The 57,671-nt window shown below is 42.2% G+C and carries 53 protein-coding genes and 2 tRNA genes (2 of these 55 running past the window's edge); 25 read left to right on the top strand and 30 right to left on the bottom strand.

Annotated features, from left to right (window positions below; all coding sequences use genetic code 11):
- From ABDD95_RS23640 to dapF, 4 genes are all read right to left on the bottom strand, one after another.
- Window positions 1-376 carry the 5' portion of a heavy-metal-associated domain-containing protein gene (locus ABDD95_RS23640; RefSeq protein ID WP_345949835.1) on the bottom strand. Its footprint begins 119 nt before the window's first position, so the window shows 376 of its 495 coding nt (coding positions 1-376); the start codon lies at window positions 374-376; its stop codon lies off the left edge, out of view.
- An 84-nt stretch (window positions 377-460) separates the two neighbouring features.
- Window positions 461-856 (bottom strand): hypothetical protein, encoded by a 396-nt coding sequence (locus ABDD95_RS23635; RefSeq protein ID WP_345949834.1) that lies wholly within the window; start codon window positions 854-856, stop codon window positions 461-463.
- Window positions 857-1,370: 514 nt separating this feature from the next.
- Window positions 1,371-1,754 carry a hypothetical protein gene (locus ABDD95_RS23630; RefSeq protein WP_345949833.1) on the bottom strand — a complete coding sequence of 128 codons (384 nt, stop codon included), beginning with the start codon at window positions 1,752-1,754 and terminating at the stop codon, window positions 1,371-1,373.
- Entirely contained in the window at window positions 1,751-2,575 is an 825-nt protein-coding gene (dapF, locus tag ABDD95_RS23625; protein ID WP_345949832.1) for a diaminopimelate epimerase, read from the bottom strand. The genes ABDD95_RS23630 and dapF overlap by 4 nt, the downstream gene beginning before the upstream one ends.
- Window positions 2,576-2,748: 173 nt before the next feature.
- On the opposite strand from dapF, the gene ABDD95_RS23620 reads away from it, so the two are divergent.
- Window positions 2,749-4,299 carry a Do family serine endopeptidase gene (locus ABDD95_RS23620; protein ID WP_345949831.1) on the top strand — a complete coding sequence of 517 codons (1,551 nt, stop codon included), beginning with the start codon at window positions 2,749-2,751 and terminating at the stop codon, window positions 4,297-4,299.
- Window positions 4,300-4,480: 181 nt separating this feature from the next.
- Here the strand turns inward: ABDD95_RS23620 and ruvX are convergent, their stop codons facing one another.
- Complete coding sequence (gene ruvX, locus ABDD95_RS23615; protein ID WP_345949830.1) at window positions 4,481-4,903, bottom strand: Holliday junction resolvase RuvX; 423 nt, start codon at window positions 4,901-4,903, stop codon at window positions 4,481-4,483.
- Window positions 4,904-5,044: 141 nt separating this feature from the next.
- On the opposite strand from ruvX, the gene ABDD95_RS23610 reads away from it, so the two are divergent.
- The 6 genes from ABDD95_RS23610 to rmuC are packed head-to-tail and all read left to right on the top strand — an operon-like array spanning window position 5,045 to window position 10,475.
- Window positions 5,045-6,184 carry a hypothetical protein gene (locus tag ABDD95_RS23610; RefSeq protein ID WP_345949829.1) on the top strand — a complete coding sequence of 380 codons (1,140 nt, stop codon included), beginning with the start codon at window positions 5,045-5,047 and terminating at the stop codon, window positions 6,182-6,184.
- A gap of 6 nt (window positions 6,185-6,190) precedes the next feature.
- Entirely contained in the window at window positions 6,191-7,591 is a 1,401-nt protein-coding gene (gene ricT, locus ABDD95_RS23605) for a regulatory iron-sulfur-containing complex subunit RicT (RefSeq protein ID WP_345949828.1), read from the top strand.
- A gap of 44 nt (window positions 7,592-7,635) precedes the next feature.
- Window positions 7,636-8,076 (top strand): gliding motility lipoprotein GldH, encoded by a 441-nt coding sequence (locus tag ABDD95_RS23600; protein ID WP_345949827.1) that lies wholly within the window; start codon window positions 7,636-7,638, stop codon window positions 8,074-8,076.
- Between the two features lie 10 nt (window positions 8,077-8,086).
- Entirely contained in the window at window positions 8,087-8,719 is a 633-nt protein-coding gene (locus ABDD95_RS23595) for a hypothetical protein (protein WP_345949826.1), read from the top strand.
- A gap of 46 nt (window positions 8,720-8,765) precedes the next feature.
- A complete protein-coding gene (locus tag ABDD95_RS23590; protein WP_345949825.1) occupies window positions 8,766-9,017 on the top strand; it encodes a hypothetical protein in 252 nt (83 codons plus the stop codon).
- Between the two features lie 51 nt (window positions 9,018-9,068).
- Complete coding sequence (gene rmuC / locus ABDD95_RS23585; RefSeq protein ID WP_345949824.1) at window positions 9,069-10,475, top strand: DNA recombination protein RmuC; 1,407 nt, start codon at window positions 9,069-9,071, stop codon at window positions 10,473-10,475.
- Between the two features lie 180 nt (window positions 10,476-10,655).
- On the opposite strand, the gene thiL is transcribed toward rmuC, so the two are convergent.
- Window positions 10,656-11,696, bottom strand: a complete 1,041-nt coding sequence (gene thiL / locus ABDD95_RS23580; RefSeq protein ID WP_345952124.1) for a thiamine-phosphate kinase — start codon at window positions 11,694-11,696, stop codon at window positions 10,656-10,658.
- Window positions 11,697-11,939: 243 nt separating this feature from the next.
- On the opposite strand from thiL, the gene ABDD95_RS23575 reads away from it, so the two are divergent.
- Both ABDD95_RS23575 and ABDD95_RS23570 read left to right on the top strand, forming a co-directional pair.
- Complete coding sequence (locus tag ABDD95_RS23575) at window positions 11,940-13,463, top strand: DNA/RNA non-specific endonuclease (RefSeq protein WP_345949823.1); 1,524 nt, start codon at window positions 11,940-11,942, stop codon at window positions 13,461-13,463.
- Between the two features lie 282 nt (window positions 13,464-13,745).
- Window positions 13,746-14,087, top strand: coding sequence for a hypothetical protein (locus tag ABDD95_RS23570; protein WP_345949822.1), 342 nt, complete (start codon window positions 13,746-13,748; stop codon window positions 14,085-14,087).
- Window positions 14,088-14,102: 15 nt separating this feature from the next.
- Here the strand turns inward: ABDD95_RS23570 and nadA are convergent, their stop codons facing one another.
- Window positions 14,103-15,095, bottom strand: a complete 993-nt coding sequence (nadA, locus tag ABDD95_RS23565; RefSeq protein ID WP_345949821.1) for a quinolinate synthase NadA — start codon at window positions 15,093-15,095, stop codon at window positions 14,103-14,105.
- Between the two features lie 411 nt (window positions 15,096-15,506).
- On the opposite strand from nadA, the gene nadB reads away from it, so the two are divergent.
- Window positions 15,507-17,099, top strand: coding sequence for an L-aspartate oxidase (nadB, locus tag ABDD95_RS23560; RefSeq protein ID WP_345949820.1), 1,593 nt, complete (start codon window positions 15,507-15,509; stop codon window positions 17,097-17,099).
- A gap of 11 nt (window positions 17,100-17,110) precedes the next feature.
- Window positions 17,111-17,491 (top strand): DUF5071 domain-containing protein, encoded by a 381-nt coding sequence (locus ABDD95_RS23555; protein ID WP_345949819.1) that lies wholly within the window; start codon window positions 17,111-17,113, stop codon window positions 17,489-17,491.
- Window positions 17,492-17,503: 12 nt separating this feature from the next.
- Here the strand turns inward: ABDD95_RS23555 and ABDD95_RS23550 are convergent.
- Window positions 17,504-17,576, bottom strand: a tRNA-Gly gene (locus ABDD95_RS23550).
- A gap of 160 nt (window positions 17,577-17,736) precedes the next feature.
- Between ABDD95_RS23550 and ABDD95_RS23545 the strand changes: the two genes are divergently transcribed.
- On the top strand, window positions 17,737-18,249 hold the full coding sequence (locus ABDD95_RS23545; RefSeq protein WP_345949818.1) for a gamma carbonic anhydrase family protein: 513 nt from the start codon (window positions 17,737-17,739) through the stop codon (window positions 18,247-18,249).
- Here the strand turns inward: ABDD95_RS23545 and ABDD95_RS23540 are convergent.
- The 5 genes from ABDD95_RS23540 to ABDD95_RS23520 all read right to left on the bottom strand — a co-directional run bounded on the left by ABDD95_RS23540 (window position 18,239) and on the right by ABDD95_RS23520 (window position 24,747).
- Entirely contained in the window at window positions 18,239-19,948 is a 1,710-nt protein-coding gene (locus tag ABDD95_RS23540; protein WP_352432922.1) for an Ig-like domain-containing protein, read from the bottom strand. The genes ABDD95_RS23545 and ABDD95_RS23540 overlap by 11 nt on opposite strands.
- 124 nt (window positions 19,949-20,072) lie before the next feature.
- Window positions 20,073-21,935, bottom strand: coding sequence for a tRNA uridine-5-carboxymethylaminomethyl(34) synthesis enzyme MnmG (mnmG, locus tag ABDD95_RS23535; protein ID WP_345949816.1), 1,863 nt, complete (start codon window positions 21,933-21,935; stop codon window positions 20,073-20,075).
- Window positions 21,936-21,986: 51 nt separating this feature from the next.
- Complete coding sequence (locus ABDD95_RS23530) at window positions 21,987-22,226, bottom strand: hypothetical protein (protein ID WP_345949815.1); 240 nt, start codon at window positions 22,224-22,226, stop codon at window positions 21,987-21,989.
- Window positions 22,223-24,094, bottom strand: coding sequence for an ABC-F family ATP-binding cassette domain-containing protein (locus ABDD95_RS23525; RefSeq protein ID WP_345949814.1), 1,872 nt, complete (start codon window positions 24,092-24,094; stop codon window positions 22,223-22,225). The genes ABDD95_RS23530 and ABDD95_RS23525 overlap by 4 nt, the downstream gene beginning before the upstream one ends.
- Complete coding sequence (locus ABDD95_RS23520) at window positions 24,091-24,747, bottom strand: NAD(P)H-binding protein (RefSeq protein ID WP_345949813.1); 657 nt, start codon at window positions 24,745-24,747, stop codon at window positions 24,091-24,093. Before ABDD95_RS23520 ends, ABDD95_RS23525 begins: the two co-directional genes overlap by 4 nt.
- A gap of 262 nt (window positions 24,748-25,009) precedes the next feature.
- Between ABDD95_RS23520 and ABDD95_RS23515 the strand changes: the two genes are divergently transcribed.
- Genes ABDD95_RS23515 through ABDD95_RS23505 form a run of 3 tightly spaced genes read left to right on the top strand, consistent with a single transcriptional unit; the run spans window position 25,010 to window position 27,439 of the window.
- Window positions 25,010-25,786 (top strand): ABC transporter permease, encoded by a 777-nt coding sequence (locus tag ABDD95_RS23515; protein ID WP_345949812.1) that lies wholly within the window; start codon window positions 25,010-25,012, stop codon window positions 25,784-25,786.
- A gap of 1 nt (window position 25,787) precedes the next feature.
- A complete protein-coding gene (locus ABDD95_RS23510) occupies window positions 25,788-26,579 on the top strand; it encodes an ATP-binding cassette domain-containing protein (protein ID WP_345949811.1) in 792 nt (263 codons plus the stop codon).
- Window positions 26,576-27,439 carry an MlaD family protein gene (locus tag ABDD95_RS23505; protein ID WP_345949810.1) on the top strand — a complete coding sequence of 288 codons (864 nt, stop codon included), beginning with the start codon at window positions 26,576-26,578 and terminating at the stop codon, window positions 27,437-27,439. Before ABDD95_RS23510 ends, ABDD95_RS23505 begins: the two co-directional genes overlap by 4 nt.
- Before the next feature lie 39 nt (window positions 27,440-27,478).
- Here ABDD95_RS23505 and ABDD95_RS23500 read toward each other — a convergent pair whose 3' ends face one another.
- Genes ABDD95_RS23500 through ABDD95_RS23485 form a run of 4 tightly spaced genes read right to left on the bottom strand, consistent with a single transcriptional unit; the run spans window position 27,479 to window position 32,224 of the window.
- A complete protein-coding gene (locus ABDD95_RS23500) occupies window positions 27,479-27,988 on the bottom strand; it encodes a glutathione peroxidase (RefSeq protein WP_345949809.1) in 510 nt (169 codons plus the stop codon).
- A 51-nt stretch (window positions 27,989-28,039) separates the two neighbouring features.
- Entirely contained in the window at window positions 28,040-28,465 is a 426-nt protein-coding gene (ybeY, locus tag ABDD95_RS23495) for an rRNA maturation RNase YbeY (protein ID WP_345949808.1), read from the bottom strand.
- Window positions 28,465-28,899, bottom strand: coding sequence for an ATP-binding protein (locus ABDD95_RS23490; RefSeq protein WP_345949807.1), 435 nt, complete (start codon window positions 28,897-28,899; stop codon window positions 28,465-28,467). The genes ybeY and ABDD95_RS23490 overlap by 1 nt, the downstream gene beginning before the upstream one ends.
- A complete protein-coding gene (locus ABDD95_RS23485; RefSeq protein WP_345949806.1) occupies window positions 28,889-32,224 on the bottom strand; it encodes a DUF4175 family protein in 3,336 nt (1,111 codons plus the stop codon). The genes ABDD95_RS23490 and ABDD95_RS23485 overlap by 11 nt, the downstream gene beginning before the upstream one ends.
- Window positions 32,225-32,522: 298 nt before the next feature.
- Here ABDD95_RS23485 and ABDD95_RS23480 point away from each other — a divergent pair, with 298 nt between their 5' ends.
- Window positions 32,523-34,493 (top strand): sialate O-acetylesterase, encoded by a 1,971-nt coding sequence (locus ABDD95_RS23480; RefSeq protein WP_345949805.1) that lies wholly within the window; start codon window positions 32,523-32,525, stop codon window positions 34,491-34,493.
- Between the two features lie 168 nt (window positions 34,494-34,661).
- Here ABDD95_RS23480 and ABDD95_RS23475 read toward each other — a convergent pair whose 3' ends face one another.
- On the bottom strand, window positions 34,662-35,438 hold the full coding sequence (locus ABDD95_RS23475) for a hypothetical protein (protein ID WP_345949804.1): 777 nt from the start codon (window positions 35,436-35,438) through the stop codon (window positions 34,662-34,664).
- A gap of 373 nt (window positions 35,439-35,811) precedes the next feature.
- Here ABDD95_RS23475 and ABDD95_RS23470 point away from each other — a divergent pair.
- Window positions 35,812-35,885: transfer RNA gene (locus tag ABDD95_RS23470), tRNA-Pro, on the top strand.
- A gap of 143 nt (window positions 35,886-36,028) precedes the next feature.
- On the opposite strand, the gene ABDD95_RS23465 is transcribed toward ABDD95_RS23470, so the two are convergent.
- From ABDD95_RS23465 to ABDD95_RS23445, 5 genes are all read right to left on the bottom strand, one after another.
- The gene (locus tag ABDD95_RS23465) at window positions 36,029-37,027 is read right to left on the bottom strand and encodes an ankyrin repeat domain-containing protein (protein WP_345949803.1); all 999 of its coding nucleotides are present in this window, start codon (window positions 37,025-37,027) and stop codon (window positions 36,029-36,031) included.
- A gap of 147 nt (window positions 37,028-37,174) precedes the next feature.
- The gene (gene kduI, locus ABDD95_RS23460) at window positions 37,175-38,005 is read right to left on the bottom strand and encodes a 5-dehydro-4-deoxy-D-glucuronate isomerase (RefSeq protein WP_345949802.1); all 831 of its coding nucleotides are present in this window, start codon (window positions 38,003-38,005) and stop codon (window positions 37,175-37,177) included.
- A gap of 125 nt (window positions 38,006-38,130) precedes the next feature.
- Window positions 38,131-38,904 carry an SDR family oxidoreductase gene (locus ABDD95_RS23455; protein ID WP_345949801.1) on the bottom strand — a complete coding sequence of 258 codons (774 nt, stop codon included), beginning with the start codon at window positions 38,902-38,904 and terminating at the stop codon, window positions 38,131-38,133.
- Window positions 38,905-38,935: 31 nt separating this feature from the next.
- Window positions 38,936-39,400, bottom strand: a complete 465-nt coding sequence (locus tag ABDD95_RS23450; RefSeq protein WP_345949800.1) for a nuclear transport factor 2 family protein — start codon at window positions 39,398-39,400, stop codon at window positions 38,936-38,938.
- Window positions 39,401-39,503: 103 nt separating this feature from the next.
- Window positions 39,504-41,141 carry a glycoside hydrolase 43 family protein gene (locus ABDD95_RS23445; RefSeq protein ID WP_345949799.1) on the bottom strand — a complete coding sequence of 546 codons (1,638 nt, stop codon included), beginning with the start codon at window positions 41,139-41,141 and terminating at the stop codon, window positions 39,504-39,506.
- Window positions 41,142-41,304: 163 nt separating this feature from the next.
- Between ABDD95_RS23445 and ABDD95_RS23440 the strand changes: the two genes are divergently transcribed.
- Both ABDD95_RS23440 and ABDD95_RS23435 read left to right on the top strand, forming a co-directional pair.
- The gene (locus ABDD95_RS23440) at window positions 41,305-41,493 is read left to right on the top strand and encodes a hypothetical protein (protein ID WP_345949798.1); all 189 of its coding nucleotides are present in this window, start codon (window positions 41,305-41,307) and stop codon (window positions 41,491-41,493) included.
- 111 nt (window positions 41,494-41,604) lie between these two features.
- The gene (locus ABDD95_RS23435) at window positions 41,605-43,311 is read left to right on the top strand and encodes a sodium:solute symporter (RefSeq protein ID WP_345949797.1); all 1,707 of its coding nucleotides are present in this window, start codon (window positions 41,605-41,607) and stop codon (window positions 43,309-43,311) included.
- Window positions 43,312-43,332: 21 nt separating this feature from the next.
- On the opposite strand, the gene ABDD95_RS23430 is transcribed toward ABDD95_RS23435, so the two are convergent.
- The 3 genes from ABDD95_RS23430 to ABDD95_RS23420 form a co-directional block, all read right to left on the bottom strand.
- Complete coding sequence (locus ABDD95_RS23430) at window positions 43,333-44,178, bottom strand: DUF2911 domain-containing protein (protein WP_345949796.1); 846 nt, start codon at window positions 44,176-44,178, stop codon at window positions 43,333-43,335.
- Window positions 44,179-44,546: 368 nt separating this feature from the next.
- Window positions 44,547-45,047: a hypothetical protein gene (locus ABDD95_RS23425; protein WP_345949795.1), complete on the bottom strand. Its 501-nt coding sequence runs from the start codon at window positions 45,045-45,047 to the stop codon at window positions 44,547-44,549.
- On the bottom strand, window positions 45,044-45,625 hold the full coding sequence (locus ABDD95_RS23420; protein WP_345949794.1) for a sigma-70 family RNA polymerase sigma factor: 582 nt from the start codon (window positions 45,623-45,625) through the stop codon (window positions 45,044-45,046). Before ABDD95_RS23420 ends, ABDD95_RS23425 begins: the two co-directional genes overlap by 4 nt.
- 293 nt (window positions 45,626-45,918) lie before the next feature.
- On the opposite strand from ABDD95_RS23420, the gene ABDD95_RS23415 reads away from it, so the two are divergent.
- Window positions 45,919-46,302 carry a DUF6249 domain-containing protein gene (locus tag ABDD95_RS23415; RefSeq protein ID WP_345949793.1) on the top strand — a complete coding sequence of 128 codons (384 nt, stop codon included), beginning with the start codon at window positions 45,919-45,921 and terminating at the stop codon, window positions 46,300-46,302.
- A 66-nt stretch (window positions 46,303-46,368) separates the two neighbouring features.
- Here ABDD95_RS23415 and ABDD95_RS23410 read toward each other — a convergent pair whose 3' ends face one another.
- Both ABDD95_RS23410 and ABDD95_RS23405 read right to left on the bottom strand, forming a co-directional pair.
- Window positions 46,369-46,884, bottom strand: coding sequence for a DinB family protein (locus tag ABDD95_RS23410; RefSeq protein WP_345949792.1), 516 nt, complete (start codon window positions 46,882-46,884; stop codon window positions 46,369-46,371).
- The gene (locus ABDD95_RS23405; RefSeq protein ID WP_345949791.1) at window positions 46,874-48,100 is read right to left on the bottom strand and encodes a HAMP domain-containing sensor histidine kinase; all 1,227 of its coding nucleotides are present in this window, start codon (window positions 48,098-48,100) and stop codon (window positions 46,874-46,876) included. The genes ABDD95_RS23410 and ABDD95_RS23405 overlap by 11 nt, the downstream gene beginning before the upstream one ends.
- Before the next feature lie 220 nt (window positions 48,101-48,320).
- On the opposite strand from ABDD95_RS23405, the gene gltX reads away from it, so the two are divergent.
- Complete coding sequence (gene gltX, locus ABDD95_RS23400) at window positions 48,321-49,841, top strand: glutamate--tRNA ligase (RefSeq protein ID WP_345949790.1); 1,521 nt, start codon at window positions 48,321-48,323, stop codon at window positions 49,839-49,841.
- A gap of 107 nt (window positions 49,842-49,948) precedes the next feature.
- On the opposite strand, the gene ABDD95_RS23395 is transcribed toward gltX, so the two are convergent.
- A complete protein-coding gene (locus ABDD95_RS23395; protein ID WP_345949789.1) occupies window positions 49,949-52,396 on the bottom strand; it encodes a PIG-L family deacetylase in 2,448 nt (815 codons plus the stop codon).
- A gap of 192 nt (window positions 52,397-52,588) precedes the next feature.
- Here ABDD95_RS23395 and ABDD95_RS23390 point away from each other — a divergent pair, with 192 nt between their 5' ends.
- From ABDD95_RS23390 to ABDD95_RS23375, 4 genes are read left to right on the top strand one after another with little or no spacing between them, the layout of a single operon-like run.
- A complete protein-coding gene (locus tag ABDD95_RS23390) occupies window positions 52,589-53,236 on the top strand; it encodes a TetR/AcrR family transcriptional regulator (RefSeq protein ID WP_345949788.1) in 648 nt (215 codons plus the stop codon).
- Window positions 53,220-54,593: a TolC family protein gene (locus tag ABDD95_RS23385; protein WP_345949787.1), complete on the top strand. Its 1,374-nt coding sequence runs from the start codon at window positions 53,220-53,222 to the stop codon at window positions 54,591-54,593. Before ABDD95_RS23390 ends, ABDD95_RS23385 begins: the two co-directional genes overlap by 17 nt.
- 29 nt (window positions 54,594-54,622) lie before the next feature.
- Window positions 54,623-55,684, top strand: coding sequence for an HlyD family secretion protein (locus ABDD95_RS23380; RefSeq protein ID WP_345949786.1), 1,062 nt, complete (start codon window positions 54,623-54,625; stop codon window positions 55,682-55,684).
- A gap of 6 nt (window positions 55,685-55,690) precedes the next feature.
- Entirely contained in the window at window positions 55,691-57,238 is a 1,548-nt protein-coding gene (locus tag ABDD95_RS23375; protein WP_345949785.1) for a DHA2 family efflux MFS transporter permease subunit, read from the top strand.
- 237 nt (window positions 57,239-57,475) lie between these two features.
- On the opposite strand, the gene ABDD95_RS23370 is transcribed toward ABDD95_RS23375, so the two are convergent.
- Window positions 57,476-57,671, bottom strand: the 3' portion of a protein-coding gene (locus ABDD95_RS23370) for a carboxymuconolactone decarboxylase family protein (protein ID WP_345949784.1). The gene runs 389 nt beyond the window's last position; only the last 196 of its 585 coding nucleotides appear in the window; its start codon lies off the right edge, out of view — the gene reads right to left on this strand; it ends in the stop codon at window positions 57,476-57,478.

Raw genomic sequence — 57,671 nt, 5'->3', positions numbered from 1 at the left:
CCAGGTCCTTTTTGGTATCGTTCATGATATGAAAGGTATCGCCGGCATAACTAAACGTATTGTTATTCAGCTTTAACTTGTCAAAATCAAGCGTGGCTTTCAGTTGGTTTATAGCAAAACCTGCTCCCTGCACTTTTTTGCTCATCTTTTCTAAATCAACAGGGGTGTTGGCTTTAAAGGTGATGGTAAATAAGTTGCGGTTGAGGTCGGTTTTAATATCGCCAACGAACGGCAGTGTACGTAATGATTTTTCGGTAGCTTTTGAGCACATAGAGCAGGTAAGCCCGCTTACTTGGAGCTCGGCTTTAACAAACTGGGCTTTGGCAATACCCACAGAGATAGCCATTAAGGCTATAAATATTTTAATAGTTTTCATGGAAATGATCAGATAAAAAATTGTACAAAAAAGTAAAAGCATAAGCCAGGTGGCCATGCTTAAGCATGATACAATAATTACTGATCAGAGACGGAAAGTGCAGTTTTTTAGGAATGTAGCAACCTTACTGGTAGGCTTGTTTTCGGGCGGACCACGGTCAAAAAACTTTTCGAGCAGTGCTTTCTGTGCCGAAAATACAAAGTCTTCAAAAGGCAGCTTGGGTATCTCAAAGGCAAACAGTTTAGCTAGCAAAGAGGCTTCCTGCTCGGCCTGATGAACATCTTTAACCTTTACATCAACCTTGTGGTTTTTGCAGCAGTTCATCTTCATGCCACAGGTTTCGGCTTTGGCCTCCTTAACCGGGGCTGTTATTTTAACCGACGCTACTTTGGTACCGCAGTAATGTAAGTTCAGAGCAAAGCCTAACACCGTTATGGTGTATAATATGGCTAAACTTAATGCTCCCGACCTTTTAAACATAGCGCAAAGATATAACGGAAATTTTCAATTGCCAAATAATTATGCGTTAACTTACTGAAAAGTATGGTGTTACAACAGCTATTTAAAAGTAAAAAAGCCGGCTTGCGCACCGGCTCTCAGTAGAAAAAATTGAATTTAAAACTATTTTACTTATGTTCAATCCGTTGCCATTCAGTGCAAGTGCAAAGATGCGTTACAAACGCAAATCATATTAAGCACTCATCAAAGAAGAACGCAGAATGACGCGCCCTTTCGCAGCAAAACGCAGTAAAACGGTATCCTATAGCGGATAAAAATGCTAACAGAACTAAAGCACCGGTAGTTGCCGTAAAGGCAATAATCGTTTTTTATGAACTGTGATAACAAGGTTATTTATACAGACGTGAAAAGAAGGAATTGTGTTACAACGGAGAATATTTTTTTCGGGCCTGCAAAACGGAAGTATGCATGAGCCGTTGCTTGAATGAAGATTTGTGAACGCAGCTGAAAGTTTAACGGGTTTTATTGGCAAATGCTACTCTGTGCTACCTTCTTCAAAAATATATCCTTCCACGCTAGTGGCTAATACAAAGTCATTGTCATCTTCCGAGATTCCATTGTAACCATCTTCACTCTCGTCAGGATCGAGCGACAAGTAAACTTTGCTGCCAATGTGATAAAATTTGCAGGAATCCACCTGGTATAGCTCAGCAGCGGGGTTACCTTCAAATCCATTCTTAAAAACATCCCTGAAAATGAGCATCACATCAGCTTCCGTATAAGCGAGTTCAAACATAATGCTGACGGCAGGACTGCCTTCCACGTCATGCGTTCTAAATTGCTTAACTACTGCATTCAACAGGGTCAAATCACCGGTTAGGTAGTTAATGATGTCAGAATCGTGGCCAATGAATTTCATGCCGGTTGTGTTGCTGCTTCGTATCCGGTGCTCAGGTCAACCTCTATATCCCCTTCAAATACTCTTTTTGCCGGGCCTTCTAAAAATATGTCGGTAAATTTAGCGCCATCGTAATTAAAGTTAATGCTCATGTTGCCGCCCAATACTTTAATAGGGGTGGTAATGTTACCTGTTTGTTGGTTAGCATGTGCCATAGCTAATGCAACGGCGGTAACACCGGTACCGCAGGCATAAGTTTCGTCTTCCACGCCACGTTCATAGGTGCGTACAAAGTATCCTTCATCAAGCGGTTCTACAAAATTTACGTTAATGCCTTTGGTTAGGTAAGTGGTATTATTGCGTATAGCCCTTCCATCAGCAAATACATCTTTATGTGTTAAATCATCAGCCAGCTGTATATAATGCGGAGAGCCGGTGTTAATCACATAGTCGTCGCCATCGCGGTTTAGGGTATCTACATTGATAATTTGCAGACTAACCCAATCGCCCGATTCTGAAATTTTGGCATAATGTGGACCGTCAACTGCCAAAAAGTTGGTCTCGGTGTCAATAACGCCAAGGTGTTTAGCAAAGGCTACAATACACCGGCCACCATTGCCACACATAGTGCTGGGCTGACCATCAGAGTTATAATAAACCATCTCAAAATCGTAGCCTTCGCTATCTTGCAAAAACATTATACCATCGCCGCCAACACCAAAGCGCCTGTCGCACAATGTTTTGACTAACAGTGTATTATGGTGATCTATCTTAGTAGTGCGATTGTCTACCATTACAAAATCGTTTCCGGCTCCCTGGTATTTATAAAAATGCAGTTTCATAAAGCAGTGTAAATTATCCGGCGCAACACCTAATAACAACAGTAAAAGGCTATCTTCCGGTTTTTAACATTTTTTAACAATAATCGGAATAACTTATTATTGTTCCTATCGTCTTAATGGTATTAAATTTGAAAAGTAAAAAGTAACCTAGTAAATAAAAAGCAAAAGATAATATGAGAAAAATTGGTTTAACCTTGTTAACTGCCATTGTTGGTGGTGCAATGGCGCTCGGTACTTATAAAGTATTCGAGAAAGATCCGCTGGAAGGGATGACCTTGGAGGAGCGCCAGAAAGTATATTTTGCCAGCAACCCGTCAACGTCTAACATTGTGTCGTCTGCCGGTGATGTTGACTTTACCCAAGCTGCAGCAGCGGTTACCCCTGCCGTAGTTTACATCCGTACAACTTATGCAGCCTCAGCAGGCCGCAGCAGCGGCCGCGATCCGTTTGAGGAAATGTTTGGCGATATGTTCGGCCAGCGTGCACAGCCGCAGCAACGTGCTCCGCAACGCGCTTCAGGTTCAGGTGTTATCATCTCAACCGACGGTTATATTGTAACTAACAACCACGTGGTAGCTAATGCCAGCAAAGTGGAAGTAACCACAAATGATCATCGCACCCTGCAAGCTAAAGTAATTGGTACCGACCCTAACACCGACCTTGCCCTTATTAAAGTAAGCGCTACTAACCTGCCTATTGTAAAATTAGGTAACTCTGATGATGTGCGCGTGGGCGAGTGGGTTTTAGCCGTAGGCAACCCTTTCAACTTAAACTCTACCGTTACTGCCGGTATTGTAAGTGCCAAAGGCCGTAACATCGGTATACTGGGCCGCGAAGAAGAACAAAGCAGTCCTTTTGACCGCAGTAACTACCAGCAACAGCAACAACCCCGTTTAAACAAAGCCATCGAGTCGTTCATTCAAACTGATGCGGCTATTAACCCTGGCAACAGCGGTGGTGCATTGGTCAACACTAAAGGTGAACTGATTGGTATTAACTCTGCCATAGCCTCACACACCGGTTCTTACGAAGGTTATGGTTTTGCCGTACCGGTTAACCTGGCTAAAAAAGTATTGAACGACCTTGAAAAATTCGGTTCGGTTAAACGTGGTTACATTGGCGTAAGCTTTACCGAGCTGAACCCTGATGTTGCCCAGGAACTGAAAATTAGCACAACCAACGGTTTATATGTTAGCGAATTGGTTGCAGGTGGTGGTGCCGAAGCTGCCGGTTTGCAAAAAGGTGATATTATTACCAAGGTTGAAGGTAATCGCGTATATGAGTCATCAGACTTGCAAGAGCGTGTAGGCCGCTTACAACCAGGTGATAAATTGCATTTAACCGTGCTACGTAACGGTGCTGAGAAAAACTTTACCGTTACCCTTAAAGGTGAACCAGCCGCTGCTAACCGTACTGCAGCCGTATCCAAATCTGCCGAGGAGTTATATAACAAGTTAGGTGCCAGCTTCCAGCCTTTAACCCAGGCACAAAAAGCTAAGTTTCACTTAAACTCAGGTGTAGTGGTTACTCAGGTTCGTCGTGGCGGTTTCTTTGAGAACTATGAAATTCCTGAAGGTTCTATCATTACTAATATTAACGGTAAGCCTATCAACAGCACCGGTGATATTGATAAAGCCATTACTAACTTGAAAAACGGACAAATGACCATTGAAGGTTATACCTCAGACGGTATGCGTTTCCGCAACAGCTTTGATGCGCAATAAGCATCCCTATTGATTAAAAAGAAAGTCCGGCTACTGGAAACAGGCCGGACTTTTTTGTTGGATTAATTTTAGTTATTAAGCAAACCTGTACTTAATCAAATTACAAAACTTGTCTTCTCAAACTACAGTAGAGAATCTTATCAAAAAACCGACAGGTTATTGCTTTAAATTCAGTTAACTACTAAAACCTAAATGCTCTGCCTTCCATCCATGATTGTAACAAAATAACAGCCGATACGGTATCAACCAGCGCTTTATCCTGCCGACCTGCTTTTTTTACACCGCCGGCCAGTATAGCCGCCGATGCCATTTTGGAGGTAAAGCGCTCATCCAGCATTTCGACCGGAACATCAGGGAAAGTCTTTTTTAAAAGGTTAGCGAAGCCCTTTACATGCATGGCCGATTGCGACGGTGTATTGTCCATTTGCTTGGGCTCGCCCACCACAAAAACTTCCACCTGCTCGGTTTGCAGGTACTTTTTCAGGAATTCTACAATTTGATTAGGATGTACGGTTTGCAGGCCGGTGGCAATCATTTGCATAGGGTCGGTTACGGCAATACCTATGCGTTTGGTACCATAATCAAAAGCCATTATTCTGGGCATATAGCTGAGTGTTGAGATTTGCTTACGGAGATGATAACCGTAGTTAAAAGAAATATCATTTTAATTTCAAAGATAACCTATCCCTCGCAATGTCTCAAATCTCATATCTCACATCTCAATACTAATTATTACCTTGCACCAATGCAGTTTAAAGAAATAGTAGGGCAACAAGCTGTAAAGCAACGTTTATTAAATACCGTTAGCGAGAACAGGGTAAGTCATGCTCAATTGTTTTTGGGACCTGAAGGCTCGGGCAGTTTAGCCCTGGCAGTAGCATACGCACAGTATTTATCGTGCGAGGATAAGCAACCCGAAGATTCATGCGGGGTTTGTTCTTCATGCCGTAAGTATGAAAAGCTGGTGCACCCCGATCTGCATTTTTCGTATCCGTTTTTTGCTTCAGACAAAAATGATACGTCTTTAAGTTTTATTGAGCAATGGCGCGAGGCCTTGCTGGCTAATCCGTACCTGAGTCTGGATATTTGGCGCGGATACCAGGATGCACAAAACAAACAGGCTAATATTAACATTGCCGAGTGCCACCAAATAATCAAAAAACTGAGTCTAAAACCGTTTGAATCGGTTTACAAGATTTTAATTTTATGGCTGCCCGAGTACCTGGATAAAGAAGGCAATACGCTGCTCAAAATTATTGAGGAGCCACAGCCTAATACAGTTTTTTTGCTGGTAGCACAAAATCAGGATCAGATATTGAACACCATTCTCTCACGTACGCAGTTGGTAAAGATTCCGGGACTGAGTTATGAAGAGGTGCGAAGCTATTTGGTTAACGAGCGTGGGTTACCTAACCAAACAGCCGAAGAGACCGCTTATTTGAGCAACGGTAACTTAACCGAAGCGCTTGGCATGCTGCAGCAGGAAACCAATAGTTTTCATGCTGATTTTGTAGACTGGCTGCGTAAGTGCTATAGCAACAAGGGGCTGGAGATGATGAAGTTTGTGGAGCGTGTAGCTAAAGCAGGGCGTGAATCGCAAAAGAACTTTATACGCTACGGTATTAGCTATATCCGTGAGTGCTGCCTGTTACTGAGCGATGCCGGCAACCTGGTACATTTACCTGCGGCCGAAAAGGAGACAGCGCAAAAAATGGCTGGCGTAATGACACTTGATATGGCCGAAGCCATTAGCGAAGTGCTTGAACAGGCTCATTATGCGGTGGAACGAAATGCAAATCCTAAAATTTTATTTTTAGATGTATCTTTGCAGATTATTAAAATATTACACTTTAAAATACTCCCTAAGGGGAATCAATATATATAAAATAAAATGGGATGTGGAAGTTGCTCAACCGGGGGCGGATGTACACCGGCAGGCTGCAAAAGCAATGGGTCATGCATGACCAATGGCTGCAGTAAGCTGGATGTATATGATTGGCTGGCACACATGGATATGCCAACCAACTATAAGCCTTTCCAGGTAGTTGAGATTAAATTTAAAGGATCGCGTAAGGATTTTTACCTTAATGCCGACAATATATACTTAGAAGCAGGCGAACTGGTTGCTGTTGAAACGGCTACGGGCGGCTATGATATTGGCCACGTATCGTTAACCGGCGAGCTGGTGCGTATGCAAATGGTAAAACGCCATGTTAAAGAGGCCGATGTAACCAAAAAAATCTATCGCCGGGCTACGCCTGCCGATGTTGATAAGTGGAAACTAGCCAAGGAAATGGAATGGGAAACGATGCACAAAGCCCGTAAACTGGCTTTGGATCTTAACTTATCCATGAAGATAAGCGATGTTGATTACCAGGGCGATAAAACTAAAGCTACTTTTTACTACACTGCCGAAGGCCGGGTTGATTTCAGGGAACTGATTAAAAAGATGGCTGAGTCTTTCCGTATCCGTATCGAGATGCGTCAGATAGGCATGCGTCAGGAAGCCAGCCGCCTGGGTGGTATTGGTTCATGTGGCAGAGAGTTATGCTGCTCAACTTGGTTAACTGATTTTAAAACAGTATCAACCTCGGCAGCGCGTTATCAAAACTTGTCTTTAAACACACTTAAGCTGGCTGGCCAATGCGGTAAGTTAAAATGCTGTTTAAACTACGAGTTAGACGGTTACATGGATGCCCTAAAGCATATACCCGATAACGTAAACTACTTACGTACCGAAAGAGGTGATGCCCGTTTGCAAAAAACCGATATTTTTAAACGCATGATGTGGTTTAGCCTGCCCGGTGCCGAAAACTGGATACCGCTGCCCATTGAACGTGTTAAGGAAATACAAAAGCTTAACAAGGAAGGCATAACGCCTGAAGACCTGGGTGAAGCCGTTGAAATGGAGACACCAGCAGCTAAGGTTTTAGATTATGAAAACGTAGTTGGCCAGGATAGCCTTACCCGATTGGATGAACGCCACCAAAACAGGAACAGAAAGAAGAATAAAAAACCTAATACAGGTAACCAGAATGCGCAACAGGCTGGCGACAGAAAGCCACAGCAAAATAACCAGCAAAGGCCAAACAATCAGCCTAAACCAAACCAGCAAAGGCCCGCACCTGCACAAGTTTCTCCTGATGTAGTAAAGCCTGCCGCACCTATGGCGGATGGAGAAAAGGCAGAAGGCGCTAACCCGGCTAAGCGCAATAACCGCAGGCACAGGCCAAACCGTAACCGTGGCAATAACAACAATAATAACCAACAACCCCGTAGCCCAGAGGCATGAAGTTAGTAGGTAAACTATGTTCGTATTTGTTATTGAGCTGTGTTATGATCAGCTCAATAACAGGTTGTACTGACCCTAACCGTGTAATGGACGAGAATAAGTCTGTTACTAACCATAACTGGAGTTATGGCAACAAAATAAAGTTTGATATCGACATAGCCGATGCCAATATTGCTTATAACTTATACATTAACGTACGGGTAACATCCAATTACCGGTACTCCAACATGTTTGTATTAGTGTACCAAAATGGTGGCCCTGCTAAAAAGGCAGCTATTACACGTTACGAGCTAAAACTGGCGAGCCCAACAGGCGAGTGGCTGGGCAAAGGGTCGGGCAGTATGTACAGCTACCAGATACCGTTTAAAACGAACTACCGCTTTCCGGCCAAAGGCAAATACCATTTCGAGATCGAGCAAAACATGCGCGACAACCCATTGCGCTCAGTAAGTGATGTAGGTTTGCGGGTTGAAAAAGCTGAATAAAGTAAGTACTATGTTAAAAGCTGTTTTAATCATAGTACTTACTTTATTTTTTGCCTGTAATATTTACGCTCAAACCAACACTACCTCAATTAAAAGCAAAAGTCATAATAAACCAACCGGAGATTTTTGGATAGATTACTTTGCTATTAAACACAATCCATACAAAGATTCCATCGATGGAAAACCGGTTAAATTTTACCTTGACCATCCTAAGGTTGCTCCAATAGCTAAAAACTTTTATAAAGGTAAATACAGGCCTTCAGACAATGATTCAACGAGTTTGCTGCTGTCTTTGTGTTTAACCAATAATGCTGAAATCAGGCCCTTTTACCGTTGGTGCCTTAATGCCACAATTGAGATTGCTGATGGCGCCCTGAGTGAATATCCGGGTGAGCCGGCACTTAATTATGCAATAAAATATCCAAAAGAATTTTTCGGATATATGGATAAAGATAAATCCGGAATTCGATATAAAAATTGGGTACAAATAATAGCTTATAGCGGGCTTCCATCTTATAACAACATTACTTTTGCAAAAAAGTATATTGTAACCAGGCTAACCGCTAATTGTAGCAACTGTACTATTAGCTATAAGCATAAGATACAGAAACTTGCTACTGATGTTTCCAAAGCCTTAAATTAAATGAAACCCTTTTTTCGATAGCCTGTTTTAATTCTTAAATCATATTATGAAAAAGCTGGTTTATACTTTACTCTTTGGCACTTTTATATTAACAGCTTGCCAACAATCTACCAGTAAAACGGGCGGCGATGTAGCAGACTCAGGAATGGCTGGCAGCTCCGGCCCGGCCGATACCGGCATGAAGAGCGGTACGCCAATGGGTACAGCAACCGGTGGTTCTGACACCAGCACCACTGCCAGCAAAGATGGTGTAGCTAACCCTACTGTTGATACAACAGGCAAAACAAAACCACAGTAATATTAGCATTTATCGAAAATCCTTCTTTCATTTGCTAAATTTTTTATCAGGATGAGTGTAGGGATATTGGCTATTGCCGTAGTAATTTTATTGATTTCAGTTTACTTGCTTATCAGTAAATCAAAAAATGCTGCAGGCAATATTTCTGTAGCAGAATTTGAGCAGTTGAAAACCGAAAACGAGCAAATCAAACTCAAACTTGGCGTTACTGAAGAAAAGGTTAAAAGCGCTTATGCCGAAAAAGAAAGCATTACCCAACTCCTTAAGGAAGAGAACGGCAAATTAACAGATCAGTTGTTATTTGAGCGTCAGGAACTGGCGCAGGCCAACCAGGCGCTGGAAAGCACCCGCAGTTTTTATAAAGCGCAACAAGAAAAATTACAGGAACAGAAAGCGGAGATTGAGCAAATCCGCCAACACTTTCAGCGCGAATTTGAAAACGTAGCCGAAAAGTTATTGAAAGAAAAGTCGCGCGAGTTTTTGGACGTAAATAAAGCCAACCTCGATCATATCCTTAATCCTTTGAAAGAGAACATCAAAACTTTTGAAGAGAAAGTGGAGAAAGTTTACAATATGGAGGCGGCCGACCGTAACACGCTGAAAGGTGTAATTACGCAGCTAATGGAACTAAACAAGCAGATTAGCAGCGAGGCGCAAAACCTAACCAAAGCCTTAAAAGGTGATACTAAAAAGCAAGGTAACTGGGGAGAGTTTATACTGGAAAGGGTACTGGAACGCTCGGGCTTGGTTAAAGACCGCGAATACCGTTTACAGGCTAGTCACCAGGCGCAGGATGGCACCCGTTTTCAGCCAGATGTGATCATTGATTTGCCGGATAATAAGCACCTCGTTATCGACTCCAAGGTATCATTAATTGCATACGAGCGCCTGGTGAACTGCGAAACCGAAGAGGAGCGTAAGCTGCATGCCAAAGCACATGTAGAATCGTTACGTAACCACGTGCATGGCTTATCAGCCAAAAACTATCATGATCTGCAAAAAATCAATTCACCCGATTTTGTGCTGCTATTTGTGCCTATTGAATCGTCTTTTAGTTTTGCGGTGCAGCTGGATGCCGACCTGTTTAACGATGCCTGGGATAAGCGGGTAGTTATTGTAAGCCCGAGTACTCTTCTCGCAACTTTACGTACTATAGCCAGCATGTGGAAACAAGAACATCAAAACCGCAACGTAATGGAAATAGCCCGTCTGAGCGGCGATATGTACGACAAGTTTGTAGGCTTTTTAACCGATATGGATAGCATAGGCCGTAACCTAAAACAAAGCCAGGATGCCTTTGACAAAGCCATCAACAAACTGAGTGATGGCCGTGGCAATTTAACCATCACTGCAGAAAAAATTAAGAAATTAGGCGCTAAAGCTAATAAGCAGATAGACGGGAAATTTGTATCACTACTCACCGAGGGCGAAGATTCGGAAGAACAGAAGCGTAATTGATAGTGTAGAAACGCTGTATTCATTCCTATTTTATGGAGTAATAGCGTGGCAATCTCGTTACGCCAATGTAAATCGGTGTGCTCAACACTAGTGTTGATGAATGTACGAATACACTTACTTAGTGAAGATTGCACGTCGCTAGCACTCCTGCAATGATCTTATTTTTCAAATAATTACAAACTACTTCTTAAACGCATTCCAACCTTGCGCCTTTAACTCATGTACCTGGCCGCTTTTAGAAATCAAATTACAGCCCGCTGAAGCTTCGGTGATGTAGCCAATGATGCTGATGTCCACATCGTGCTTTATTTTGTCGTAGTCGGCTTGTTTAATGGTAAATAACAGCTCGTAATCTTCGCCGCCACTCAGGGCACATATAGTAGGATCGAGGTTAAACTCGCGGGCGGTTTCATACGTCATCGGGTCGATGGGTATTTTTTCCTCATATAGTTGGCAGCCTTTATTGCTTTGGGTACAAATGTGCAGTATCTCCGAAGCCAACCCGTCCGACACATCGATCATAGCAGTAGGTTTCACTTTTAGATCACCTAACAATTGTATAATATCCTGGCGAGCCTCTGGCTTCAACTGTCGCTCAATTATATAATCTTTACCTTCCAGATCGGGTTGTATCTGCGGATTTTCCAGGTAAACGAGCTTTTCGCGTTCTAATAACTGCAAACCAGTATATGCGCCGCCTAAATCGCCAGATACGCAAAGCAAGTCGCCTTCTTCGGCACCGTTACGGTATACTATATCTTCTTCATTAGCATAACCTAATACGGTGATGCTAATTACTAAACCTTGTTTTGATGACGTGGTATCGCCACCTATAATATCAACCTTATATTTATCACAAGCCAGGTAAATACCTTCGTAAAGCTCTTCAACAGCTTCTAAAGTATACTTGCTCGACATGCCTATAGATACTGTTACCTGGGTAGGCGTACCGTTCATGGCGCAAATATCGCTCAGGTTTACCTGTACCGATTTATAGCCCAAGTGCTTAAGCGGCGTATAAGCCAAGTCAAAATGAATACCTTCCAGCAGCATATCGGTTGATACCAACACTTTTTTACCAGCATAATCCAGCACGGCGGCATCATCTCCTACACCTTTCAGGGTGCTTTTATGGGTAAGCTTAATATTTTTAGTTAAATGATTGATCAGGCCAAATTCACCTAACTCATTAATATGGGTTCTATCAACATTATCAAACATATCCATGGCAGCGCAATTTAAAGGGTCAAAAATACAAAAGCAGTTTTAAACCGCCCGTAATATTTATACATCGGTTAAGTAATAAAGCCAATAACTAAAAAATTGATTTACAGCACTAAAATCGTAAACCAACATTTATTGTAATTTTATTAACCGATTGTTTGTGATTTTTTGATTACAATTCGTATTTATTAACACACAATTAATATCTAAACCGCAAATTTGTAAACACTCAATATTTATATGAAATTAAAACATTTACTCATTTATCTTTTCATCCCCTTAGCACTGGCCAGTTGTAAAAAGGATTTGGATGAAACCGAAAATCCCGAAACGGAAATACCCCAACCGCCAGTTGCACCAAAACCTTATAGCATTAATGAAAATTTTGAAAGTGGCATTAAAGCAGGCTATGATGTTGCCGATGTAACTATCAGCACCGGTTCTTGGAGCATGAATGGCGCTTTGCTAGGAAGTGATGCAGGCGACATTAGAAACGGCGGTAAGTCGGTACGTATACAAGGTACAAAAGACAATGCCAAGCGCAATGGTAACCTGGCTATGAATTTTGATGTAACGGGCTTAAAAAGCATTATCATCAAAAGCTCTTTCGCCAACTTTGCCGATAAACAATTTGTTACGGCTACCAACCCCGTTGCCTTAAAAGGCTCCTGGGAACTCCAATCTTCAAAAGACGGTGGTAAGACTTATACTAAAGTAGGCCAAACTATTACTGAAACTGACATTGTTTTAGTGGCCCATACTTTTCAAATCACCGATCCTGCTGCGCAACGCTTTATTATTGTGAATACATCAGACTATAACGGCAGTAACCGGGTGCGTTTAAGTATTGATGATATCACATTTGTTGGCGAGGGCGAATCAGGTATTACCATTGGCGGATCAGACACCCCTCCAGATGACGGGGGCGGCACATCAACCGGTACACCAACTACTCCAAGAGGAATAAATATTGGTACCGACGCGCCACCTGCAACCGGCGATAACAGCAACCTATTATTCGGCAATCCTTCAGCTGCCAATATGATATCAGCCGAAAATTATTTACTGGATATGGGTTATTATGTAGAATCGTACAGCAAATCAAGAGGTACGCCCAACTGGGTAAGCTGGCATTTGGATAACACCAATACTACTAATGCCACTGGCCGCCTGGATAATTTTGCGGGCTTTAAAGATTTACCTGCAGGTTACTACCAGGTACAAAGCACCAGCTACTCAGGCAGTGGTTTCGACAGGGGGCACAACTGTCCATCGGCCGACCGTACCAGCTCAACCTTCGCTAATTCGGCTACTTTCCTGATGACCAACATGATTCCGCAGGCACCACAAAATAATCAGCAAACCTGGAATAACTTGGAGAGCTATCTGCGCCTACAGGTTAATAACGGTAACGAGGTTTATGTAATTATGGGTAGCTATGGTATTGGCGGCGTAGGCAGCAAAAGTACTGCAACTGTAACCACAATTGACAATGGTAATGTAACTGTGCCCAGCAATGTTTGGAAAGTAGCCGTTATTATTCCGGCTGGCGACGGTGACTTGATCAGAGCTGGTAACACTAGCGGTATACGTGTGATTGCTGTAAATACACCTAATGTAAATACCATTAACAGCGACTGGACCAAGTATATCGTAAGCGTACGCGATATAGAAACAGCCGTAGGCAACGGTTTTAACTTATTGGGATCTTTACCACAATCGGTACAAGATGCTATTGAAGTAAAAAAAGACAGCGGCATATAAACTTCTAACAATCTTTTTTAACCCGGGCGGCAAACAGCTTCTCGGGTTTTATTTTAGGTATAAATCTTAATATCATATGAAAACTGTTCTCTTTTTGATAGGCCTTGCAAGTTTTTATATCAATACCGTGCTGGCACAAGCATCCAGAACGGTTAACAGTGTTGATTATGTAAAGCATAACCAGATATTTTAACACATGGTAGCCAAAAAATTAATATTGGTAAACTTACACCATCTAGAGTAGTCAAACTACTGGGAAAACCGCTGTCGATAAAAAAGGAAATGACGGAAACTGATGGCTTACTTGTTGTTTACAGATACGACGGTTGCGAAATTGATTTTGACAAGAGTTATTTAAATTCTGTTAGTATTACTAAAGATAAATGGGCGTTTTATATGATGCCGAATGAAAAAGCAGCACATGCTTTTCGGGTAAAAGAATCAATAAGCAGTTTAAAGCCTTTTTTTCCTAAATCATGGAAAAACCATCAACTTGAAGGATTAGCTTTAATGGTCAAAGATAACTCTGGCGAGATAGATCCTTACATTTGGATCACCTTTATGACTGATGAAAATCAATTATCTACGCTTTTAACAACTACTAAAAAAAAGCCGCTTAAGTAAGCGGCTTTTTTATGTTTATAATCCCAGCTGTGCCGAAATATCCAGCATGCGCTCTATAGGCTTAACCGCTTTTTCTATAATGTCGGCCGGTAAGGTAATCTCCGGCATTTCATTTTTAAGGCATAAATAAAGCTTCTCCAGGGTATTTCTTTTCATATGAGGACAATCATTGCAGGCGCAGGTATTGTTCGGTGGAGCGGGGATAAATACCTTATCCGGGTTATCTTTCTCCATCTGGTGAATGATACCTGCTTCGGTAGCTACAATAAACTCCTTTTCGGGACTGTTGGTTGCATATTTTAAGATACCGGTAGTAGATCCTATATAATCGGCCAGTTGCAGAATGTGTTCTTCACACTCAGGGTGAGCCAATATTTTAGCGTTGGGGTAGCGCTCTTTCAGCTTGGTGATCTTCTCGCGGCTAAATATCTCATGCACCATACAGGCACCGTTCCACAATACCAAATCACGCCCTGTTTTCTTAGCCACATAAGCGCCCAGGTTACGGTCGGGCCCAAAGATGATCTTTTGATCGGCAGGCAGGCTTTCCACAATCTGTACTGCGTTGCTTGATGTACAAACAATATCGCTCATGGCTTTCAATTCTGCCGTACAGTTCACATAAGTAATAACCAGGTGATCAGGATACGATTCCTTAAATTTTTTGAATAAATGCGGAGGGCAACTATCGGCCAGTGAACAACCCGCTTTTAAATCGGGTAGCAACACCTTTTTGGTAGGGGATAAGATCTTGGCGGTTTCGGCCATAAAGTGTACACCGGCAAACACAATAATGTCGGCATCGGTTTTGGCCGCCTGTTGCGATAGGCCCAGGCTGTCGCCAATATAATCGGCTATATCCTGTATCTCACCTTCCTGGTAGTAGTGCGCCAGTATAACGGCGTTCTTCTGTTGCTTTAATTTTTCAATCTCAGCATACAGGTCAAGCGTGGGGTCTATTTCCTCTTCAACAAATCCTTTTATATTGATCTCCTCTAAAACGTCCATTACTAACATTACAATAAAGACAAATAATTTAATTTATATATATAAACCTATTGTTATTAGTGTGTGAATTGTGTGAACAACTGGAGATAGATTTTATTGCTAAACAAACTTATTCCACTTGTTTCCACAGGTTATCCACATACTTTAAAACTTAAACTACTGATAAGCAGTTAGGTTGTTTTATTCACACCGATGTTGATAAACTAAAGTGTGAATTAATATCGGTTTTTACGGATGTGAATAGTCGTTGGTTATCTTCCCAAAACTACTGCAGCAAATGGGTATAACTTTAGTTATCCACAGGCTTTTTCACAAACCCAAAACTTATTAGCTTTTTACTTACGCAAAATTAACATCTTTTGATGGGGTTATACACACAAGTATTACTTTTACACATATTAGACACTATTTATGACAAGAAATGTGGATTTCCTGGTAATAGGTTCGGGCATTGCCGGATTAAGCTTTGCACTTAAAGCTGCTAAACATGGTAAGGTACTGATAGTTACCAAAGCGAGCGAGGACGAATCAAACACGAAATATGCACAAGGCGGTGTGGCCGTAGTTGTGGATAAAAAAGAGGATTCGTTTGAAAAGCATATCGAAGACACCTTGATAGCCGGCGATGGACTTTGCGACGAAGAGGTAGTACGTATTGTAGTAGAAGAAGGGCCCGAAAGGATAAAGGAGATTATAGATTACGGTACCAATTTCGATAAAACCAATGATGGTGTTTACGATCTGGCTAAAGAAGGCGGCCACTCTGAATACCGCGTACTCCATTATAAAGATATTACCGGCTTTGAAATGGAGCGCGCCTTATTAGCGCAAATTCACCAGAACCCAAATATCGAAATACTGACCCATCATTTTGCGGTAGACTTGATCACTCAACATCATTTGGGTGAGTTTGTGGATAAGTCTACCAAAGATATTACCTGTTATGGCGTTTACGCCTTTAATACCGAAACTAAAGAGGTGGAAACCATTCGGTCGAAAGTTACGGTAATGGCATCGGGCGGTGCAGGGCATATTTATGCTATTACCACCAACCCGGTTATTGCCACGGGTGATGGTGTGGCTATGGTTTACCGTGCTAAGGGTAAAGTTCGTAATATGGAGTTTATCCAATTTCATCCTACAGCTTTATATAACCCTGGTGAGTACCCATCCTTTTTAATTTCTGAAGCAGTGCGTGGTTTTGGCGGTATTTTAAAACGTACCAATGGCGAAGAATTTATGCAGGAGTATGATGAACGCAAATCATTAGCCCCACGTGATATTGTAGCCCGCGCTATAGACGCCGAGATTAAAAAATCGGGCGAGGATTACGTATACCTGGATGTACGCCATAAAAGCAAGGCAGATATTTTAAACCATTTTCCAAACATTTATGCCAAGTGTTTGGATATTGGGCTGGATATGACCAAAAATATGATTCCGGTATCGCCTGCCTGCCATTATATGTGTGGAGGTGTGTTGGTAGATCATATGGGCCGTTCATCCATACAGCAACTGTATGCTTGTGGCGAATGTTCATCAACCGGCTTACATGGCGCTAATAGGTTGGCATCCAATTCATTACTAGAAGCGTTGGTATTTGCCCACCGCATTTATGAGGATGCCATTAAAGGATTTGAAGGCTACCAGGTGCCTGATAACATCCCCGACTGGGATGAAAAAGGTGTACAGCTCTCCAACGAAGATATATTAGTTACCCATAACATTCGCGAAATGCAGAAACTAATGAATGATTATGTAGGTATTGTTCGTTCCGATTTTCGTTTAGAACGGGCCATGCGCCGTTTGAAGTTGCTGTATGAAGAAACTGAAGAATTTTACAAGCGCACCAAATTGTCGGTTAAGCTATGTGAATTGCGTAACTTAATACAAGTTTCTTATCTGGTCGTAAAATCGGCTACTGCACGTAAGGAGAGCAGGGGATTACATTATACTACCGATTATCCGCAACATGCTGAAGTTTTGGAGGATACGGTGTTTTAATTAGGTATACAATGGAATTTCAAAAATTAATACCAAAAGACAAATTTGATGATAGTGGAGTTGAAAAACTTAAAACGCTTTCATTTGAGGAGATCGAACCTATAATTCCAGATTTGTTAAAGTGGCTACAAGATATGAATTGGCCGGTTGCAAAGTGTATAGCTGATATATTAGAACCTTTTGCCGATAAGATTACTTCTCAAATTATTAGCATATTAAGATCAGATGATGGAATGTGGAAGTATTGGATATTAGGAAACTTGGTTAGGAATACAAATGATCCATCTATATTGATGGAATTAGAAAGAATTGCAAGACATCCATCAAAAGATGATATTGACTGTGAAGTTAATCTTGAAGCAGTTTCAATTTTGAATGGTGAGTATAAATAGAATAAAATTGTGAGCGGAAAACGGGATTCGAACCCACGGCCTTCAGTTTGGGAAACTGATGCTCTACCAGCTGAGCTATTTCCGCTTATGGAGCTAATATATAAAACATAATTTATCCCACCTTGTCATTTCCGAGTGATAGCGATAAATTTTTTCGAAGCGAAATGTACGAATTCGAAAGTATCGCTCACTGTCATTCAGGACGACTAATAGGGGTGTAAAGAAAATAAGTCCGAAATAAAAATATGGCGCTCATTCTACCTGTAAAAGATAAAAATCCTGTTTGGGGCGATAACTGTTTTATAGCCGATAACTGTACCATTGTAGGCGATGTAACCATGGGAAACGATTGCTCGGTGTGGTTCAATGCCGTCATCAGGGGTGATGTGAACAGCATTACCATAGGGCACCATACTAATATACAAGACGGCGTTTGCGTGCATGCCACTTACTTAAAGGCATCTACCACTATTGGCAATTACGTATCGATAGGGCACAATGCTATTGTACATGGCTGTAAATTAGAGGATTACGTGCTTATAGGTATGGGTGCCATAGTAATGGACGATGCTGTTGTACAATCAAACGTCATCATAGCAGCCGGTGCCGTAGTGCTTGAAAGAACTATATGCGAATCGGGATACCTGTACGCAGGTACCCCGGCTAAAAAGATTAAACCGCTAACCGACGATCAATTGGCCTTACTGCAAAAACTGCCGTACAATTATAACTTGTACGCCAGCTGGTTTACGGTTTAACCGGAGGTGTGGTAGACGGGGTAGGTGCAGCTGTGGCTGGGGTAGGAGGAGCGGCACGCGTCGCATCTTCTTCTTTGGGTATCACCAATGGCTCTTCCATTTCCCAGTTAGGGCGTAAGGTTAATTCTTTATCATTATACCAGCTTTTTTCTGGGTAAGACTTAGTTCTCACATTTCCAGGGTCGGCCTTACGGTTCTTATTGGTATCGTAAGTCACCTTGACTTGATACTTGCCTGTGAAAAAGTTTTTATAAACTATAGAGGCATTTTTTGTAACAAAGTCCGTTTGCAATACCGTCTTTTTACTATCCATCACCTCTACAATATAAGCCTTACTGGTATCGGGTACGGTTACTTTTAAAGTTAAGGTACCATAGTTTTCGGGCTTATCAATCATAAAGCGCTTGGTGGTTTCCTTGTTTTTGGTACCATAAATGTCGGTTAAAGCTTCATCACTAAACACCAATTCATAACGCGCGGCTTGCCGCCAGCGGTGCTTGATAATTAAGTTCCGCGGGTTTGTAGTACTTTTCTGTATGTTTAGAGGACTTACCGGAACGGAATCTTCCAGTAACTTAATTCTACTGATATCAAATGTCTCAATAGGCAAGTTAGCAATCATCGACAAATCTGCTCCCGGGCGCAACTTGTTATCTACATTGATATTGTATTGTAAGCTTACGGTTCTTTTAAAGCTTTCTGACCGGCCTTTTCTTAATACTACCGTGTCTAAAAACTTACCCTTATCGGCAATGGCAACACTTACCGTATCAAAGTTCATGTTACGTAAAAAGATTAAAGCTGTATCTCGTGTTCTGCTAAAGTCTACTATTTTTTGCTCATCAATAGCAGATTGATCGATAATCTTGATGGAAGGCTGCTCTAAGGGTTTGTTAAAAACCATGTTTATTTTGCCATCCGGGTCAAAGCGCCGTGAGCTTATTCTGAACTTTTCGGGAACTTGTTTAAACAGATCCAATTCTATACCACTTACATTTGCCATGAGGGTAACAGGATCTTTTTGGAAAGCTATTAACTCATTATCGGCATTGTATATCTTATCAGGCGATACTTCTTTTAAAGCATATATAGTGTATGTCCCTTCATGAAGATTGTTCAAAGCAAAATTACCAGCCGAGTCTGTGGAGGTATAATAGGCGGGTTTCTTTTTACCAAACAAGGCCGAATCTTGTGCAGCCGGAAAAATCATTACAGTAGCTTCTTTTTCAGCTTGGGCAGTAGTAGTGTTATAAACCCTGCCGCTTATACTCAATGAGTCTATCTGGTCGCCGGTTGAAAAAACATACGAAAAGTTTTTTAATACATTGGATTCATTTACGTCGGCTAGCGCTTTACCAAAATTAAAAACGTAAGTGGTATTTTTTTGAAGAGAGTCATTAAGTTTAATTAATAACGTTTGACCTTTGGTTACATATTCCGGCTGTTTCTCAAAAGCTGGGCTAACACTTATCTCGCTGTAGGGACTTGTAAGCTTAAAGTATTCATCAAACTCTAGTTTTATTTCTTTGGCATTAAAACGACGGGTCTTGTTAGCAGGGGTAGCTTTTAAAAGTTTGGGTGGGGTGCGGTCTCGGGGTCCGCCTTGCGGTCTTTGCATACTGGCGCAACCCCATAAGGTTAAAACGAGAAAAGTAGTAAAAGCAGATGCTGAAAATTTTGACCTTAAGTTTAAAAGCATTTTTAAGCGTTATAAGCGATTCTTTAGTTTTTTGGAACTAGGATATTAAAATTTAAAAATAATGGCTCTAATATTAGGTATTAAAGCCATTTTTTCGGTCGAAACCGCAAATTTCTTAGTTTTGCTACCTTGATATGTGAACCATGAGGACTGAGATATCTGAAGGAGACACACCCGAGATGCGGGAAGCCTGACCTAAAGTACGCGGTTTGATGCGCATCAGCTTTTCGCGTGCTTCTTTAGACAGGGATACTAATTGCTGGTAATTAAATTCCGGATTAATTTCTTTGTCTTCCATTTTGCGCATGCGTTCTACAATTTCCAGTTCCTTATCAAAATAACTCTCGTATTTAATTTTTATTTCAGCCTGCTCAATGGTTTCTTTATCATAAGCTGAAAGTAATGCATCTAATGATGCGTCTGCTTTTCTCAAAGCATTAAAGCTCACTTGTGGTCGGCCTAATAATGAGATCAGCTTAACATTCTGGTTGAGCGGCGCAGTGCTTAATTCTTCAAGCAATGGATTTAACACCGTAGCCTCAACCGATTTATTGCGCGTGTATTTGACAATGTCATCAGAATTCTTTACTTTTTGCTTAACCTTATCTAATCTTTCATCGTTAATGAGACCTAGGTCGTGCCCAATAGGAGAGAGTCGTATATCTGCATTATCCTGACGTAACAATAAACGGTGCTCTGCCCTGGAGGTGAACATACGGTATGGTTCTTCTGTTCCCTTAGTAACTAAGTCATCAATTAATACACCAATATAAGATTCAGAACGCTTCATGATAAGCTCATGCAAATCATGCACTTTTTGATGAGCATTAATACCCGCAATTAAGCCCTGTGAGGCAGCCTCTTCATAACCGGTAGTGCCATTAATTTGACCGGCTAGGAATAGGTTGGCTATCTTCTTTGTTTCTAAAGTCAGGTTTAATTGGGTAGGTGGGAAATAATCATACTCAATTGCATAACCTGGCCGGAACATCTTTGCATTTTCAAATCCGGGGATTTGTGTTAGTGCACGGTACTGTACATCTTCGGGCAATGAAGTAGAGAACCCATTTACATAAATTTCTACGGTGTTAAATCCCTCTGGTTCTACAAATATCTGGTGCCTTTCGCGCTCTGCAAACCGGTTAATCTTATCTTCTATGGATGGGCAGTAACGCGGTCCCAAACCTTTAATGCGACCCGTGAACATTGGCGATTTTTCGAAGCCTTCTTTTAAGGTTTCATGTACGTTTGCATTGGTATAGGTAATCCAACAGCAACGCTTTTCAGTAGGGCGCTCCACATCGGTAAATGAAAAGCGGCCAGGGTCTTCATCGCCCCATTGCTCTTCCATTACACTGTAGTTCAAACTACGGCCGTCTATCCGGGGCGGAGTGCCGGTCTTCATACGGCCGGCCTCAAAGCCCAACTCTACCAACTGTTCGGTTAGGCCAGTGGCAGATTTTTCGCCGGTGCGGCCACCACCAAAGCGCTTCTCGCCTATGTGTATTATACCATTTAAAAAGGTGCCATTAGTAAGTACCACAGCGCTGCATTCAATCTCAACACCCAAAGATGTTTTAATACCGCATACGGTATCGCCTTTAACTAGGAGAGAAGTTACAGTGTCTTGCCAAATATCAAGGTTTGGTATGCTTTCTAATGCTAAGCGCCATTCCTCTGCAAAACGCATACGGTCGTTTTGTGCGCGGGGGCTCCACATAGCAGGACCTTTCGACAGATTAAGCATACGGAATTGAATGGTAGTTTTGTCAGCTATAATTCCTGAATAACCACCTAATGCATCTACCTCCCGAACTATTTGCCCTTTAGCCACACCACCCATAGCCGGATTACAGCTCATTTGTGCTATCGTGCCCATATTCATGGTAATGAGCAGTACCGACGAACCCATGTTTGCTGCTGCCGCTGCCGCTTCACAGCCAGCGTGGCCAGCACCAGCAACTATTACATCATACTTTTTAAACATCTAAACCTCCAATGTTCCACGTGGAACAACTACAAAATTACCGCTAAAAAATTATGTTCCACGTGGAACTTTAAATAATGATACTAACGCTACAAACGCCCAAATACTCTCTAATATTACAAAAGGGTAGAAGCTTATCAGGTAAGATGAATATCCACATAACCCCGCACCAACAAAGTTCATTAATGCGTACGATTTACTTTCAGCGCTTATCTTTTTAAAAAGATTAAGCATAAATCCAATCAAAAGGATAATTACACCTACTGATGCTATAATGTCTGATGTCTTCATAAGGCGTCTCTTAATTCTATTAACTCCATCCAACGTAATGATCTGTCATCAACAGTGGCTTTCATTTCCTCTATTTTGGTAGATAGTTTTATTAACTCCTGGTGATCTGTAACGGTGTTTAACAGCTCAGTTGTTGCTGATATTTCCTTTTCTATTTTTTCAATATCTGCTTCTAATGTTTCCAGCTCCTTTTGGTCTTTAAACGATAGTTTATTCTTTTTTGGCGTTGCAGCTACAGGTGCCGGAGCTACGGCAGTAGGCTTGGTTTTTAGCGCTTGCTTAGCTTCTTCCTGCTCTAAACGGTATGAAGAATAATTGCCATTATACAAATCAACATGGCCGGTACCTTCAACCACAAAAAGCTGATCGGTTAACTTATCCAGCAAATATCTATCGTGTGATACCATTAAAAGAATTCCTGTGTAATTGGTTAAAAACTCTTCTAACACATTTAAGGTGTCAATATCCAGATCATTGGTAGGCTCATCCAAAATAAGAAAGTTCGGGTTTTTCATTAGGATGTTTAGTAGATGCAATCGCTTTTTTTCGCCACCGCTCAATAGATGAATAAAGCCATACTGCCGGGCAGGAGGGAAGAGAAACAATGTGAGCAACTGTGCAGCCGATATAGTTTTACCATCGGCCATGGTAATAAATTCAGCTACATTTTTAACTACATCAATTACACGTTCATCATCCTTGAAAGACATACCGGCTTGGTTAAAATAACCAATCACCGTAGTTTCGCCTTTTTCTATATGGCCACTATCGGGTTGTAATAAACCGGTGAACATATTTAACAACGTTGATTTCCCACTGCCATTTTTACCAGCAATACCTACACGGTCACCTTTCTTAAATACGTAGCTAAAATCATCGATCACCTTACGGTCTCTAAATGTTTTAGTGATATGGTATACCTCCATGATCTTATTACCCTGGCGCGCCGTTTTCGTACTCAGTTCTACCTTACCCAAAAGCCCATGATTTTTGGTCTTTTCTTCCAAGTCATAAAAAGCTTCGATACGGGCTTTTGATTTGGTGCCACGTGCCTGGGGTTGGCGGCGCATCCACTCCAGTTCTTTCTTTAACAGGTTAGAATTTTTTTGGAACTGCTGCTCGTTTGTAGCTTCGCGCTCAGCTTTCTTTTCAAGGTAATATTGATAGTTGCCGTTGTAATTGAAAATCTTTCCACGCTCAATTTCGATAATTTCATTACAAACATTATCTAAAAAGTACCTGTCATGGGTAACCATCAAAATAGTTTTGTTACCTTCTGTAAGCAACTTTTCTAACCATTCAATAGTATCGATGTCTAAGTGGTTAGTAGGCTCATCCAGCACGTATATGTCGGGATCCTCAATTAAGAGCTTGGCTAAAGCCAATCGTTTTTTTTGCCCGCCCGATAAGGTATCAATCTTTTGATCGAGGTGATGTATGTCCAGGCGGCCCAAAATGTTTTTAATTTGGTATTCGTACTCCCAGGCATTTACAGCACTCAGTTCTTCCGTAATTTTCTCGATAGCCTTTTCATTGTTTGGATCGTTTTCAAGCAATTGCTCATACTTCAGTATAAGCTGTTGTTGCACGTTATCCTTATGAAAAATATAGTCGCTTATGGTATGACCCTTTTCAAACATAGGATCTTGCTCTAAGTAGCCTGGCCGTAAATCACGTGCTGACACTACTTTGCCTTCGGTAGGATTAATTTTACCTGATAATAATTTTAATAGGGTAGATTTTCCGGCGCCATTAACTCCTACTAAAGCAACGCGCCTGCCGCGATTGATGCCTAAAGTTAAGTTACGGAATAACCAGTGGTCATGAAAAGAATGACCTAAATTTTCTGCTGATAAGTAAGTGCTCACGCTAATTGTTTGATATGATGTGAGGGATGTACAAATATACCTTCCTCTGAATTTAATGATTGTTTGTACATAGCCCTTGCAACTACTGCTGCAGGTATGCTTTTATATTTTTTAAGGCCTCCTAATAACAATGGGTCTAAAGCTTTCATTAAAACGGTGGCTACTCGTTCTGCAAATCTGTACTCTATCCGGTTTCCAGTCAATAACGATGGTTGATAGATATGAAGGACGTGTAACCCCGCCTTTTTTATATCCCGTTCAGTTTCTCCCTTTAGCCTGGTGTAAAAGTTAGCCGAGTCAGCATTGGCACCAACGGCTGATATCAAATGAAAACTTGCTACCTTATTTTGTTTAGCTATTTCTGCTAACTGCACCGGATAGTCATGATCTATCTTCCGGTAAACAGACAAGTCAGGCGTTTTACTTCGGGTTGAACCTAAACAGCAGAATAGCGCTTTGCCATTTATGGCATTGGCATGTTCTGGTAAGCTATCAAAATCGACTACTAATTGAACCAACTTTTTATGCTTAACAGGCAGTTCTTTTCGAACTAAGGCTAAAACCTCTGTATAATAATTTTCCTGCAAAAGTACTTTTAGCAATTCTCCACCTACCAATCCACTTGCACCAACTATAACTGCTTTATTTACCATAAGTTAAATTATAGCAAAGGTACACAATCTTATTTAAGCCTTTAATTGATGTTTAAACACGTAATCATAAATCCTTGTAGTATTACAACTAAAATGTTTAAACAAATAAACAACAGCTGTGTTTATATCCTAGTTCATCTCCTAAAACGGCGTACTAACCTCATTATGAATACGCTATGCTAGCTACCTTTGTTAGCAATAAGAACTTGAACCAATTATTACGGATACATACCAGCTATTACAATAGCACAAATACTTGCTTATGGCAGAAAAAATAATGAATTCGGGCTGGAGACAGTGGATAGAGAGTGTAGGAGACCAAACGGTATTTTTTATGCGGTTTATCCGCAACGCGTTTTCGGGCGGCTTTGAATGGTCTGAATTTATACGCCAGTGTTACGAAATAGGGTACAAGTCATTAACCCTGGTAGGTATAACCTCCTTCATCATGGGCCTTGTACTTATCTTACAGCTACGACCAACCCTGGTTGAGTTTGGTGCTGAGAGCATGTTACCTCATACGCTTTCTGTTTCTGTAATAAGAGAAATAGGCCCGGTTATAACAGCCATTATTTGCGCAGGCAAAATTGCGTCGAGCATTGGAGCTGAGCTAGGCAGTATGAAAGTTACCGAGCAAATTGATGCCATGGAAGTATCAGGTGCCAACCCGGTGCAATATCTGGTAGTTACCCGCATACTGGCAACCAGCCTTATGGTGCCGCTGTTGGCTATGACAGGTGACTTGATCTCGTTATTGGGTGGGTACTTTGCACTCAACTTTACAGACGACATCAGCTTTAACTTATATTTTACCAAGTGCTTTGCCGCGCTTGATTTTACCGACTATTTGCCTGCATTAATAAAAACTATATTTTTTGGATTTGCTATAGGCTTTGTAGGGTGCTATAAAGGCTTTAACTCTAATAAGGGTACTGAAAGCGTGGGGCTTGCTGCAAACTCGGCAGTTGTTACCGCTTCGTTGTGGATCTTTTTTATTGACATGATGGCTGTCCAAATTACTAACCTGTTGTATTATTAAGATGGAAAGCGTAAAACAACACGATCTTAAATCTGAGCACCAGTCAACAAAAACAGATGAGGTTGTAGTAGAAATCAAGAATCTTAAGAAAAGCTTTGGCAATAAAGAGGTGCTTAAAAATATCAACTTAACGCTGCACCGCGGCGAAAATCTCATCGTATTGGGCCGTTCAGGTCAGGGTAAATCGGTAACCATACAATGCATAGTGGGCTTGTTAACGCCAGATGAGGGATCGGTGAAGGTGTTTGGACAGGAGGTACCTGAACTAAATAACGAGGAACTGAAGGAGCTACGCACAAAAGTTGGTTTCCTTTTTCAAAGCGGAGCTTTATATGATTCCATGACGGTTAAGGAAAACATGGAATTTGCGCTAACCCGAGTGTTAAAGATCAAGGATCAGCAGGAATTGGATAAAAGGGTACAAGAAGTATTGGAAAGCATAGGGCTTCCTGAGGCTATAGACAAGATGCCAAGCGATTTATCGGGCGGTATGCGTAAACGTGTCGGGCTGGCGCGTACGTTGATTGTAAACCCCGAAATTATGCTGTACGACGAGCCTACAACCGGCTTGGATCCTATCACATCACGTGAGATAAGTGAGCTGATACTTGAAATGCAGAAAAAATATAAAACGTCTTCTATCATTATAACGCATGATATGGATTGCGCTCGTATAACCGGCGACCGTGTACTGATCATGAAGGACGGTGAATATGTAGCCGAAGGTACTTTTGACGAGCTTCAGCGCTCAGAAGACCCATTTGTTAAAGCATTCTTTTTAGATACGATATGAAAACAACATCCGGACAAAAAATAAAAATAGGCGTATTCGTAATGGTAGGCTTGTTTGTAATATTCTTAGGCATCTTTTTAATTGGCAGCCAAAAAAGCATGTTCAATTCTACATTTAGCGTTTACGGTGTATTTAAGAACGTAAACGGCCTGATGGTTGGTAATAACGTGCGGTTTGCCGGCATAAACGTGGGTGTAGTTGAGGGCATTAACATCGTTTCGGATAGTGCCGTACGCGTTGACCTTACACTCAATAACAACGTTAAAAAGTTTATTAAGAAAGACTCAAAAGTTAGCATCGGCAGTGATGGTTTAATGGGTGATAAATTGATTGTAATTAGTCCCGGTGGCTCAACCAGCCGTACCGAGGTTGAGGGAGGAGATAAGCTAACCGCAGTAAACCCGCTGGATGTGGATAAGATCATCAATAAGCTCACCAAAGTGGCCGACAATGCTGAGTCCTTAACCGGTAACTTAAATGCCATTGTAAGCGATATAAACAGAGGAAAAGGATCATTAGGCAGGTTGCTTAAAAACGACCGTATAGCCAATGATTTGGCTACCACCGTGTCATCGGCAAAAACAACCATACAAAATGCGAATAAAACTACCGTAACCTTAAATGAGGACTTAAAAGCGGCACAAAGCAACTTTTTGCTGAGGGGCTTTTTTAAAAACAAAGAAAAAGCCAAGCAACGTAAAATAGACTCTGCGCGTAAGGCTCAGGAGAACCTAACCAAGGAACAGGAGAAGTTACGAAAGGAACAAGACAAGAAGTTAAAGGAAGATCAGGAAAAGGCCCGTAAAGAAGCGGAGAAGAAAGCCAAAGAAGAAGAGAAAGCCGCTAAGCAAAATAACTAGCATAAAAAAAGGCGCTTGTTTAAACAAGCGCCTTTTTTGCTATAACTGACTGGTTATTTCTGGCGATAGCGGCTTAACGGCCGAACGGTAGCGGTGTATCAGCTTTCCGTTTTCATCTATCAGGAATTTTTCAAAGTTCCATTTAATATCACCTGTAAAATCAGGGTTTTCCTGTGTAGTAAGGTATTGAAATATAGGAGCGATATCCAACCCTTTAACGCTTACTTTTTCAGTTAACGGGAAAGTAACACCAAAGTTCTTTTTGCAAAACTCTTGAATGTCGGTATTCGATCCTGGCTCCTGACCATTGAAATTATTTGCCGGGAAACCGATCACAACTACTTTATCTTTGTATTGCTCAGCCAATTTTTGCAGTTCTGCATATTGTGGTGTATAACCGCATTTAGATGCCGTGTTTACAATCAGCAACTTCTTGCCTTTGTACTTAGACAGTTTAAAGTCCTTGCCTTCAATATTTTTTAACTTAAAATCATAAATGGTGCTGGGTGCAGTGAACAGCAGCGCCATCATTAATGCTAATATTTTCATAAATTAAATGGTTAAACGTTTATTTGATAAAGGTAGCTAAACAATTAAGAATCAAAAAGATTTTAAGGCCAGATATTCGTTTTCTTTAGCCGTCATGAGCTGTTTATCAGCAGGTTTCTTGTCTTTGTAGCCTAATAGGTGTAAAGCACCGTGTATAATAACGCGGTGCAGCTCAGTTTCGGGCGAAACATTGAACTTGATAGCATTTTCCTGCGTACGTTCAACAGAAATGAATATATCACCGGTAATGGTATCTGGTTTTTCTGAATTGTCAAACGTCACAATATCTGTGTACGTATCGTGATTTAAATACTGCTGATTTATTTGCAGCAGGTATGCATCTGAGCATAAAATGTAATTCAGCTCACTCAATCGGTAACCTTCAGCCGCGATAGTGTCTTTTATCCAGCGTTTAAGCGGTAACTTGTTTTTTAATTTATAGCTGGTGTCTTCAGTAAAAAAATGAATTGCAGCCATTAAAATTTAAAGTGCAGTTCTACTTCATTACCCTTGGAGTTAAACACGCACTGGTCGGCCAGGTGCTTTAAAATAAACACGCCTCGTCCGGTTAACTTTTCCAGGTTTTCTTCTGCTGTTGGGTCGGGCAGGTGATTGTAATCAAAACCTTCGCCTTCATCAGTAATAGTCCAAACTGCCCTTTTGGCATCAACCTCGGCGTTTACAATCACTTTTTTATTTGGGTCCAATTTGTTGCCGTGCACAATAGCATTTATAGCTGCCTCGTTAAGGCAGGTCATCATATTGGCAAAAGTATCTTCACTTATACTAAACTTATCAGCAATTTCTTCAATCAGGTTTTCAAGCAAAGTGATGCTATCATACGTCGACGGAAGCTGCAGTGTGAACAGTTCCCCTGTTTGCACACTGTCGGGTTGTATGTTATTTGGCATTAAGTTGGTCAAAGTAACGTTTAATTTTTTGTTTATAGTATTGATTGAGCACCGATGGTACGGTCTGTATCTGTTCGGTTTGCTTAGCTTTCTTTTGCTGATAGCTTTGCAAAGCCTTTATATACCCCGGCGGTAAGTTTTTCCCTGCCTTGCTCTCTCTTTGCTTATCTTGTTCCCGTTCCTGCTCTGCTTTTTCGGCCTCTAACAACCGGGTTTGAATTTGCTGCTGTCTCTTTAACGATTCCTCCGTAATTTTCTTGTTTACGAGATCGCTTTCAGTTTGTTCCATTTCTCTGGAAATTTTGTCAAGGTTACCCGGTTTTCCGGTTCCATCCTTATTTTGCTGCCGGCTAATCTGCTCCAGTTGCTGCCTTATTTGCTGCTGCTGTCTGGCCATACGTGCCATCTGCTCACTCAGGTTGTTACCCTCCCGACCCTGTCCCTTGGCACTCTGTCCCTGGTTGCCTTGTTGTTGCATCTGCTCACGCATTTTTTGCATATTTTGATTAAGCTGCTGCTGCATCTGGCTCAGTTGCGATAATGATTGTTGTTTCTTACCGCCCTTACTGCTGCTTTTACTCATGGCATTCTGCATATTCTCTAATGCCTCGCTCAACATCAGGGCCAAGTTATTCATGGCCGTCATGGCGTACTGCTGGTTGCGGTTAGCTTCGGGCGTACGGCGGTCGCCTAACAAATCGAGTGCACGGTCAATATTATCATTAATGCCTTTAACCTCGGTATTCACAGCGCTCTGAATTTGTGGCACACGGCGGCTCAGAGCATATAAGCTATCCTCAGCCGTTTTTAAATTGTCCTTAATATCTTTTTGCCTCTGCGCAGTTTGCACATAAGCCGGATCATTGGCACTCATCCCTCTAAACGTTTGCATCACTTTCTCTTGTTCAAATGAACTGGATAACAGCACTTTCAATAACTCGCGTAACTGTTGTGTATTTACCTGGTTCTCTTGTTCCTCGCCTTCTTGCTGATCCTGCTGCATTTTTTGTGCCATTTGCTGCATTTGCTTAGCCGCCTGTTGCTGAGATTGTGCTGCTTTTGGGCGATTATTTTTTTGTAATTGTTCGCTGCTCTTCTCCATCTGCTGCTCTACAGCCGATTGTTCTTTTTCCGCCTTCTCAAAATTATTTTTCCGTTCAAGCTGCTCATTAGCCTTATCCAGCTCCTGCATGGCCTTTTTTACATCCTCAAAATCTTTTTTTATTTGATCCTGCTCTTTTTGCAGCTGTTCTTTATTGGCATCCGGCTGTTGTGTTTGCTCCGCCAGCTTTTCCTGGCGCTCGGCCAGTTTATTCAACTGAGCAATATTTTGATTCAGTTTTTGTTCAAACTCCAGTTGTTTATAAAGCTCCAGCATACGGTCTAATTCCTTTTTTAAGGATTTATTATCGTTCTGCATTTTGGACAATTCGTTTCGGGTTCCTTCTTTCTGTTCCTTTTCCAAAAGCTCCTGAAGCCTCTTTAACATTTCCTGGGTCTTTTCGTCCAGCACGTGGTTAAACAGGTCTTCCATTTCTTTCTGCTTCTGCTGCAGTTCGGCAGTTTGCTCCTGGTTTTCCTGGCGGTTGTAAAGGTCTTTCTTGTTTTCTGCCTGAATTTCTTTGACGAGGTCATTTAACTCTGCTTTTCTTTTAAGCAGATCTTCTACCTGTTTCTTTTCTTCGAAGCTTAACGCATTTTTGTTGAGCAACATTTGATTCAGCTTCTGTGCCTCGCGCTCAACCTGTCCGGCCAGTTTAATAGCCGATACCATTTTTTGCTTTACGGCTTGCGTGTTGGCGTTCAATTGCTCGTTCAATTCCTTCTCGGTAGGCGTTTGCAAAGTGCGCTCGGGGGTGCGTACTTTTTTCGGACCCGATACGGCATCATTATCAGCAACCTCAAAATAATAACTCACCTGGCTGCCGGGTTGAATGTTCAATTCACTTAAATTCCAAAAGTGAAAAAAGGTACTTTGTGTATTGCTCAAGTCGGCCTTTATAGATTTGCTAGCAGATCTTGCTTTTGCGCCCGGAACGTTGGTAGTGTAATGGAAAGTTAACGACGAAAAACCATGATCATCGCGTATGTCACCATTAAAATAAATGGCTTTGCTGCTAATAGAATCTTGCTTTTCCTGTAGGTTGATAGCCGGCATTTCATCGGCAATAACATTGACGTGGTAGCTGGCCGCATCCCCTTGCTGGTTGGAGTTGGCTAACGGCAGCAAACTGTACGTAGTGTTGTTCAGTATCCGTTCGCTATGCTCAACGGTGCCATTTTGTTGTGTCTTGAGCTTCGTTTTGTTTTGATTAAGGGTAAAAACTAACTCATCCGCGTGCTGTGTATGCAACTGCCATTTAACGGTTGTTCCGGCCGGAACGGTCAGATCTCCTGCATTGCTTAACTTTTCGTTGGCCTTGTGCAGGTAGGCAGGGTAAAACAGTTCTACATCAAAATGCATTAATGAGGGCTTTTGGTTTACCAGAATATGGTAGGGTTGCGATGTAAACCCATTTGCCGAAATACGAAATGTGGTATTTTGTTGCAAATTGGCAAACAGGTAATGAAAGCGCGACAAGTTTTCTTTATCGAGCTTAAAAGTGTTGTTGCCTGTTTCAATATAAACATTGGCAGGAAGCGCGTTGCCTTCAAGCTTAACATCCAACTTTAAATCGTTGCCCTGCATAATTGCCAAAGAAGAATTTAGCACAATAAACTTAAACGGGGCCACAGGAGCAAAGTGCTCGTTGTGCCGTATAAGGCGTTTGGTGCTTTCTGTAAGTACCGATGGCGCAGCAAAAGCAATAATAACAATAGCTGCTACAGGAAACGCTACCCACTTTAAATACCGGTTATTTTGTTTAAGGTTGATGGCCGTAGGGAAGCTTACCGGGTTGAGCGTATTTATCTTTTGGTTAATGCTGGCCTCAATAAGCTGGCGATGCTGCTCGCTCTGCTCCGCTTGCTTTTTAAGCTGCAGGGTATTGAGCAATTTATCTTTCACATCGATGAAATGTTCGCCTATAATAGCAGCAGCTTCATCGTGTGTAAGTGTTTTGCTTAATTTAAAGTAAGCAAATAATGAGGGAATAACCAGCCAAAACAGCAGCACCAGGTTTAACACAATAAACGCATAAAATAAAATGGTGCGCAGTAGTGTGCTGAAGTTGCCAAAATACTCAAGGAGGGCAATTGTAATATAAGCCGTAAAAAGGCCGGCTCCTAAAAAAATAAGTCCGCGCAATAAACTATTAAGGTAATACTTCCGGATAAAAGCATTCACCCTATCAATTAAGATAATATAATTGTCTGACGCCTGCATACCAAATACTAAAGTAGTTAATATAAAGCTAAACGAAAATTAGAAAGCCGTTTATCTCAATCAAACTTAACTAAAACTAGTAATTATGTTGTTTAATGGTTAAGAGGTGCTGATAATTTGACAAGATTTAAGGGCGAAGTAGAATTTAACTGCATACCGCTTAAAACCAATCTATCCCACCAAACTAAACTTTGCCTTGTATTGTTGTTGCTTGACCATATCGTCATTTGATTTTAATAAAGCTAATTCACAATTTATTAGCCTTTACTCGTTCAATTCATACTACCTCATTTTTATAATGATAACAACGTACAGATATCTGTTAAAGCTTCAACTGTTACTGCTTTTATACCTTTTTTCAGGATGTGCTGAAAACGCCGAGGCTAAATTATCAACAGCCAAGTTATTTGCCGACCATATGGTGTTACAACGAAACCAGGATGTTTACATATGGGGATGGAGCACGCCAGAAGCTAATGTAGCTATTGCGTTTAACGGACAGGAAGCAACAGCTCAGGCTAATTCAAAAGGTAAATGGGTAATCTCCTTAAAACCTATGCAAGCAGGGGGGCCATACGTTATGTCTATCTTATCAGGCAATAACCATATTTCCTACAAGGATGTGATGATAGGCGAGGTTTGGATCTGTTCGGGGCAGTCTAATATGCAATTCTTCTTAAATCAATCCAACAATTACGATTCAGAACGTAAAAGCATAGGGGAATACGCTGTACGCCAGTTTTTAGTTCCTCAAAAGATGGGCCTCAATCCTGAAGAGGATTTATCTGCTGGTGAGTGGAAAAATGCTGACTCTAAAAGCGTGGGTTATTTTAGTGCAGTAGGGTACATTTTTGCTAAACAAATAGCGCAAAAGCTACATGTTGCCGTAGGAATAATTAATAGTAGCTGGGGCTCATCGCAAGCAGAGTGTTGGATAAGCAAAGAGGCCATGCTAAATGATGCTACTTTAAAACCAATTGTACAAAAGCAACCCAATAATTGGGAAGAAATTAAGCAGAATATAGATAAGGAGACCAAAGCCTATGTTTATAATAACGCAAAAGCAGCACTTTTTAACGCAGCAAAATTGGCCGCAAACCCACCCTCATTTTTTGATAAATGGAGAACCGGGAGCATTGGTGCATGGCAATGGCAAGACAAGCTTGCCGCTTTCAGAGGAACGGGGTTTATGCAAAGAACCATAATGCTTAACAGCGGCAGCGCAGCAAAACCCTCAACATTAAGCTTAGGGGAAACAGATGCCGACATGGAAATTTTTATTAATGGCAAATCCGTTTTTAGTGGAGCATTACCTAAAAATAAGCCATTGCAATTACCTGCCGGTATATGGAACCCAGGTGCAAACAACTTACTGCTGCATTTAAAGTCAGACCAAAAAGACCCATGGTGGTTTGGTTTTGGTATTAATGGTGATGCTAAGAATACTCACATCAAATTTGCTGACACAACTTTAAGTCTTAACGATTACTTATGGAAGCTCATGCCCGACTTTGGTAAGTCCTACCATATAGAGCCAACACCCAACAACACCGTAAACACGGTATTTAACGGAATGGTTAATCCTTTGACACCATTATCAATTGCTGGGGTGATCTGGTATCAGGGCGAGGCTAACGCGCAAAGAGCTTTACAGTATTGTACTGTTTTTCCGTTGCTTATTAATGATTGGCGCAAACATTGGAAAAAGGATATCCCCTTTGTTTATGTACAAATGCCATCTTTTGGTTTAATGAAAAAGGGTGATCAGGAAAGCCAGTGGGCAGAGCTGAGAGAGGCGCAAAGGTTGGCCTTAAGTTTACCTAATACGGGTATGGCCGTTACTTATGATGTGGGCGACCCTTTAAACCTGCATCCCGTAAACAAGTTTCCGGTGGGAATGCGCCTTGCCAGCACAGCGCTTAAATTGGTTTACCACATCGCCGGCTTTTATTCGAGTCCGGTGTTTAAGTCGGCAGAAGTAAAAGGGGCACAGGTTATCATAAGCTTTACAAACCCTGAGGATAAGTTGGTGATTAAAGACGGGGAACCACTTAAAGGTTTTGAATTAGCCGGGCAAGACCATCAGTTTTATCCGGCAAATGCCGAAATTAGCAATAACAAGGTTAGCGTTCAGTGTAACGAGGTGAAGACGCCTAAGTTTGTGCGTTACGCCTGGGGCAACTCTCCCATAGACGCTAATCTTTTTACAAACAGGAACCTTCCCGTCAGCCCTTTTAAAGCAGATATTGTTGAAGGCTTAACACAATAAATAATCCGTAAATAATAACCGCAGTGGCCGTTTAATTAATGTTGTAAGTTATCTACTTGCACTGGCCAATCTGGGCTTTTAAAGTATGAGTAGACTTTCATTCTATCCCTTATTAAAACAACAAAGTTCTACCAGATTGCAGTAGGGCATCATGCTGAAGTAATCATTTTAAAACTGGCCCTCTATCAGATGCAGATAAAAGGATTGTTGGTTGGGCTTAAGGTTACTGGACACCACATCAGTTTCTTTCCCGAATATACCCTTACGACCCCGGACCGAAAGTATTTCGGTACCATGCTGGTCCGTTACCACATTATTCACATTCCCTAATATGTCTGTAGTGCTTTTAATGGTTGCGATAACCTGTCCATGGCTGTCTGCCACTTCCTTTATACGGTTACCTAATATATCCATCCTGCTTTTCACGGTCATTCGCGATCCATCATATCCGATGATTTCCTTTGTTTCATTTCCGAATATATCTTTGGAGGTCTTTAGTGTAGTGGTTTCACTATCTGTAGTGACTGTCTTTATACGGTTACCAAAAATATCGTTGGATATTTTAATCGTTGCAGTAGGTTGCCCGTTCTCTGAAACTGATAGTATTTTGTTTCCAAAAATATCAGTAGAACTTTTAACCACTTTAATTTCCTTGCCGTCACCATCCACGCCTTTCAGGATCTTATTCCCGAAAATATCGGTCGATTGTTTGAATGTTTTAACATCCTTACCCTCCCCATCTGAGGTTGTGACAATCTTGTTCCCGAAAATGTCTGTTTTTTTGGTAACTGTATATTCGGTTCTTCCCTGGCTGTTAGTGTAGGTGGTTATGGTGTCGCCAAAAATGTTTACCCTGGTGCTGGTTGAATACTGTTGCCCGTATGCGGTGGTAAGCCCCATCATGAGCAAGAAAGTAAACGCGAGTTTGGCAGGTAAATAATTCATAAGGTACTTTGGCTGTATTTATGACTGTTTTACTATAGCATGGTTTAATTGGAATGTGAGGAATTAACCTTATTTTGGGGATGAGTGATCACTTGTTCTGCAACAACATGATCATACAAATTATCTTATTTAGCCAATCATTTAAAGTCACATGCACCAGTTACTGTTACACACCAGTAACTTGAACAATAACAATTTGCAAAACACTTTTTCATGTGTTGCTTAAACTTATATATTTGCAATCCCAACATTGTTGCCCCTTATTATACTCTAGTGTTGGGAATGAAGTTCTTTCTATTAAACGAAGTCTAAAGCTTAAAAAGGGCGATATCACAAGATATAAGATGGAATGTAATAGAAGATAAGCAATCTTCGGGATGTAGCGTAGCCCGGTATCGCGCCAGCATGGGGTGCTGGAGGTCGTAGGTTCAAATCCTGCCATCCCGACAAAGAGAAGCCGTTTTAGTCTACTGAAACGGCTTTTTTATATATACACCTTTGTGTAGAGTTTGATGTAGTTAAGGTCAAAAAACAGATCAGTTATCGCTTACAAGATATAGAGGAAAGCGTTAAAGGCAGCGTGTTTTCTGTCACCTACTAACGCTAAGTTCGCACAGCCGGGCGGTATTGCCTGATTTTTGTTTAACTTCTTTAACAAGATCTTCCACTTCCGCCAATTCAATTGAAGACAGTTGCTTCCCTTGCTTCAAGTATGCAAGTAGCGCATCAGTCATCTTTTTGTATTCTCCGTCCCAGTTTACACCGCCGTTGCCTTCTAATTCACGGGCAACCCGACCTGTAATGCGGATAACTTCACCCTGAATAGTTGCGGCATGGCCACTTGAAGGAACCAGTTGTTCCCAAAGGTCCTGATGTTGTTTTTGCCAGGTTACTGCGGTGGTAATTATCGGAGATTTACCATCGTGCAAAATACGTTTGGATACCGGTACTACATTGAACAGTCTGTATAATTCTTCTAAAGCTTCACTTACTTCAGCTACCGTATCTTGATCAAAATTGGCTCTATGAAACTCAAAAGTGCTACCTATTTTGGCAACCAGATCCTTCATCCTTGAAGTAGTTTGCACACCTGCATTCAGGTAAATTCCGGATATTTCTGCAGTTTCAACAATGTCTATATTATTACAGGTGCTGAGTGCTACTTCTAATGGTGTATATCCATCGGCATTAAGTTCATCAGCTTTCGCTCCGTGGGCTAGCAAAAGCTTTGTGTTTTCAACATTGTGAGCATCTGCAGCTGCATGGAGGGGTGTGCCTGTTGAGTTGCTTTTGTTGTTTATGTCGGCTCCTAACTTTAACAAGCTTTCTATATTGCCTGATGTGCTACGTGCTCTTGTATGAAGAGGCGTATTTCCCCAGGTATCGGTTGCTTGTAAATCGGCCCCTTGTTCAATCAACCATTCTGCCAATTCATGAGGGCAATTATCAAAAGCTAACGCGGTTTGCTTTTCATATCCTCCATGAGCATCAACCTCGCATTGGTTAAAAATGTCTTTAAGTTCCTGCAAACTTTTTTTACTTAAAAGTTCTTCAAAATCTTTAGGCAACGTTGTTCTTTTTTTGGGCATAAGTTGTAAAGGGTATCTAAAAAAACATCTGTTTAACCAGGCTATCAAATCTTACACCATTTAGGCGAAGATTAGAAATTATACCTGCAGAAAAACCTGTATAAAAAAAGCCGGCTAATTAGCCGGCTTTTTTTGTCTTAGTGGAAGTTATTTAACGTCAACAACCGCTAGCGGATCCATATCGGTGTAAACCTGGTTTTCGCCAGCCATGCCCCAAATGAAGGCGTAGTTGCTTGTACCACAGCCAAAGTGTACAGACCATGGCGGAGATATCACTGCGTCATGGTTTTGCATCACAATATTGCGGGTGGCCCGTGGCTCGCCCATAAAATGGAACAGGCGTTGGTTTTCGGGTAAATCGAAGTAAAAATATACTTCGGTGCGGCGGGTATGGGTATGTGGTGGTACCGAGTTCCACACGCTGCCGGTTTCCAGTACGGTTAAGCCCATAACCAGTTGGCAGCTGCGTATGCCATCCAGGTGAATATATTTGTAAATAGTGCGCTTGTTGGAAGTGGTAATATCGCCCAGTTGTACCGGTGCTGCTTCTTCCTTGGTCATTAAACGGTTAGGATAATTAGCATGGGCAGGGTTCGACAGCAGGTAATATACGGCAGGGTTGTTGGCATCTGTACTTTTGAAACTTACGTCTTTAGTGCCTTTTCCCAAGTACAAGCAGCTCATTTTATCCAGTTCATAAGTTTGTCCGTCGGCTACTACAACGCCGTTGCCACCAACGTTAATGATGCCTATCTCGCGGCGCTCCAAAAAGTACTCGGCACGTAGTTCGGGATGATTGTCTAAGGTAACGGCGCTGTTAACCGGTTTTACACCGCCAACAATAGTGCGGTCGTAATGCGAGTAAACCGAGGTTAATTTGTCAGCTTGCATTAGGTTCTCCACTAAAAAAGCCTCTCTAAGCTCCTCGGTGGTCATGCGGCTTACCTCTTTCTTGCTATGCTCAAATCTTATTTCCATAGTTTTCAGTTGTATGTTGTGTGTGGCCGAAGGCCGGTTTCTGTTATCAGTTATCTGTGACCACTTGCGTTAAGCCCGTTTTCAGACTATTCGATGTGGTTAAAGTCCTGGTTCTTGGTGTAGGTTTACCTTCCCATCCAGCCACCGTCAACGGTAAGCAGGTGGCCGTTTACATAGCTGCCAGCATCTGATGATAAAAACACAGCCGGCCCTTTAAAGTCTTCAGACTCGCCCCAGCGTGCTGCCGGTATACGGTCTAAAATGCTCTTGCTGCGGTCGGGATCATTACGCAGGGCCTCGGTGTTGTCGGTAGCGATATAGCCAGGTGCAATACCGTTAACGTTAATGCCTTTAGATGCCCATTCGTTAGCCAGCGCTTTAACCAGGCTGGCCAATGCGCCTTTGCTGGCTGCATAACCGGGTACATTAATGCCGCCCTGAAAGCTTAATAACGAACAGGTGAATATGATTTTGCCACTACCACGCTCAATCATGTGCTTGCCTATTTCGCGGGCCAGTATAAAAGGCGCGTCGAGGTTTAAAGAAAGTACGCTGTCCCACCATTCGTCAGGATGTTCGGCTGCTGGTTTACGCATAATGGTGCCGGCATTGTTTATCAAGATATCTATCTGTGGATTCTCGGCCAGCACTTTATTCACAAAGGCGTACAAACCTTCACGGTTGCCCAGGTTGGCCTGGTATGCCTTAAATTTGCGACCTAAAGCGGTTACTTCCTTTTCAATTTCGCTGCCTTGCAGTTCAACCGAGCCCGATACGACAATAATATCGGCACCAGCTTCGGCCAAACCAATTGCCATGCCTTTACCTATGCCTTTATTGCCGCCGGTAACCAGCGCCGTTTTACCCTGCAGATTAAACAAGTTAGATGAATTACTCATGTGTTGTTGTTGATTGTTTGATACTTTTAATTTATGCAACCGGAGGTTTTACTGCCTGACGGGCTAACAGCACCCATTGACCTTTTACTTTTTGCCAAACCAGTATAATAAGTAGTTTAGCTGTACCGGGTGCTTTGCCTTTATCATTTGTAGCACCGGTTAGGGTGTGCCGTACAATAGCTGTACTTCCAGATACTGTTACCGTTTGATCGGTAAATTCAAGGCTGGTAAAATCAGTATCGCCCGAGATAAATGAATGCAAAAACTCCTGCTTATTTTGAATCTTACCACTCGAATGACCGAAAGTTAATTTTTCAGACGCCATTGCTGAAAGTGCTGCACTATCGGGGTTAACCATTAGCGTACGCAGCTTTTCAACAGCTTCTTCGACAGCTTTTTTGGCATTAGCTCTTGGCTGTTTTTGTGCCTTAGAAGATAGGGTAGTGGTGATCATGAGCAGAATGATAGCAAGATTAATTAGACTAAATTTCTTCATGTTAAAAGGTCTTGTATAATTATGGTTTGGTTTATTCTTAAATAGTAAAAGGTGCATTGCAAATGTAAGGTGTTCTTTTATAGATGGTATGATAAAGCCATATTTATTTCTCTACCCTGAACCAGTCAAAATCGGCATATCCACCGGTGCGTGCCTCCGGTTTGCTAATGCAAAATAATCCCATTTTAGCGCCTATCCATTTGTCGGGGGCGGCGGTAAATGCCTCACCAATGGGTTTAAAATTGATGCCGTCCTCGCTATAGCTAAAACTGCATTTGGCATCGGGGGCAATTACCTGCATGCGCAGCCAGGCTGCATTGCTGCTTATCCTTTTTTCATCAATCGTGTTCTCTCCAGCACCGTTAACCGCACCTTTGCAAGTCACCTGGCTAATTTTATAGCCTTTTTCGTCTTTGCTAATGCTTATATAGGCGTAATCGTTACCCATCATCAGCAAACCTGCTTTTTTATCTTGCCAGGCATCCTGCTCAACGGTGTATTTAACTTTGGTGGTAGCAGTAAAAGCGGCTGCAGGCAGTTTTTGCATCAATAAATTAGGCACTGGCCACAGGCTTTGCGCCCCTTTTTCGGTAGCATAGGCAAAGAGGCGCAGGTAACCTTTGCCTGGTATTTTGGCACTCCATTCTAATCGCGGATTGGCATGCCATTGCCACTGAAGTCCTAAACTGTCGGTATTAAATTCATCACTCTCTGGTGGTGTAACAATAGCATACGTTTTACCAACATTGGGCTTTTTATAAACCAATACCGGTTCGCCTTTGCCATCGCCATCAGGGTCGGCACCTATAATGGGCCAGTTGTTTACCCAGCGCATGGGTTGCAAATGTGTAATGCGGCCATAAGCGCCCTTGTCCTGAAAGTGAATGAACCACGATTCGCCGGTTTGCGTTTCCACCCAGGCCCCCTGGTGCGGGCCGTTAACAGATGATTTGCCCTGATCCATCACAATTTTTTCTTCGTAAGGGCCATATACGTTTTTAGAGCGAAGTACCAACTGCCAGCCCGTGCCTACACCACCGGCAGGTGCAAACAGATAGTAATAACCATTGCGTTTGTAAAACTTAGGGCCTTCAATAGTAGGGTGGCTTTCGTGCCCGTCAAACACATGGCGGCCATCATTAACAACCTTGGTACCTGCGCTATTCATCCTGAAAACAGTGAGCAGGCTTTTTACACCGGCACGACTACCGGCCCAGCCAATGGCCAAGTAAACTTTGCCGTCATCGTCCCAAAGTGGAGTAGGATCAATATATCCTTTGCCGGGTAATACAATTTGCGGTTTCGACCATTCACCCGCTGGGTTCTTGGTTTTAATAACGTATATGCCAAAGTCAGGATCCGGATAGTAAATATAAAACTCGTTGTTATGAAAGCGGATACAAGGCGCCCAAACGCCTTTACCATGTTGTGGCTGGCTAAATACATCGGCCGGAACTTGCTTAGGCAATGCATAATTAATCAGTCGCCAGTTTACCAGGTCTTTTGAGTGTAGAATGGGTAGGCCGGGCGTGCAGTTAAAGCTGGAAGCCGTCATGTAATAATCATTGCCAACCCGTATGGCGTCAGGGTCCGAATAGTCGGCATACAAGATCGGGTTTTGGTAGGTGCCATTGCCTTTATCGGCAACCCAGGTTTTGGATACCGGGTTGGTTTGTGCCCGGGCGTTTAAGGCAATCACAAAGGCAGCAATGGCCAGAATATATATACCTGCTTTATGCATGGTGTTATAAATTTAAGGTAACTGGTTTACAATTATAAGAAATATACAGCCTTACATGGTTTTTACACTGCTTTAATACATCATTATTTGAAAGTTATGCCGAACAAAGTTTTGTATCCAAAGGTTAATCAGCTACTTTTGCGCATATAGATATATAAACGTTATGGCACATCATCATAAAGAAGAAGAAAACAACGATTCATATTTTTACATTATTGGCCTAGTAGCTGGCTTGTTCACTGGCGCTGTTGTAAACCAGGGCTTAGTTTACATTCCAATTGGCGGTGTGTTGGGCTTACTTACTGCAGCCTTATTTTTAAAAGTATTGGTTAAAGGCCGTCAAAGTGCCTGATCGGCAAGACCTGCCTCCATTTATACGCAACTGGAACCAGTTTTACGGTATTGTTATCGTATGGCTGGTTCTTTTAATTTTTGTATTTTGGCTCGTTACTATTAGTTTTAAATGAGCCTTACCGATTGGATTGTTTTAGCTGTTACCTTGTCTGTAATAATTACTTACGGCATTTATAAAAGCAGGGGAAGCAAAAATCTGGATCAGTACCTGGTAGGCGGCCGCTCGCTGCCGTGGTACCACATCGGTTTATCGGTTATGGCCACACAGGCCAGTGCTATTACCTTTCTTTCGGCACCGGGTCTGGCTTATTCAGACGGGATGCGCTTTGTGCAGTTTTACTTTGGTCTGCCCCTGGCCATGATTGTGCTCTGTATCACTTTCGTTCCCATTTTTCATCGGTTAAAAGTTTACACCGCCTACGAGTTTCTGGAGCAGCGCTTTGATTTGAAAACCCGTGCTTTAACTGCTTTTTTGTTTTTATTGCAACGCGGCTTGTCGACAGGAATTACCATATATGCGCCCTCTATAATTTTATCAGCGATCCTTCAAATTAATGTGGTTTATACTACACTGTTTATTGGTACGCTGGTTATTGTATATACGGTTTACGGAGGAACTAAGGCGGTTTCTTACACGCAAATGCTGCAAATGAGCATCATATTTGCCGGCATGTTTTTAGCCGGGGTGACAGTAGTAATGTTACTGCCAGATGGTGTTGGATTTAAAAACTCGCTGCAACTGGCAGGCAAACTTGGCCGCATGAACGTAATTGATTGGCGTTTTGATCCTAAAAATCAGTACAGTGTTTGGAGCGGTTTAGTAGGTGGATTCTTTTTGCAGTTATCTTATTTCGGTACAGACCAAAGCCAGGTTGGGCGTTACTTAACGGGCAGTTCGGCGGGGCAAAGCCGCATTGGCTTGCTCATGAACGGCCTCATTAAAATACCGATGCAATTTCTGATACTGCTTATTGGGATACTGGTGTTTGCATTTTATCAGTTTACACAGCCGCCCATGTTTTTTAACCGTAACGAGGTTGAACAAATAAAGACCAGCCGCTACGCTGTGCAATACCAACGGCTGGAAACTCAATATGCCCAGGCATTTAAAAGTAAAAAGGAGAAGAGTGAAGCTTTGTTAAATGCTTTAGATAGCAAGGATAAAAAGGGGATAGATGCTGCCCAAAGCAGGCTGCAACAAGCCACCACCGAGGCCGATACGCTGCGAAAACAAGGTATTGCTTTAATGAAGCAAAACAATGCCCTGGCCGATGTGAATGATACCAACTACGTTTTCCTGAATTTTGTAACGCATTATTTGCCTAAAGGGTTAATCGGCTTGCTGATCGCTATTGTGTTCCTGGCCTCTATGGGATCAACAGCCAGTGCGCTTAATTCACTGGCATCGACCACTGTGGTTGATATTTATAAACGGGTGATTAATAAAAATGCCAGCGATAAGAGCTATGTAACCGCCTCGCGTTGGGCTACAGTTTTTTGGGGTGTTATTTGCTTAATTATGGCGCTGTACGCCGGGCAGTTAGGCAACCTGCTCGAGGCGGTTAATAAGCTGGGTTCATACATTTATGGCGTTATATTGGGCGTGTTTGTGGTTGCCTTTTACCTGAAACATATTAAAGGCAGTGCCGTCTTCTTAGCAGCAATACTGGCCGAAGCCGTTGTAGTATACGTAGGGTATACTGATAAAGTAGCTTATTTATGGCTTAATGCCTTGGGCTGCATTGCATTGGTGTTAATAGCACTGGTTGTCAATCCGTTCTTAAACAAAAAGCCCGACACTAAGGCCGGGCTTTGATGTATTTCTTAAGGCAAAGAATTATCCCTTCGCTTGTTTTATAACTCCTTCGTTTAAACGAATGTATTCATCATTCTTTTCTTCTCTTGCCAGGCGTGCACCTTCTTCAGCTGTGGCAATAGCCGCAGCCTTGTTTCCCATTTTCAATTGAATACGCGCCTTCCATAATTTGTAATAAGGGGCTTTTGGCGCTGTTTTTTCAGCTTCGGTAATCCACTCCAAGGCCTTATTTAAATCTTTACCGTTTTCGTAGTAATACTGTACAGCAGCAAAATAAGGCTTCTTTTCGCCCTTCATGGCGGTTTCAATACCGGCCATAACCCGGCTATCAATATCGGTTGCTAAATGCAAATTGATAGCAGTACGTTCCCACATTAATTGCAATTCGGCGGTGGTTGGTAAAACATTAGCAAATTGCATGGTAAAAGTTTCAACAGGTGCGGCAGTTTTGGCAGCTTTTACTTTAAAACGTAAAAAGTCATCGGCCTGCTTATATTCATAAGCGCCCCATTGTTTAGTGGTTTTGTTCAGGATGATGGTCCACTCATTGGCATCAGGAATCGAAAAAAGGGCATATTCGCCGGCCGGCACTTTGTTGCCCTCAATCGTAACGTCATCGGTAAAGGTAATTACGGTGGCATTGTTTGCGCCGGTACGCCAAACTTTACCATATGGCTCTAATGCGCCAAATATTTTACGGCCTTTAGTATTGGGACGCGAGTAGTTTAAAGTGATCTTGCCTAAGCCAAATTCTTGTACAAGGGTTTGTGCCGAACTGGCTTGTGGCATTTTAAAGCCCTGTGCCTGGGCAGAAAAGGTGCTGCCTGCTATTATAACAGCTAAAATTAAGATGTAAATTTTTTTCATGATGATCTATAATTAGATGCACCAAAGGTATAAATAGTTACGACGAAACTTATTGACCAGAGAAAAGTAATATGATCGAGAAGTAGTTAAAGAAAGTGAAAAGTGGCTATAAATAAAAAGCCCCCCAGTCTTGCACCGGGGGACTTTCAACCTAAACCTTATCACAATTAAATTGGTAAGTTTACCAATTCATATATACTAACACAATTGTTGTACCAAAAATTGTGTTAGAACACATATTTTTATAAAATTTCTTTTCGGCTGATTTTCAAATAGAGTGAGTTAATGAAGATAGTTTGTTTTCATGACAAGCTATCAGGGATGACAGACACTAATGTTCAGCATTGTGTACAAAAGTGTCAGTTTTTTTAAGCTTGTTGTGTATTATGACGTTTGCGCAGGTAACCGTCAAATAAAAACAGGGCTAACACCACATCAAAAAACAGAAATGCCTTTAAAGCCGGCCCGCTAAAATAGTGCTCAATTTCGGGCAGTTTGGCGCTTGCAGGCAATTGAAAGCCATTATTGCTACTAATGCTCCAATCGGTATTAACCAGGGCGATGCCTAATAAAGCTACAATGGTTAATATAAAAAATGCGGCAATGCCTTTAATAATGCGTGTATCAATTGTGGCTTTTAATGGCTTGCTGGCCTCTTCGGTGCGTATGCCTTCCATTACTTTATAGGTGAAGGCCATGGGCGGCATCTCCAGTTCTATGCTTTGCAGCTCCTGGTTAAATGCCAGTATCTCCTCATATTTCTGCCGGTAAATTTCATCTGTGGCAATAAGCCTGGCGATGTCCTCGTGCTCTTTTGGTGAGCAAGAACCGTCCATAAAATTCCACAGTTTTTCCTCAATGTTGTTCATATCAGTTCCTTAACTTCATGCTTTAAATTACGCTCAAGCTTCTCTTTCAAACGCTGGCGTGCTCTAAATAGTTTCACTTTAACATTGTTAGGCTCAATGCCTAAAGTTACAGCAATTTCTTCTAATGACTGCTCGCCTTTATAAAATAAGGTGACGATCATGGCGTCATCGGCCGATAACTGTTCAATGGCCTGGTTCACATAAAACGACCGTGATTTATTTTCGGCCATGTTGTTTTCTAACCCGCTGCTGTGGTTCTCAACCTGTATATGATTGGTTTCATCATCAATAGATGAAGTATCCAACCGTCTCTTGCGCAAAAATGTCATGGCCGTGGTATATACAATACTGTATAGCCACGTACTGAACTTGCTGTTACCTGCGAAGTTTTGCAATGAACGATAAGCCTTAATGAAACTATCCTGTGCTACCTCCTCGGCATCTTCGCGGGTTTTGGTAAAACGCACAGCCAGCGTGAATACAAACCTCTGATGCCGTTTAACCAAATGCGCATAAGCCGATTGGTCGCCCGCGAGGGTTTGTTCAATTAGTTCTATATCTGAAAGCTTGCTTTGCATTTTATAATAACTATGACCACAGTAATTGAAACCAGGTTACAGCGTTTAGCAATAAAATTATAAAAATAAGCGGAGTGCCCAACTTCCTATTGTTGGTGGCAAGCATTAGTTATATATATATGAGGTGTACAAAATGTTGTACTAGCCTGTCCATTTGGTAACCTGTTACCTTTTTTTAAAAAAAAGTAAGATAAACCTGTAACCTGCTTACAAAACGTGTGGTCATAGCTTACAAATCACCGCAGTTGGTGAGGCGTTCGATAACAAATCAATAACTTTAAAAATTAAATAACATGGAAGGCGCACAATTATTAGTACCCATCTTAGTACCACTTGGCTTATTTGCTATGATCTTTGGAATTGTATACTTACAGAAACGTGAAAAAATGGCCATGATTGAGCGTGGTATGGATCCACGCCGGTATAAACCACAATCGGCTCCGTTTCAGAACCTTAAATGGGGTTTACTGCTTATAGGTGCAGGTTCGGGTTTGTTTTTAGCTTATGTACTTGATGCAACCGTTTTTGCCCGCATGAAAGATAATGAAGCCGTTTACTTTGGTTTGATAGCCATGTTTGGCGGCCTGGGCCTTTTCTTATCTTATCGTATCGAAAAGAAAGAAACCATTGATAAAGAAGCCCCAGCTGCTTATATTCACGAGAAAGACGTGGTATAAATATAAAAAGCAAAGCGCACTTATCACAAAAAAGCATCTTCTGTAAACGGAGAGGCTTTTTGCTGTTTACAGGTAACGTTGTTTAATAATGTCCAGGTGGTGCAACTCGTGGCCGGCGGTAATGTATAGCAGCGCTCTAACTGAAACCGTTTGGCCACTGGCCGTACCGTTGTATAATAGTTGTTCATCCGTAACAGACCTGAACAGAAACAAATTGGCTTCTCTTAACGCCCTAAACTCGGCAGCTAAGTTGGCCAACATTCTCGTATGTAACGATGCCTTCTCTACATAACCATTCTCATCAAAACCTGGCAAAGGGTTCTGGTCCTGTCGCGAGAAGCATAGAATACGATAAGCGAATACCCGCTCGGCATCAATCATATGGCTCAACAGTTGTTTAATGGTCCACTTGCCTGCTGCATAAGCGTAGTTTTCCTTTTCGGCAGGCAGCGCTGTAAAAAACTGATAGGTACTTTCCTTTAATTGCGTAAGCGTTTGCAGAACATCACTGTGCGCTGTAGCCTTCTCTACATAGCCGGCATAAAACGGCGCGTACTCGCCAGGCTCAGGCTTAATTATCATCTTCTATATTTTTAAGTACAATTCTGAAAGTAGTGCCTTTGCCCAGTTCAGAGTCTTTAACAAAAATTTGCCCGTTATGATAATTTTCTACCATGCGCTTGGTAAGCGAAAGTCCCAGGCCCCAGCCACGTTTACGTGTGGTGTAGCCCGGCCTAAAAACGGTAACAAATTTTGAACGGGGTATACCTTTGCCTGTATCGGTTACGTCAATATAAATATGGCTTCGTGTTTTGCTGGCCATAACATCTATCTTAATGCTGCCAGGGGCTTCTATAGCATTTACTGCATTTTTTAACAGGTTTTCAATCACCCAATCAAACAGCGGCACGTTAATGCCGGCTTTAAGGTAGCGATCGCCGTTAAGCTCAAAGCTGATCTTGTCAGACACGCGAACTTTAAAGTAATCCACAAAATCTTTTACCACCTCGTAAACGGAATGGGGCTCGAGCACCGGTTTTGAGCCAATTTTAGAAAAACGGTCGGCAACCACTTCCAGCCGTTTTACATCATTGGCCATTTCGTTTATCAGCGTATCATTTTCTGCATCAAATTTGTCTTTTAACAACTCTATCCATGCCAGCAATGATGAGATGGGCGTTCCCAACTGATGGGCCGTTTCTTTTGCCAAACCCACCCAAACCTGGTTCTGTTCAGACTTGCGCGATGAACTGAAGGCAGAGTAAGCCACCATTAAAAATATAGCAATAATGGTGAGCTGTATATAAGGGAATACCCGTAGCTGGGTTAATAAAGGAGAGTCTTTATAATATACCAGCCAATAACTATTATTGAAGCCCGGTACGTTAATTTTAATAGGCTCGTGTTGCGATTTCATTGTAGCCAGCTCATTTTCAAAATAGGCTGGATCATATACGGGCTGTTTCTTTTTATCCACACCGGGCTCAGGCGGCATCTCTATAAAGGTTTTTGTTGAGTCTAAACCACGCTGAAATTTAAAGTCGCCTTTTTCATCGGTTATCAGAGCAGGTACGGTTAGGCTGTCACGCACCAGAAAAACGTAATTGAGCTGATCTTCATCTACTGTAGAAAAAACCTGTTTCATGGTTTGTGCCCATACTTGAGCACGGGTACGTTCAGACTTGGCTATGTTTTTAACCAGATATTTGGTGTACAGCAACGAACTGCCGGCTATAATTACGGCAAAAAAAAGTAAAAGGTATTTCCAGCGTTTTTTGCGTTGGTAGGGGTTGCTCATAAACTGCTCAAATATAGTGAGTGGATGAGTGAATGAGTGGGTGGATGAAAGTTTTTGCGCATATCAAAGTACTAAATAAGTGCAAAAACGTTCATCCTGTTTTACTATGACTAATTATTGGCGTTAATTATATACTAATTGGCGCATTAATCAGGTAATTGCCAGGTAATAACTATACACTCATTCTCTCATTCACTGCTCCACTCACTATATTTGCGGCATGTTAAATCCAAATGTAAGAGTGCGCTTTGCGCCCAGCCCAACTGGTGGTTTGCACCTGGGTGGTGTGCGTACCGTGCTGTTTAATTACCTGTTTGCTAAAAAGCATAACGGAACATTTATACTGAGAATAGAAGACACTGACCAAAACCGCTATGTGGAAGGTGCCGAAGAATATATTATAGAGTGCTTAAAATGGTGCGGACTGAATGCAGATGAAAGTCCGGTTGTTGGTGGTCCGTTTGCCCCATACCGCCAAAGTGAGCGCAAGGCGCTTTACCGCGAGTACGCCGAAAAACTGGTAATGCATGGCCATGCTTATTATGCATTTGATACGCCCGAAGAATTGGAACAAAAGCGTAAGGATGTGCCTAACTTTCAGTATGGAATGGCACACCGTAATGAAATGCGTAATTCGCTATCACTGCCTGAGCATGAAGTAGATCAGTTGCTTGATGCCGGCACGCCGCATGTAATCCGTATTAAAATGCCGGAGGATGAAACCATATCCTTTAACGACATGATACGCGGTTATGTGTCTTTTGACACCAATACTGTTGATGATAAAGTATTGTTAAAGGCCGATGGTATGCCTACATACCATTTAGCCGTGGTGGTCGACGATTTTTTAATGCAGATATCGCACGCTTTCAGGGGTGAGGAGTGGCTGCCATCGGCTCCGGTTCACATGCTGTTGTGGGAATACCTGGGTTGGAAGGACAGCATGCCGCAATGGGCACATTTACCACTTATTCTTAAACCAGACGGCCATGGTAAACTGAGCAAACGCGATGGCGCGCGCTTAGGCTTCCCCGTATATGCCATGACCTGGGATGATGCTAAAAGCGGCGAACAAACAGAAGGCTTCCGCGAGATTGGCTTTTTGCCCGAAGCATTTATAAACCTGCTGGCGATGCTCGGCTGGAACGATGGTACCGATCAGGAAATTTTTTCACTGGATGAATTGGTTGAAAAATTTTCGATGGAGCGCATTAGCAAAGCAGGCGCTAAATTTGACTTTGAAAAAGCCAAGTGGTACAACGCCGAGTGGATCAAAAAGCTGGATGCCGAAAGATTAATAAAAGAAACCAAGGCCGTTTTAACTGCCAAAGGTGTTACTGTTACCGATGACAGCTATCTGCAAACGGTAACCGAACTGGTTAAAGACCGTTTGGTATTGCTAACCGATATATATGAGCATGCCTGGTACTTTTTTAAACAACCCGATGAGTATGACCTTAATTCTGTAAAGCCAAAATGGAATGAAGCTAAAACCGAATTTTTCCAAACATTAATTACCCAATTACAGCAAACTGCTGATTGGAATGCTATTGATTTGGAAAATAACTTTAAACTGCTGCTAACTGAGAAAGGCTTAAAGCCAGGTGACGCCATGCTACCTTTTCGTATTATGCTGGTTGGCGGCAAGTTTGGCCCACATGTTTTTGATATTGCCGCCGCGTTAGGCAAAGACGAGGTTATTGCCAGAATAGAAAAAGGGTTGGCCGCTTTTACGGCCTAACCGCCGTAAAAGCCCTCCCTTTAAGGGAGGGCTTTTATAAAAAGGCATCATTATAAATTTTGAGGTGAAAACGGTTTTATAATTGGATATTATCCTGGCTCTTAACGCTATCGTAAAGGTTTACTCAGCAAATTTACAAATAGCCGGTAGGCGCCCGGTACACCAGCAGGCAACTGACGAAAGAAAGCCAACGAAGTATAAACGAACCTACCCTTGCCAAAGTTGGCCGTAATTAAAGATCCTTTCTTGCTGGATTCACCAGCATCGTTCATTTCAAAAGTGGCCTGGTACTCTGGTGCAATATCACTTACAAAATATAAGCCGCGCTCCTGTACCCAGCCATCAAAATCGGCCTGTGTAATTTTGTTGGGATAGTTTAGCAAAGGGCTTTGCGCGTTGGTAAATGTTACTTTAGCAAGCTCGTCGGTTACGCGCTCATTAACCACCCGGAAAGGGTAGGGGCCAATTTGCTGCACTACAAGTCCGGCAAAATTGTTGTATTGCACTACCAGGTTGCCTCCATTTTTAACATATTCCATTAACTTGGGCTGTTCATAAGCCAGGCGTGCATCAACATTGTAGGCACGCACACCGGTTACTATGGCATCATAAACTGACAGGTCAGTATTCATGATCTCACCCTCGGTTAATAAATGCACTTCATAACCAATTTGGCGTAACGCATCTGGTACAAAATCACCTGCACCTGTAATGTAGCCTATCTTTTTGCCGGCAGTTTTCAAATCGAGATTAACCAGCCTGGTCTGTGCTGGTGGGAAAAGGGTAATGTTAGGAATATGCTCGTATTGTATATGCTGTATTCCGTTGATGTAAATTTGCGCACCTGCAGTTACCTGCACTTCGGCTACGCTACTCTTAGCATTTGGTGCCGGCGTTACGGTAAAATCAGCCGTCCATTCGTCGCCTTTGCGTTTGTCTTTAAAATCAATTGAAGACGGGCTTATTTGCCAGCCCCCAACCGGTTTAATAGAAATGCGGCCCGTGGTAAGTTTAAAACTTTTTAACTTAAGTTGAAGCGTTTGCGGCTTACCGGCGCTAAATACTAAAGCCTTGCTTTCAATGGTAGCAGTTACTGGCGGCGCTATCTCCACCGGCTGGTAAACCTCACCACGTACCGGATCCACATATTTGTAGGCCAATTGGCGCTCATAGCGCAATAGTTTACCTTCAATAATAAAATCATAGTTGATCTTTAGCGCATCCGGATTTTCAGGATTTCCGGCAAGGGTATCATTCGGTAAAGTATAAGCACCAATACCATGCGGCCCATTGAGCCAGTAAGGTTGTGTTATTTTGTTAGCATAGCTATGCGATGTGAACTGCTGAAGCTGATTAGCCGGCAAAGACTGGCCACCGTTGGCAAAATTTTGTGTACTGATGCCTGCAAGCCTTACTTTATCACTATAGCGGTTTAAAACTTGAGACCTCACAGTTATGCTATCACCAAGCGCATAAGTAGCTTCAGTAGCATAGCTTTCAAACCATAGACCGGCACAAGCAGCAATCAGATCGTCCAGCTCTCTCAACTTTTGGGTACGCCAGTAAACATCGGTTACTTTTTCAATCTTATTGCGGAGTTGAATAAGTGCAGGAACAGATTTTTCCGGATTTTCACTGTCATAATTTTTGCCTACAGTGGTAATGTTATTAGCAATGTCATCGCCGTTTTTAACCCGTTTCCAATTGGTGGCAACCCCGTCAAGCAGGTCGGTTTGCGGAGCCTCACCCAAAAGGTTTTTAAAGTACTCGAACGATTGGCCCCTTTGTTTGGCCGTGCCAAAGCCCTGCGATTTATGATTGGAACGGCTCTCGGCTGCAATTTCGCCATAGCCTTTGCCCAGCACTGGGTTATAAACGCCAACGTCAATCTTAAACTGATCGGCAGCGGTGGTATTGGTGCTGCCAAAATTAAAGGTATTCCACAGCAGGCGCTTGGCCTGCCATGGTTGTACATACTTTAATTGCTCGGGGTAACGTTTAGGGTCGGCCGCCGCAGTAAAAGCTTCCTGCGCTAAAATAGCCGACGACGTATGATGCCCGTGGCCGCCCTCACCGGTTGTTGGGAAACGGCATATCATTACATCGGGTTTAAACCGGCGTATTACCCAAACCATATCGCCTAAAACTTTGTCGCGGTCCCAAAATCTCAGGGTTTCTTCCGGTCCTTTCGAAAATCCGAAATCATTGGCACGCGTAAAAAACTGTTCGGCACCGTCAACACGGCGTGCTGCTAACAGCTCTTGTGTTCTAATTAAGCCTAATAGTTCGGCTTGTTCGTTACCGATCAGGTTTTGGCCACCGTCGCCGCGGGTAAGAGCCAGGTAGCCGGTACGATAACCTTTTTCGCGTGCCAGATAAGCTAGCAGGCGGGTGTTCTCATCATCGGGGTGAGCTGCAACGTACAGCACGCTACCCAGTACACTCAGCTTTTTAAAACTTTGCTTTATGGTGGCTATATCGGTAGGTGGAGCGGTTTGCGCCTGGGCTAAGTTAATAATGAAGGGAATAGTAATAAGTAATTTAATTATTCTCATAAAAGGTTTCACTGCTTTGACCAGATGAATGTACAAATATTCAAAACAAATAAGCAAACCGGGCACTTAAGCCTTTAAAACTGAATTAATTCCGATGGTATATATATGTTGATGACAAGCATTTTACATATTCATTACATTAATTTTAAAAATTAATCAATCGTTTGATTAATTTTGCACAACGAAAAAGTAATGGAAAAGGAAAAAGTTGATAAAAAAGATCACATTCTGGATGTAGCCGAGAGGGTATTTGCAGAACATGGTTTTGACGGTGCTTCCACCCGGATGATTTCGGGTGAAGCAGGGGTGAATATGGCCATGCTTAATTATTACTTCGGTTCTAAGGAAGGGTTACTGCTTTCCATCTTCGAACGTAGAACATCGAAATTCCATAGTCTTATTAAAGGTATTGGCAATAATGAAAATACAACTTCCTGGCAAAAGGTGGAAGAATATGTAGATGCCTATATGGACAGGGTTTTTAATAATAACTGTTTTCAAAAAGTAATTTATCAGGAATTGGCTGTGAGGCGCACGGGAGAATTGTCGGATAAGATAACCGAGATGGTGATGCAGAACGTTGTTGAATTCCGAAAGATATTACACGAAGGCATTGAAAAGGGCGAATTTGGAAGAGATATTGATACCGACATGGCTGTAGCTACGGTGTTTGGCCTGAAAACCCAAATAGTTAATTCCCATCATATATCCAGCCTTATGTTAGGTTACGATACGCAGGATACGCAGAATATTCAGGAAAAATTAAAGCCCAGAATTACTACCTACCTTAAAAAACTACTAAAAGCTTATTTACTTGTTGAAAATGACAACGCTAATTAATACAACCAATCATTCACACACCCTTAAAGGGCTGCGGCCTAAACCATGGCGTTTAGGTGTTGCAGCGTTATTGTCGGCTGTGTTGTTAGGCAATACTGCCAACGCGCAAGACAGAACCATTACGCTTGACGAGGCCATTAAACTCGGCGTCGAAAACAGTAAAACACTTAAGTACTCGCAATCGAAAATTGATAGGGCGGTATCACAGTATAACCAGGCTAAAGACCAGGCATTGCCAACAGGTTCGGCCAGCTTTATGTATAGCCGCGCACAAATTCCAGCCAATAAGTTGGACTTGGGCCCCGATCAATCATTCAGCCTGCCTAAAAGCGCCAATGCCAACTTAGGTATTGTGTCTGTTGAAGAGGTTATTTACGGTGGTGGCCGTTTGCGCTACGCTAAAGAATCAACCGATTTGCTTATACAGGTTGCCCGGTTAGATGCTGATAGAGATAAGGAGCAGATTGCTTATAACGTAGTAAACTCTTATTATAATTTATACAGGGTATTGCAAAGCAAACGCGTAGTTGAGCAAAACTTAAAATCCATTGACCAGCAAATACACCAATCACAGCGCTTTTTTGAGCAGGGCCTGGTTACCCGTAACGATGTGTTACGTTTTCAGCTACAGCGGTCGAACGTGGAGCTTAACGGCCTGGAACTGGAGAACAACCGCCAGGTTATTAATTACAGCCTGAACATTTTGTTAGGCTTGCCTGAAACTACACAGATCAATATCAACCAGCTTGATAACGCCAGTTTACAGGTAGCGCCTTTATCGGCTTACCAGGATACGGCACTGGCCGCCCGTCAGGAATTGCGGACACTGGATTTACGCACGCGTGTTGCCGAAACTAATATAAAAAATACAGAGGCCAATAAACTGCCTACGCTAGCCGCAACTGCTGGTTTATATTATGTTAATGCATCGGCTAATCCGTTTCCTAACAGTGGTAAGTTTATTACGCCGCTTACCGCCGGCTTAGCCTTATCATGGAACTTTGGTTCGTTATGGAATAACAAAAACAAGGTAGCTGAAGCTCGTATAGAGCGTGAGCAAACCATTATCGATAAAGGGATTACTACCGATAATGTTAAAAATGAGGTGAATCAAAGCTATCAGAACTATCTTACTGCGGTAAACAAGATCAAGCTGCTGGAAACCTCTATTGAGCAGGCTACCGAAAATAACCGTTTGCAAGCATCCCGGTATTCAAATGCTACAGCAACAGCTACCGAGCGTGCTGATGCCGAAACTTTACTATACCAGGCACAAATTAACCTGGAGTTAGCAAGAGCCGATGCCGGACTAGCTTACTACAATTTGCTTAAAGCAACCGGAAAACTTACTAAATAATAACTCAATACAACTCTACTATTATAACAATGGCACAAGAACAAGACATCCAACAACAGGAAAAGAAAAAGCCTAATAGGGTTATTCCTATTATATTGGGCATTATCGTAATAGCCGGATTAATTTTCGGTGTAAAAGAATATATCTACTCTACCAAACACGAAGACACCGACGATGCGCAAATTGATGCAGACATAAGCCCGGTAGTAGCCCGTGTAGGCGGTTATGTAGACAGCATTTATTTTGAAGACAACCAGCACGTTCAAAAAGGACAGGAATTGGTTAAAATTGACGACCGCGATTACAACGTGAAATTAGAGCAGGCACAAGCCGCACAACAAGGTGCAGGTGCAACTGTAGGCGTAAGCGAATCGCAGATTTATGCCACTGCAGCTAATTCAGCAAGCGCTAAGGCTCAGGTTACTTCGGCTGCTGCCCGTTTAGAGAAAATGCAAAAGGATTATGCCCGTTACGCTAATCTGATTAAAGACGGCTCTATTACGCAGCAACAATTTGATCAGGCTAAATCTGATCTGGACGTAGCCCGCGCTAACTATCAGGCAGCTGTTGACCAGTATAAAGCTGCTCAGCAACAAGTAGGCACAACCCGTAACCAGTTAAAAGTTACCAATACCGGTGTTAACCAGCGCCAGGCCGACGTTGACTTTGCCAAGTTGCAGTTAACTTATACAACCATTAAAGCTCCTGCAAGTGGTATCACTTCTAAAAAGAGCGTACAATTGGGCCAGTTGGTACAAGCAGGTCAAACTTTGTTCTCGGTAGTAAACGATAATAGCTTATATGTTACTGCTAACTTTAAAGAGACCCAGTTAGAGCACTTACGCAATGGACAAAAAGTGAAAATTGAAGTTGATGCGTTCCCTGATCTGGAATTAGAGGGCTCGGTTTATAATTTCTCGCCTGCTACAGGTGCCCGTTTCTCTCTGCTGCCTCCTGATAATGCTACTGGTAACTTTGTAAAAGTTGTACAACGTGTACCGGTTAAAATTAAAATAAACGGCAATAAAGAAACTTTAGATAAGCTGCGCGCCGGCATGAGCGTAAACGTTTCGGTTTCTATAAAAGACTAATTTATAATGGCAGAAGTAGGATTTAAAAAGTGGATCATTACCATTACGGTAATTACAGCTTCGCTACTGGAGCTGATTGATACCACCATTGTAAACGTATCCTTGCCAACGATACAAGGTAACCTGGGTGCCACGTTAGAAGACGTGGCCTGGATTACCACCGGTTATGCAGTAGCTAACGTAATCATCCTGCCTATGTCGGGCTGGTTAGGTAGCTTTTTTGGCCGTAAAAATTATTTTCTGGCCTCTATCGTCATCTTTACCATCGCCTCGTTTTTGTGCGGTAACGCTACTACACTAACCGAGCTAATCCTGTTCCGTATTTTGCAGGGTATGGCCGGTGGGGGGCTGATATCAACCTCGCAGGCGATCTTGTTAGAAACCTGGCCCCGCGAGCAAGTGGGTACAGCTACTGCCTTGTTTGGTTTAGGTGCGGTTGTTGGCCCTACAGTAGGCCCAACCATTGGTGGTTACATAACCGACCATTACTCATGGCCCTGGATATTTTATGTAAATATACCGGTAGGTATATTGGCAGCCATATTTACCATTATGTATGTAAGGCCCACCGCACCGGAGGGGCGCAATAAGCCTATCGACTGGTGGGGCATTGCATTGTTGGCCATAGCGGTTGGCAGTTTACAAACTATTTTGGAAAAGGGTGAATCGGAAGATTGGTTTGCTACACCGTACATTACAGCGCTTACAGCAACTTCAATAGTTGGCGTATTGCTGTTTATATGGCGCGAAATGAGCACCGACCACCCCATTGTGAACTTTAAGATCATGCGGCACCGGAGTTTTTCCATTGGGATGTTCACCTCTTTCATTTTGGGCTTCGGCCTGTATGGTTCGGTATTCGTGTTCCCGGTATTTTGTCAGGCATTGTTAGGCTTTTCAGCCCAGCAAACAGGGGAGTTGCTCTTCCCTGGTGGATTATTTACCATATTTATGATGCCTTTTGTGGGCAGGATGTTAAATAAAGGTGTGCCGGCGCAGTTTATGGCAACGGTTGGTATGTTCCTATTCTTTGTGTTTACCCACATGCTGAGCAACTCAACGCTGCAAACCGGCGAAAGTGATTTCTTTTGGCCGCTGGCTATACGCGGTGTAGGTATGGCGTTACTGTTCGTACCGTTAACTACACTGGCTATATCAGATCTCAAAGGCGCCGAAATTGGACAGGGTGCTGGTTTGAACAACATGATGCGCCAGTTAGGCGGTTCATTCGGTATAGCAGCATTAACTACGCTAATTCATATACGTCAGCAAGGGCATCGTAATAACTTGCTGATTAACATTAACCAGTACAACCCGGCGTTTAATGACCGGTTGCAAGGTATGATTCATAACTTCATGGCGCATGGCCGCTCGTTGATGGATGCAACCAAGATGGCTTATGCCTCAATGGAAGGAACGATTACCCGCCAGGCTATGCTTTTAACGTATGATGATGCTTATTGGCTTACCGGTTTAGTAATGTTGTTCTCTATACCGTTATTATACCTGCAGCCATTCAAAAAGAATTTGAAGCCCGCTGCAGATGTGCACTAAATAACAAAAGCCGTTCTGGAGTCAGCAGAACGGCTTTAAGTACAATTAAATTGTTTTTTGTATTACCCTTAAGGCAGTAATTTTAGAGGGTTGAATTTTAAAATTACCTTGCGCCCTAAGTGTGTTTAATCTTGCTTCTAATTTAAGGAACCCTTTAATTAAAAGCAAACTTTTTTAAATAAAAAATAAAAGGGCAGATAAATCAATTATCTGCCCTTTTATTTTAGTTGTAAATATTTAGAATATAATCTTACCAGTGGCAGTAACTAATGATGCAATACGTACCGCATCAAAAATGCGCTCTTCGGTAGTTCCTAACTTAATTAACGAATCTTCATGTGCGTTAACGCACATTTCGCAACCGTTAACAGCCGAAATAGCCAGGCTCATCAACTCAAAAAACTCTTTACCGGTTACAGGCTTCATCATTAGC

Origin of the sequence: Mucilaginibacter sp. PAMB04274, assembly GCF_039634385.2 — a bacterium.
In the GTDB taxonomy this organism is placed as follows: domain Bacteria; phylum Bacteroidota; class Bacteroidia; order Sphingobacteriales; family Sphingobacteriaceae; genus Mucilaginibacter.
Note: the sequence above shows the minus strand (reverse complement) of the source record. Positions and strands in the feature narration are given on the sequence as shown.

Coding starts and splice junctions, on each gene's coding strand:
- ABDD95_RS23510 (WP_345949811.1), top strand. CDS start 25,788: ATGGAAAGCGTAAAACAACACGATCTTAAATCTGAGCACCAGTCAACA.
- nadB (WP_345949820.1), top strand. CDS start 15,507: ATGACAAGAAATGTGGATTTCCTGGTAATAGGTTCGGGCATTGCCGGA.
- ABDD95_RS23490 (WP_345949807.1), bottom strand. CDS start 28,899: ATGCCAAATAACATACAACCCGACAGTGTGCAAACAGGGGAACTGTTC.
- ABDD95_RS23405 (WP_345949791.1), bottom strand. CDS start 48,100: ATGAGCAACCCCTACCAACGCAAAAAACGCTGGAAATACCTTTTACTT.
- ricT (WP_345949828.1), top strand. CDS start 6,191: ATGGGATGTGGAAGTTGCTCAACCGGGGGCGGATGTACACCGGCAGGC.
- ABDD95_RS23410 (WP_345949792.1), bottom strand. CDS start 46,884: ATGATAATTAAGCCTGAGCCTGGCGAGTACGCGCCGTTTTATGCCGGC.
- ABDD95_RS23375 (WP_345949785.1), top strand. CDS start 55,691: ATGGCAGAAGTAGGATTTAAAAAGTGGATCATTACCATTACGGTAATT.
- ABDD95_RS23425 (WP_345949795.1), bottom strand. CDS start 45,047: ATGAACAACATTGAGGAAAAACTGTGGAATTTTATGGACGGTTCTTGC.
- ABDD95_RS23570 (WP_345949822.1), top strand. CDS start 13,746: ATGACGGAAACTGATGGCTTACTTGTTGTTTACAGATACGACGGTTGC.
- ABDD95_RS23635 (WP_345949834.1), bottom strand. CDS start 856: ATGTTTAAAAGGTCGGGAGCATTAAGTTTAGCCATATTATACACCATA.
- ABDD95_RS23440 (WP_345949798.1), top strand. CDS start 41,305: ATGGCACATCATCATAAAGAAGAAGAAAACAACGATTCATATTTTTAC.
- ABDD95_RS23465 (WP_345949803.1), bottom strand. CDS start 37,027: ATGCCCAAAAAAAGAACAACGTTGCCTAAAGATTTTGAAGAACTTTTA.
- ABDD95_RS23600 (WP_345949827.1), top strand. CDS start 7,636: ATGATCAGCTCAATAACAGGTTGTACTGACCCTAACCGTGTAATGGAC.
- ABDD95_RS23545 (WP_345949818.1), top strand. CDS start 17,737: ATGGCGCTCATTCTACCTGTAAAAGATAAAAATCCTGTTTGGGGCGAT.
- ABDD95_RS23475 (WP_345949804.1), bottom strand. CDS start 35,438: ATGAATTATTTACCTGCCAAACTCGCGTTTACTTTCTTGCTCATGATG.
- ABDD95_RS23445 (WP_345949799.1), bottom strand. CDS start 41,141: ATGCATAAAGCAGGTATATATATTCTGGCCATTGCTGCCTTTGTGATT.
- ABDD95_RS23415 (WP_345949793.1), top strand. CDS start 45,919: ATGGAAGGCGCACAATTATTAGTACCCATCTTAGTACCACTTGGCTTA.
- ABDD95_RS23390 (WP_345949788.1), top strand. CDS start 52,589: ATGGAAAAGGAAAAAGTTGATAAAAAAGATCACATTCTGGATGTAGCC.
- ABDD95_RS23530 (WP_345949815.1), bottom strand. CDS start 22,226: ATGAAGACATCAGACATTATAGCATCAGTAGGTGTAATTATCCTTTTG.
- ABDD95_RS23450 (WP_345949800.1), bottom strand. CDS start 39,400: ATGAAGAAATTTAGTCTAATTAATCTTGCTATCATTCTGCTCATGATC.
- ABDD95_RS23385 (WP_345949787.1), top strand. CDS start 53,220: ATGACAACGCTAATTAATACAACCAATCATTCACACACCCTTAAAGGG.
- ABDD95_RS23420 (WP_345949794.1), bottom strand. CDS start 45,625: ATGCAAAGCAAGCTTTCAGATATAGAACTAATTGAACAAACCCTCGCG.
- ABDD95_RS23395 (WP_345949789.1), bottom strand. CDS start 52,396: ATGAGAATAATTAAATTACTTATTACTATTCCCTTCATTATTAACTTA.
- ABDD95_RS23500 (WP_345949809.1), bottom strand. CDS start 27,988: ATGAAAATATTAGCATTAATGATGGCGCTGCTGTTCACTGCACCCAGC.
- ABDD95_RS23430 (WP_345949796.1), bottom strand. CDS start 44,178: ATGAAAAAAATTTACATCTTAATTTTAGCTGTTATAATAGCAGGCAGC.
- ABDD95_RS23555 (WP_345949819.1), top strand. CDS start 17,111: ATGGAATTTCAAAAATTAATACCAAAAGACAAATTTGATGATAGTGGA.
- ABDD95_RS23620 (WP_345949831.1), top strand. CDS start 2,749: ATGAGAAAAATTGGTTTAACCTTGTTAACTGCCATTGTTGGTGGTGCA.
- ABDD95_RS23575 (WP_345949823.1), top strand. CDS start 11,940: ATGAAATTAAAACATTTACTCATTTATCTTTTCATCCCCTTAGCACTG.
- ABDD95_RS23540 (WP_352432922.1), bottom strand. CDS start 19,948: ATGCTTTTAAACTTAAGGTCAAAATTTTCAGCATCTGCTTTTACTACT.
- gltX (WP_345949790.1), top strand. CDS start 48,321: ATGTTAAATCCAAATGTAAGAGTGCGCTTTGCGCCCAGCCCAACTGGT.
- rmuC (WP_345949824.1), top strand. CDS start 9,069: ATGAGTGTAGGGATATTGGCTATTGCCGTAGTAATTTTATTGATTTCA.
- ABDD95_RS23480 (WP_345949805.1), top strand. CDS start 32,523: ATGATAACAACGTACAGATATCTGTTAAAGCTTCAACTGTTACTGCTT.
- ABDD95_RS23630 (WP_345949833.1), bottom strand. CDS start 1,754: ATGAAATTCATTGGCCACGATTCTGACATCATTAACTACCTAACCGGT.
- ybeY (WP_345949808.1), bottom strand. CDS start 28,465: ATGGCTGCAATTCATTTTTTTACTGAAGACACCAGCTATAAATTAAAA.
- ruvX (WP_345949830.1), bottom strand. CDS start 4,903: ATGCCCAGAATAATGGCTTTTGATTATGGTACCAAACGCATAGGTATT.
- ABDD95_RS23610 (WP_345949829.1), top strand. CDS start 5,045: ATGCAGTTTAAAGAAATAGTAGGGCAACAAGCTGTAAAGCAACGTTTA.
- ABDD95_RS23590 (WP_345949825.1), top strand. CDS start 8,766: ATGAAAAAGCTGGTTTATACTTTACTCTTTGGCACTTTTATATTAACA.
- thiL (WP_345952124.1), bottom strand. CDS start 11,696: ATGTTTGATAATGTTGATAGAACCCATATTAATGAGTTAGGTGAATTT.
- ABDD95_RS23505 (WP_345949810.1), top strand. CDS start 26,576: ATGAAAACAACATCCGGACAAAAAATAAAAATAGGCGTATTCGTAATG.
- ABDD95_RS23520 (WP_345949813.1), bottom strand. CDS start 24,747: ATGGTAAATAAAGCAGTTATAGTTGGTGCAAGTGGATTGGTAGGTGGA.
- ABDD95_RS23515 (WP_345949812.1), top strand. CDS start 25,010: ATGGCAGAAAAAATAATGAATTCGGGCTGGAGACAGTGGATAGAGAGT.
- mnmG (WP_345949816.1), bottom strand. CDS start 21,935: ATGTTTAAAAAGTATGATGTAATAGTTGCTGGTGCTGGCCACGCTGGC.
- ABDD95_RS23380 (WP_345949786.1), top strand. CDS start 54,623: ATGGCACAAGAACAAGACATCCAACAACAGGAAAAGAAAAAGCCTAAT.
- ABDD95_RS23485 (WP_345949806.1), bottom strand. CDS start 32,224: ATGCAGGCGTCAGACAATTATATTATCTTAATTGATAGGGTGAATGCT.
- ABDD95_RS23595 (WP_345949826.1), top strand. CDS start 8,087: ATGTTAAAAGCTGTTTTAATCATAGTACTTACTTTATTTTTTGCCTGT.
- dapF (WP_345949832.1), bottom strand. CDS start 2,575: ATGAAACTGCATTTTTATAAATACCAGGGAGCCGGAAACGATTTTGTA.
- nadA (WP_345949821.1), bottom strand. CDS start 15,095: ATGGACGTTTTAGAGGAGATCAATATAAAAGGATTTGTTGAAGAGGAA.
- ABDD95_RS23455 (WP_345949801.1), bottom strand. CDS start 38,904: ATGAGTAATTCATCTAACTTGTTTAATCTGCAGGGTAAAACGGCGCTG.
- ABDD95_RS23435 (WP_345949797.1), top strand. CDS start 41,605: ATGAGCCTTACCGATTGGATTGTTTTAGCTGTTACCTTGTCTGTAATA.
- kduI (WP_345949802.1), bottom strand. CDS start 38,005: ATGGAAATAAGATTTGAGCATAGCAAGAAAGAGGTAAGCCGCATGACC.